General features: G+C 53.8%; 48 protein-coding genes and 2 rRNA genes. 23 read left to right on the forward strand and 27 right to left on the reverse strand.

Annotated features, from left to right (window positions below; all coding sequences use genetic code 11):
* Positions 1-186 (forward strand): 23S ribosomal RNA (locus tag AC3Y5R_RS15895); the annotation flags it as partial.
* Between the two features lie 225 nt (positions 187-411).
* Positions 412-527, forward strand: a 5S ribosomal RNA gene (rrf, locus tag AC3Y5R_RS15900).
* 117 nt (positions 528-644) lie between these two features.
* Here the strand turns inward: rrf and AC3Y5R_RS15905 are convergent.
* From AC3Y5R_RS15905 to acuI, 17 genes are all read right to left on the reverse strand, one after another.
* Entirely contained in the window at positions 645-1,409 is a 765-nt protein-coding gene (locus AC3Y5R_RS15905) for an amino acid ABC transporter ATP-binding protein (protein WP_158782008.1), read from the reverse strand.
* Positions 1,410-1,417: 8 nt separating this feature from the next.
* Positions 1,418-2,518 carry an amino acid ABC transporter permease gene (locus tag AC3Y5R_RS15910; RefSeq protein ID WP_489922146.1) on the reverse strand — a complete coding sequence of 367 codons (1,101 nt, stop codon included), beginning with the start codon at positions 2,516-2,518 and terminating at the stop codon, positions 1,418-1,420.
* A 15-nt stretch (positions 2,519-2,533) separates the two neighbouring features.
* The gene (locus AC3Y5R_RS15915) at positions 2,534-3,712 is read right to left on the reverse strand and encodes an amino acid ABC transporter permease (RefSeq protein WP_489922147.1); all 1,179 of its coding nucleotides are present in this window, start codon (positions 3,710-3,712) and stop codon (positions 2,534-2,536) included.
* A 68-nt stretch (positions 3,713-3,780) separates the two neighbouring features.
* Positions 3,781-4,806 (reverse strand): amino acid ABC transporter substrate-binding protein, encoded by a 1,026-nt coding sequence (locus tag AC3Y5R_RS15920; protein ID WP_489922148.1) that lies wholly within the window; start codon positions 4,804-4,806, stop codon positions 3,781-3,783.
* 347 nt (positions 4,807-5,153) lie between these two features.
* The gene (gene lpxP / locus AC3Y5R_RS15925) at positions 5,154-6,074 is read right to left on the reverse strand and encodes a kdo(2)-lipid IV(A) palmitoleoyltransferase (protein WP_489922149.1); all 921 of its coding nucleotides are present in this window, start codon (positions 6,072-6,074) and stop codon (positions 5,154-5,156) included.
* Positions 6,075-6,273: 199 nt separating this feature from the next.
* Positions 6,274-6,570, reverse strand: coding sequence for a DNA-binding transcriptional regulator Fis (gene fis / locus AC3Y5R_RS15930; protein WP_000462905.1), 297 nt, complete (start codon positions 6,568-6,570; stop codon positions 6,274-6,276).
* A gap of 24 nt (positions 6,571-6,594) precedes the next feature.
* Positions 6,595-7,560 (reverse strand): tRNA dihydrouridine synthase DusB, encoded by a 966-nt coding sequence (gene dusB, locus AC3Y5R_RS15935; protein WP_489922150.1) that lies wholly within the window; start codon positions 7,558-7,560, stop codon positions 6,595-6,597.
* 317 nt (positions 7,561-7,877) lie between these two features.
* The gene (locus tag AC3Y5R_RS15940; protein WP_489922151.1) at positions 7,878-8,615 is read right to left on the reverse strand and encodes a carbonic anhydrase; all 738 of its coding nucleotides are present in this window, start codon (positions 8,613-8,615) and stop codon (positions 7,878-7,880) included.
* A gap of 127 nt (positions 8,616-8,742) precedes the next feature.
* The gene (gene prmA / locus AC3Y5R_RS15945; RefSeq protein WP_489922152.1) at positions 8,743-9,624 is read right to left on the reverse strand and encodes a 50S ribosomal protein L11 methyltransferase; all 882 of its coding nucleotides are present in this window, start codon (positions 9,622-9,624) and stop codon (positions 8,743-8,745) included.
* A gap of 11 nt (positions 9,625-9,635) precedes the next feature.
* Complete coding sequence (gene panF / locus AC3Y5R_RS15950) at positions 9,636-11,087, reverse strand: sodium/pantothenate symporter (protein ID WP_489922153.1); 1,452 nt, start codon at positions 11,085-11,087, stop codon at positions 9,636-9,638.
* Positions 11,084-11,320: a YhdT family protein gene (locus tag AC3Y5R_RS15955; protein WP_489922154.1), complete on the reverse strand. Its 237-nt coding sequence runs from the start codon at positions 11,318-11,320 to the stop codon at positions 11,084-11,086. The genes panF and AC3Y5R_RS15955 overlap by 4 nt, the downstream gene beginning before the upstream one ends.
* A 72-nt stretch (positions 11,321-11,392) precedes the next feature.
* Positions 11,393-12,742 carry an acetyl-CoA carboxylase biotin carboxylase subunit gene (gene accC / locus AC3Y5R_RS15960; protein ID WP_489922155.1) on the reverse strand — a complete coding sequence of 450 codons (1,350 nt, stop codon included), beginning with the start codon at positions 12,740-12,742 and terminating at the stop codon, positions 11,393-11,395.
* A gap of 11 nt (positions 12,743-12,753) precedes the next feature.
* Positions 12,754-13,224 (reverse strand): acetyl-CoA carboxylase biotin carboxyl carrier protein, encoded by a 471-nt coding sequence (gene accB / locus AC3Y5R_RS15965; protein ID WP_158782019.1) that lies wholly within the window; start codon positions 13,222-13,224, stop codon positions 12,754-12,756.
* A 21-nt stretch (positions 13,225-13,245) separates the two neighbouring features.
* Complete coding sequence (gene aroQ / locus AC3Y5R_RS15970; protein ID WP_158782020.1) at positions 13,246-13,698, reverse strand: type II 3-dehydroquinate dehydratase; 453 nt, start codon at positions 13,696-13,698, stop codon at positions 13,246-13,248.
* A gap of 238 nt (positions 13,699-13,936) precedes the next feature.
* Positions 13,937-14,539: a protein-methionine-sulfoxide reductase heme-binding subunit MsrQ gene (msrQ, locus tag AC3Y5R_RS15975; RefSeq protein ID WP_489922156.1), complete on the reverse strand. Its 603-nt coding sequence runs from the start codon at positions 14,537-14,539 to the stop codon at positions 13,937-13,939.
* Positions 14,539-15,540: a protein-methionine-sulfoxide reductase catalytic subunit MsrP gene (gene msrP / locus AC3Y5R_RS15980; protein ID WP_489922235.1), complete on the reverse strand. Its 1,002-nt coding sequence runs from the start codon at positions 15,538-15,540 to the stop codon at positions 14,539-14,541. Before msrP ends, msrQ begins: the two co-directional genes overlap by 1 nt.
* 136 nt (positions 15,541-15,676) lie before the next feature.
* Positions 15,677-16,654 (reverse strand): acrylyl-CoA reductase (NADPH), encoded by a 978-nt coding sequence (gene acuI, locus AC3Y5R_RS15985; protein ID WP_489922157.1) that lies wholly within the window; start codon positions 16,652-16,654, stop codon positions 15,677-15,679.
* A gap of 196 nt (positions 16,655-16,850) precedes the next feature.
* Here acuI and csrD point away from each other — a divergent pair, with 196 nt between their 5' ends.
* The 8 genes from csrD to tldD all read left to right on the forward strand — a co-directional run bounded on the left by csrD (position 16,851) and on the right by tldD (position 29,191).
* On the forward strand, positions 16,851-18,800 hold the full coding sequence (gene csrD / locus AC3Y5R_RS15990; protein ID WP_489922158.1) for an RNase E specificity factor CsrD: 1,950 nt from the start codon (positions 16,851-16,853) through the stop codon (positions 18,798-18,800).
* Between the two features lie 315 nt (positions 18,801-19,115).
* A complete protein-coding gene (gene mreB / locus AC3Y5R_RS15995; protein ID WP_003855260.1) occupies positions 19,116-20,159 on the forward strand; it encodes a rod shape-determining protein MreB in 1,044 nt (347 codons plus the stop codon).
* Positions 20,160-20,225: 66 nt separating this feature from the next.
* A complete protein-coding gene (gene mreC, locus AC3Y5R_RS16000) occupies positions 20,226-21,266 on the forward strand; it encodes a rod shape-determining protein MreC (protein ID WP_158782024.1) in 1,041 nt (346 codons plus the stop codon).
* On the forward strand, positions 21,263-21,751 hold the full coding sequence (gene mreD / locus AC3Y5R_RS16005) for a rod shape-determining protein MreD (protein WP_158782025.1): 489 nt from the start codon (positions 21,263-21,265) through the stop codon (positions 21,749-21,751). Before mreC ends, mreD begins: the two co-directional genes overlap by 4 nt.
* A gap of 8 nt (positions 21,752-21,759) precedes the next feature.
* Positions 21,760-22,353, forward strand: coding sequence for a Maf family protein (locus AC3Y5R_RS16010; protein ID WP_489922159.1), 594 nt, complete (start codon positions 21,760-21,762; stop codon positions 22,351-22,353).
* On the forward strand, positions 22,343-23,812 hold the full coding sequence (rng, locus tag AC3Y5R_RS16015; RefSeq protein WP_158782027.1) for a ribonuclease G: 1,470 nt from the start codon (positions 22,343-22,345) through the stop codon (positions 23,810-23,812). The genes AC3Y5R_RS16010 and rng overlap by 11 nt, the downstream gene beginning before the upstream one ends.
* Positions 23,813-23,843: 31 nt before the next feature.
* Entirely contained in the window at positions 23,844-27,662 is a 3,819-nt protein-coding gene (yhdP, locus tag AC3Y5R_RS16020) for an AsmA2 domain-containing protein YhdP (RefSeq protein WP_489922160.1), read from the forward strand.
* An 83-nt stretch (positions 27,663-27,745) separates the two neighbouring features.
* On the forward strand, positions 27,746-29,191 hold the full coding sequence (gene tldD, locus AC3Y5R_RS16025) for a metalloprotease TldD (protein WP_489922161.1): 1,446 nt from the start codon (positions 27,746-27,748) through the stop codon (positions 29,189-29,191).
* A 93-nt stretch (positions 29,192-29,284) separates the two neighbouring features.
* Here the strand turns inward: tldD and aaeR are convergent, their stop codons facing one another.
* The gene (gene aaeR / locus AC3Y5R_RS16030) at positions 29,285-30,202 is read right to left on the reverse strand and encodes an HTH-type transcriptional activator AaeR (RefSeq protein ID WP_489922162.1); all 918 of its coding nucleotides are present in this window, start codon (positions 30,200-30,202) and stop codon (positions 29,285-29,287) included.
* Positions 30,203-30,479: 277 nt separating this feature from the next.
* Between aaeR and aaeX the strand changes: the two genes are divergently transcribed.
* The 5 genes from aaeX to AC3Y5R_RS16055 all read left to right on the forward strand — a co-directional run bounded on the left by aaeX (position 30,480) and on the right by AC3Y5R_RS16055 (position 35,488).
* Complete coding sequence (aaeX, locus tag AC3Y5R_RS16035) at positions 30,480-30,683, forward strand: p-hydroxybenzoic acid efflux pump operon protein AaeX (RefSeq protein WP_158782031.1); 204 nt, start codon at positions 30,480-30,482, stop codon at positions 30,681-30,683.
* Positions 30,684-30,690: 7 nt separating this feature from the next.
* On the forward strand, positions 30,691-31,623 hold the full coding sequence (gene aaeA / locus AC3Y5R_RS16040) for a p-hydroxybenzoic acid efflux pump subunit AaeA (protein ID WP_158782032.1): 933 nt from the start codon (positions 30,691-30,693) through the stop codon (positions 31,621-31,623).
* A 4-nt stretch (positions 31,624-31,627) separates the two neighbouring features.
* On the forward strand, positions 31,628-33,586 hold the full coding sequence (gene aaeB / locus AC3Y5R_RS16045; RefSeq protein WP_489922163.1) for a p-hydroxybenzoic acid efflux pump subunit AaeB: 1,959 nt from the start codon (positions 31,628-31,630) through the stop codon (positions 33,584-33,586).
* 127 nt (positions 33,587-33,713) lie between these two features.
* Positions 33,714-35,165, forward strand: a complete 1,452-nt coding sequence (locus tag AC3Y5R_RS16050; protein WP_489922236.1) for an NAD-dependent succinate-semialdehyde dehydrogenase — start codon at positions 33,714-33,716, stop codon at positions 35,163-35,165.
* Between the two features lie 53 nt (positions 35,166-35,218).
* Positions 35,219-35,488, forward strand: a complete 270-nt coding sequence (locus AC3Y5R_RS16055) for a barstar family protein (protein ID WP_489922164.1) — start codon at positions 35,219-35,221, stop codon at positions 35,486-35,488.
* 84 nt (positions 35,489-35,572) lie between these two features.
* On the opposite strand, the gene yhcN (AC3Y5R_RS16060) is transcribed toward AC3Y5R_RS16055, so the two are convergent.
* The 4 genes from yhcN (AC3Y5R_RS16060) to argR form a co-directional block, all read right to left on the reverse strand.
* Positions 35,573-35,836: a peroxide/acid stress response protein YhcN gene (gene yhcN, locus AC3Y5R_RS16060; RefSeq protein WP_158782035.1), complete on the reverse strand. Its 264-nt coding sequence runs from the start codon at positions 35,834-35,836 to the stop codon at positions 35,573-35,575.
* A 103-nt stretch (positions 35,837-35,939) separates the two neighbouring features.
* The gene (yhcN, locus tag AC3Y5R_RS16065; RefSeq protein WP_489922165.1) at positions 35,940-36,209 is read right to left on the reverse strand and encodes a peroxide/acid stress response protein YhcN; all 270 of its coding nucleotides are present in this window, start codon (positions 36,207-36,209) and stop codon (positions 35,940-35,942) included.
* Positions 36,210-36,319: 110 nt separating this feature from the next.
* Positions 36,320-36,583 (reverse strand): peroxide/acid stress response protein YhcN, encoded by a 264-nt coding sequence (gene yhcN / locus AC3Y5R_RS16070; RefSeq protein WP_489922166.1) that lies wholly within the window; start codon positions 36,581-36,583, stop codon positions 36,320-36,322.
* A 437-nt stretch (positions 36,584-37,020) separates the two neighbouring features.
* Positions 37,021-37,491 carry a transcriptional regulator ArgR gene (gene argR, locus AC3Y5R_RS16075; RefSeq protein ID WP_158782038.1) on the reverse strand — a complete coding sequence of 157 codons (471 nt, stop codon included), beginning with the start codon at positions 37,489-37,491 and terminating at the stop codon, positions 37,021-37,023.
* A gap of 449 nt (positions 37,492-37,940) precedes the next feature.
* Here argR and mdh point away from each other — a divergent pair, with 449 nt between their 5' ends.
* Positions 37,941-38,876 carry a malate dehydrogenase gene (gene mdh / locus AC3Y5R_RS16080; RefSeq protein ID WP_489922167.1) on the forward strand — a complete coding sequence of 312 codons (936 nt, stop codon included), beginning with the start codon at positions 37,941-37,943 and terminating at the stop codon, positions 38,874-38,876.
* A 51-nt stretch (positions 38,877-38,927) separates the two neighbouring features.
* Here mdh and degS read toward each other — a convergent pair whose 3' ends face one another.
* The 3 genes from degS to zapG form a co-directional block, all read right to left on the reverse strand.
* Positions 38,928-39,986: an outer membrane-stress sensor serine endopeptidase DegS gene (gene degS / locus AC3Y5R_RS16085; RefSeq protein WP_489922168.1), complete on the reverse strand. Its 1,059-nt coding sequence runs from the start codon at positions 39,984-39,986 to the stop codon at positions 38,928-38,930.
* An 84-nt stretch (positions 39,987-40,070) separates the two neighbouring features.
* Positions 40,071-41,450, reverse strand: a complete 1,380-nt coding sequence (gene degQ / locus AC3Y5R_RS16090; protein WP_489922169.1) for a serine endoprotease DegQ — start codon at positions 41,448-41,450, stop codon at positions 40,071-40,073.
* A 127-nt stretch (positions 41,451-41,577) separates the two neighbouring features.
* Positions 41,578-41,982, reverse strand: coding sequence for a Z-ring associated protein ZapG (zapG, locus tag AC3Y5R_RS16095; RefSeq protein WP_158782042.1), 405 nt, complete (start codon positions 41,980-41,982; stop codon positions 41,578-41,580).
* A gap of 187 nt (positions 41,983-42,169) precedes the next feature.
* On the opposite strand from zapG, the gene zapE reads away from it, so the two are divergent.
* The 6 genes from zapE (at position 42,170) to AC3Y5R_RS16125 (ending at position 47,534) form a co-directional block, all read left to right on the forward strand.
* Complete coding sequence (gene zapE, locus AC3Y5R_RS16100; protein WP_489922170.1) at positions 42,170-43,288, forward strand: cell division protein ZapE; 1,119 nt, start codon at positions 42,170-42,172, stop codon at positions 43,286-43,288.
* A 244-nt stretch (positions 43,289-43,532) separates the two neighbouring features.
* On the forward strand, positions 43,533-43,961 hold the full coding sequence (gene rplM, locus AC3Y5R_RS16105; protein WP_084872133.1) for a 50S ribosomal protein L13: 429 nt from the start codon (positions 43,533-43,535) through the stop codon (positions 43,959-43,961).
* Positions 43,962-43,976: 15 nt separating this feature from the next.
* On the forward strand, positions 43,977-44,369 hold the full coding sequence (rpsI, locus tag AC3Y5R_RS16110; protein WP_489922171.1) for a 30S ribosomal protein S9: 393 nt from the start codon (positions 43,977-43,979) through the stop codon (positions 44,367-44,369).
* A gap of 317 nt (positions 44,370-44,686) precedes the next feature.
* On the forward strand, positions 44,687-45,328 hold the full coding sequence (gene sspA / locus AC3Y5R_RS16115; protein WP_489922172.1) for a stringent starvation protein SspA: 642 nt from the start codon (positions 44,687-44,689) through the stop codon (positions 45,326-45,328).
* 5 nt (positions 45,329-45,333) lie between these two features.
* Positions 45,334-45,831 carry a ClpXP protease specificity-enhancing factor gene (gene sspB / locus AC3Y5R_RS16120; RefSeq protein WP_158782046.1) on the forward strand — a complete coding sequence of 166 codons (498 nt, stop codon included), beginning with the start codon at positions 45,334-45,336 and terminating at the stop codon, positions 45,829-45,831.
* Between the two features lie 1,082 nt (positions 45,832-46,913).
* A complete protein-coding gene (locus tag AC3Y5R_RS16125; RefSeq protein ID WP_489922173.1) occupies positions 46,914-47,534 on the forward strand; it encodes an acyltransferase in 621 nt (206 codons plus the stop codon).
* Between the two features lie 118 nt (positions 47,535-47,652).
* Here AC3Y5R_RS16125 and AC3Y5R_RS16130 read toward each other — a convergent pair whose 3' ends face one another.
* Positions 47,653-49,071 carry a glutamate synthase small subunit gene (locus AC3Y5R_RS16130; protein ID WP_489922174.1) on the reverse strand — a complete coding sequence of 473 codons (1,419 nt, stop codon included), beginning with the start codon at positions 49,069-49,071 and terminating at the stop codon, positions 47,653-47,655.
* A gap of 9 nt (positions 49,072-49,080) precedes the next feature.
* Complete coding sequence (gltB, locus tag AC3Y5R_RS16135; protein ID WP_489922175.1) at positions 49,081-53,538, reverse strand: glutamate synthase large subunit; 4,458 nt, start codon at positions 53,536-53,538, stop codon at positions 49,081-49,083.
* Between the two features lie 1,102 nt (positions 53,539-54,640).
* Here gltB and arcB point away from each other — a divergent pair.
* Entirely contained in the window at positions 54,641-56,977 is a 2,337-nt protein-coding gene (gene arcB / locus AC3Y5R_RS16140; protein ID WP_158782053.1) for an aerobic respiration two-component sensor histidine kinase ArcB, read from the forward strand.
* The last annotated feature ends 694 nt before the right edge of the window (positions 56,978-57,671 follow it).

Consider the following 57,671-nt stretch of genomic DNA (forward strand, 5'->3'; position numbering starts at 1 on the left):
GTAGCTAAGTGCGGAAAAGATAAGCGCTGAAAGCATCTAAGCGCGAAACTTGCCTCGAGATGAGTTCTCCCTGGGCCCTTGCGGCCCCTGAAGGGACGTTGAAGACGACGACGTTGATAGGCCGGGTGTGTAAGCGCAGCGATGCGTTGAGCTAACCGGTACTAATGACCCGTGAGGCTTAACCTTACAACGCCAGAAGCGTTCTGGTGAGTGTTGAGAGACAACACAAACAATTTCAGCTTGTAGCGGATAAAAATTTAGCTGTTCTGCGGACTGATGTCCGAAGGATTTTGTGCAGAGACAAGGCGACAAGTGCAGTGAGGGAAGGAGCATACTTAAGTATGTGACTGAGCTTACCAGCGCAGGCAAGGCAGTATCTGCACGAAAGACACGGGACGGCACCAAGATTTGCCTGGCGGCTTTAGCGCGGTGGTCCCACCTGACCCCATGCCGAACTCAGAAGTGAAACGCCGTAGCGCCGATGGTAGTGTGGGGTCTCCCCATGCGAGAGTAGGGAACTGCCAGGCATCAAATAAAACAGAAAGGCCACCCTCACGGGTGGCCTTTTTGCGTTGTATGTATCGTACGGGAACCCTTTAAAAAGGTAAAAGCCCCGGATGACCAGGGCTTTGGAGGGAATGAACTCAGTGAATAACCTGAGAAAGGAAAGCTCTGGTACGTTCTGACTTAGGATTAGAGAAGAACTCCTGCGGCGGAGCCTGTTCCACGATCTCACCGCGATCCATAAAGATCACCCGATCTGCCACGGTGCGCGCAAAGCCCATTTCATGGGTAACGCAAAGCATGGTCATTCCGTCTTCTGCCAGACCAATCATGGTATCCAGCACCTCTTTAACCATCTCCGGATCGAGAGCCGACGTTGGTTCATCAAACAGCATGATCTTGGGTTTCATACACAGGGAACGGGCGATAGCCACACGCTGCTGCTGACCCCCGGAAAGTTGCCCCGGGAACTTATGGGCATGTTCGGCTATGCGAACACGTTGCAGATAGTGCATTGCCAGCTCTTCAGCTTCTTTCTTCGGCGTTTTACGCACCCAGATTGGAGCCAGCGTGCAGTTCTGCAGTACGCTCAGATGCGGGAACAGGTTGAAGTGTTGAAACACCATCCCCACTTCAGTGCGCACTCGTTCAATGTTGCGGAGATCATCATTCAGATGGATACCGTCCACCACAATGCGCCCCTGCTGATGTTCTTCAAGATGATTAATGCAACGGATGGTTGTTGATTTCCCGGAACCTGAAGGGCCACAGAGAACGATACGCTCGCGTGGTTTCACCTGCAGGTTAATATCCTTCAATACGTGGAACTGCCCGTACCATTTGTTCACGTTTTCCAGCGTAATCATCATCGCGTCGTCGGATTGTTTAATCAGTGATTCAGTCATTTTAAGCCTCAGTGCGGTGTACGCCCGGTGTGAAAGCGCTTTTCCAGATACTGGCTGTAGCGCGACATACTAAAACAGAAAATCCAGTAAACCAGAGCGGCAAAGACATAGCCTTCGGTTGACATACCAAGCCATGTTGGGTCAACCGTGGCCTGCTGCACGCTGCTGAAGAGATCAAACAGCCCGATAATGATCACCAGGCTTGTATCCTTGAACAGGGCGATGATGGTGTTGACCAGCCCCGGGATCACCAGTTTCAGCGCCTGCGGCAGGATCACCAGCGCCTGCATTCTCCAGTAACCCAGCGCCAGAGATTCAGCCGCCTCGTACTGGCCTTTAGGCAGAGCCTGCAGACCGCCGCGCACCACTTCCGCCACGTAAGCAGACTGGAAGAGGATAACGCCGACCAGCGCGCGGATCAGTTTATCGATAGTACTCCCCTCTGACATAAACAGAGGCAGCATCACCGAGGACATAAACAGCACGGTAATCAGGGGAACACCACGCCAGAATTCGATAAAGATAATCGACAGAGTGCGAACCACCGGTAGCGTGGAGCGACGGCCCAGGGCCAGCAAAATTCCCAGAGGTAAAGCACCGGCGATCCCCACCGAGGCGATAATCAGCGTCAGGGTCAGACCGCCCCACTGGCGGGTTTCCACACGCTCCAGCCCGAAGAAACCGCCATACAACAGGAACCAGACGATCATCGGATAGGCGACCGCCCAGACGGTAATATAAAGGCCCCGGCGGGGAAGGATCTTCAGGAACATCGGCACAATGGAAAGCAGACCAATCACCAGTGCCAGGTTAATACGCCAGCGCAGCTCATGCGGATACAATCCGTACATAAACTGGCCGAAGCGGGCATGGATAAACACCCAGCAGGCACCTTCTTTGGTACAGTCTGCCCGCGTCGATCCAATCCAGTTGGCCTGGAAGATCAGCCAGTTCAGCGCAGGAGGAATAACGGCCCAGAGAACCCACAGACAGAACAACGTCAGAAGTGTGTTACCCCAGCTTGAGAACAGATTTTTTCTTGCCCAACTGACGGTGCGAGACAGTATAGTTGTCGGCACCGGCGGGGTTTCGTGAGTAGCTAAAGTCATAATAATCCCGTTCTCTTAGCGCTCAATCAGGCGGATTTTGCGGTTATAGATATTCATTAACAGCGAAATCAGCAGGCTGATAACCAGATAGACGCCCATGGTGATAGCAATGGTCTCAATGGCCTGCCCCGTCTGGTTCAGTACCGTCCCGGCGAACAGTGAGACCATATCGGGATAACCAATCGCTGCTGCCAGCGAGGAGTTTTTCACGATATTCAGATACTGGCTGGTTAACGGTGGGATAATTACCCGCATCGCCTGCGGTATGATGACCTGTCGCAGGGTTATCGGATTAGGCAGACCCAGTGAGCGTGCCGCCTCATGCTGTCCATAAGGAACGGACTGAATGCCGGAGCGGATCACCTCCGCGATAAACGAAGAGGTATAGATCGACAGCGCCAGTGTCAGTGCCGCCAGTTCCGGGATCAGAGCGAAGCCGCCACGGAAATTAAAGCCACGAAGCTGTGGGACATCCCAATGCATTGCCGCCCCGGAAATCAGGTGGGCAATCACCGGGAACACAATCAGCATGGCAATTGAGGCAGGCCAGGTTCGCTTGAGCTGGCCTGTCTTTAGCTGATATGAACGGTTGTAGCGAAACAGCGCAACACTGCCGGCGGCAGCCAGCAGCAGAGCGATGATGAATGGCCAGGTGCCTGGAGCGTACTGTGGCCAGGGAATATAGAGACCCCGGTTACTGACGAAAGCTAAATCGAAAGCGTTCACCGCCTGGCGTGGACCCGGCAGGTTACGTAATACGGCGAAATACCAGAAGAAGATCTGCAGCAACGGCGGAATATTACGGAACGTTTCGATATAGATATTAGAGAGTTTCCGTAAAAGCCAGTTATCTGACAGGCGCGCCAGGCCGATAAAGAAGCCCAGGAAGGAAGCAAAAACGATACAGAGAGCGGAAACCAGCAGGGTATTAGTCAATCCGACAAGAAACACGCGAGCGTAGGTATCCCCCTCGCTGTAGTCAATCAGGTGCTGAACGATACCAAAGCCAGCGCTACGTTCAAGGAAACCAAAACCGGAAGTAATGCCGCGGCTGGCCAGGTTGATGACGGTATTGTGGATCAGATACCCCGCCACGCCTAATACCGCGACAATCGCAATGATCTGGTAAAACCAGGCGCGCACCGCAGGATTGCTAAAGGAAATATCCCTTTTTACGGATGGGCGTTGAGACATGATGAAACCTCAGTCACGAAAATTCTGACGAAGGCACCGGCGAACCGGTGCCCTGTAAACGGTGGGAATTAACGTACTGGCGGAGCGTACTGGATGCCGCCTTTGTTCCAGAGCGCGTTCTGGCCACGGGCGATTTTCAGCTGGCTGTCTTTACCGACGTTACGGTCGAAGACTTCCTGATAGTTACCAACCTGCTTAACGATGTTGTAAGCCCATTTATTGTCCAGCTTCAGGTCTTTACCGAAGTCGCCCTCTGAGCCCAGCAGGTGTGCCATATCCGGGGTGGTTGGTTTGGCGGCCATCTGGTCAACGTTTTTAGAAGTGATACCCATCTCTTCCGCATTCAGTATAGCGAACAGAGACCATTTAACGATGGTAAACCAGTCATCATCACCACGACGCACGACAGGTCCCAGAGGTTCTTTAGAGATCACTTCTGGCAGCACGATGAATTCGTTTGGTTTGCCCAGTTTGATACGCAGGGCATATAGCTGAGACTGATCGGAGGCCAGCGTATCACAACGGCCGGTATCCAGTGCTTTGGCTGATTCGTCAGAGCGGTCGAAGGTCACCGGGGTGTACTGCATGTTGTTGGCTTTGAAGTAGTCAGCTACGTTCAGCTCAGTATCGGTACCGGCCTGAATACATACGGTAGCACCGTCGAGCTCTTTAGCACTTTTCAGGCCCGCTTTCTGGTGGGTCAGGAAGCCGATGCCGTCATAGTAGTTAACGCCAGCGAAGATAAAGCCCATGCCGCCATCGCGGGCAGAAGTCCAGGTTGTATTACGGGACAGAATGTCCACTTCGCCAGACTGCAGTGCGGTAAAACGCTCTTTCGCTGTCAGCGGGGTATATTTAACTTTAGAAGCATCACCAAAAACGGCAGCCGCAGCCGCACGGCAAACATCCACATCGATACCGCTGAATTTGCCGCTGGCATCAGCAAAAGAGAAGCCCGGCAGACCATCACTGATACCGCATTGCACAAAACCTTTCTTTTTAATGGCATCCAGGGTGGCGCCGGCATGAGCCTGATTCGCAACCGCAAACAGCGCTGCAGCGGCAACCAAAGTGGAGAGCATCATTTTTTTCATAAAGCATCCTGTGTGGCGAAATCGTTTTTATGTTTAATGCACGCTGTGGTGCACTATTTCCTGTCTGTGGCGTGAGCCATCCACGACTTTGCAAAGGGAGTGCCAAAATTGCAGAGTCCTGAATTTATTGGAAAGCTTTGCTAATAATTAGAAGCATTTTGAAAGTTTGCTTAATATCGCGCACTAAACAGGTGCAAAAACACCATGATTGGTCACAAAGGGTGCAAATAGTTTCACTATATGGAAGCAATGTGGGATGAAGCGCAAATATTGTTGAGGTGGTGTTAAATAAGATGAGGGGCCAACCCGGAGATTTGTGAGCTGGCTTTGATAAGGGGAGAGGGAACTCAGTAAAGCGACGTTGCGCCGTCCGGGCGGGTCTTAAAGCGGCGGTGGAGCCACATATACTGATTGGGCGCACGCATGATCTCGCGTTCAATCACTTTATTCATGTAAGCAGCGGCCTGCTGTTCATCGCTGATCGGATAGTCCTTCAGCTCGGGCTGAATCACCAGCTCATAGCCACTGCCGTCTTCATTACGGATCAGTACCACGGTGATCATCGCGGGCTTGGCCATACGGGCAATCATCCAAGTTCCGCTGGTGGTAGCGGCCTGCGGCACGGCAAAAAGAGGCGCAAAGACGCTGCCTTTAGGGCCGTAATCCTGGTCTGGAGCAAACCACACGGCTTCTCCCTGTTTCAACGCCTGGACCATGCCACGCAAATCACGGCGGTTGATCATCGCTTTGTTTGAGCGCATACGACCTTTGGTCTGCACCCACTCCATCAGCTTGTTGTTGTGCGGGCGGTACATCGCCATCATCGGCTGGCAAAGCCCCATCGCTCTGCCGCCTAACTCAAGTGACATGAAGTGTACGCCGATAATCAGCGCACCCTGCCCACCGTCCTGAGCCGCTTTTAGGTTGTGCAGCCCATTGACAGTAAACCAGCGTTTTACCCGACGATCTGACCAGAACCAGGCCATCCCTGTCTCCAGCAGTCCCATACCCAGCGACTCGAAGTTACGGACAATACGTAACTCCAGTTGCTCAGCTGGCATATCCGGAAAACAGAGCTCAAGATTACGACGGGTAATGCGAATGCGGCGCTTGAGAAAGCGCATTGAAGTGCGGCCCATCCAGGTGCCGAGCTTTTGCAGGAGAGGAAAAGGGAGCTGTACCAGCAGGAACAGGAGCCCCAGTCCGGCCCAGGTTATCCAGTAACGTGGGTGCATTAAGCTGCGGGTAAAACGGGGTGAAGCCTTCATATATCTCTCTTTATGCGTGCATGTGAGATGTAGCGCATAAAGAACTTAATCTGTTGCGATACAGGAGGTGTGACAACATTATTGGCCGGAAGTTGGCACCCACGTCGGTTTTTTACACAATCAAGACAATTCTGTCCAGAGCGCGGCCATAAAAAAGGCGCTAACAGTTCGTAGCGCCTCCATCACAATGAACCGAAACTTAGTTCATGCCGTATTTTTTCAGTTTCTTACGCAGCGTACCGCGGTTGATACCCATCATCAGAGCTGCACGGGTCTGGTTGCCACGGGTGTATTGCATCACCATGTCCAACAGAGGCTGTTCTACTTCAGCCAAAACCAGCTCATACAGGTCATTTACATCCTGACCATTCAATTGAGCAAAATAGTTCTTCAGTGCCTGTTTGACCGAATCACGCAGAGGCTTTTGGGTCACCTGGTCCTGTGAGTTAACGGTTGAAACGGTCAGTACGTCAGAATTTACGCGTTGTTCGAACATAGTTCTGTCAGCTCTTTATTTCTATTACGCAAGTTTTTCGAAGTATGCCTCCAACGCCTCCAGCTGTTCGCTGGCATCCTCAATGGCGTTGAATGTGCGCCGAAACTGGTCGTTTGGGGCATGCTCCTGGAGATACCAGGAGACGTGCTTCCGGGCAATACGGTATCCCTTGCCGTGACCGTAAAAGTCGTGCAGTTCCCGTAAGTGCCCGATGAGCAAGCGCTTTACCTCAGCCAGTGGCATTTGTGCCAGCAGCTCCCCAGTGTCCAGATAGTGCTGGATTTCCCGGAAGATCCACGGTCTTCCCTGAGCCGCACGTCCTATCATCAGGGCATCAGCCCCCGTATAGTCGAGTACGGCTCTGGCTTTATGCGGGTCAGTTATGTCTCCATTCGCGATGACGGGAATGGAAACGTTCTGCTTAACTGTCCGAATGCTGTCATATTCAGCTTCACCGTTGAACAAGCACGCGCGAGTGCGTCCGTGAATGGTCAGGGCCTGAATACCGCAGCGTTCAGCCAATTGGGCAATCTCTACACAATTGCGGTTGTCCGCGTCCCAGCCGGTGCGAATCTTCAGCGTGACAGGCACATCCACTGCATTAACCACCGCCGAGAGGATAGACTTCACCAGCTCAGGGTGCTGCAACAGGGCAGAGCCCGCCATCTTACGATTCACTTTTTTAGCCGGACATCCCATGTTGATATCGATCACCTGCGCACCAGATAAAGCATTGATGCGTGCGGCTCCGGCCATCTCTTCAGGGTCACAACCTGCAATCTGCACGGTACGAATACCGGGCTCGTCACTGTGTACCATGCGCAGTCGCGATTTGTCGCTGGCCCAGACTTCAGGGTTTGACAACAACATCTCAGATACGGTCATACCAGCGCCCATTGCATAGCAAAGAGTCCGGAAAGGCCTGTCGGTTATCCCGGCCATTGGCGCTGCAATCAGGCGATTGCGAAGCTGGTGGTTTCCTATGCGCATGAAAAAAAAGTGACCATAGTGTGTCCGCAAGGCGGCGTATATTACGCATTTTTCAGGGAAGATGAAAGGCCAAACTTTGAACAATTCGCCCTGAGAGATCAATGAAAGCAGTAATCCGCATTGATATAAGAATAAAATTACTTAACAAACAATCAGTTGAATATTTACGGTGTAATTATGAACAAATATTTTTCTTTTTTTGTGAGCAAGTTAACAACATAAATCACGTTACTTTGCTCCAAAAACGCTACATGGTCCGCTCTTAATGGGAGCGAACAGGGCTTCAGCGCACTGTAAACCCGCTGAAGCCAGGATAATTATTCGACAACCACCCGACCATGCATAGGCTGCAATGGACGATAATTGGTGTGTTTTAGTGCTTTTTGGAATGCCTGCAACTGCTGTGCTGAAAGCGTTACCGGTTGCTTCAATATCAGCCAACGAACACCTTCCGTACAGGGAGGTGTGGTCAGCGAGCCGCTGAAACGATAATAGTGCTCATCAGCAGGGAACAGTTTCGCCAGATCAATGCTTTTTTCCATTTTCACTTCGTGGTTTAGTTGAGCCGGTATGGCAGCAATAAGCGGGTTGAGAGCCTCATTCTCGGCTCCCTCTTCAAACATTACGGCCACCACAGTCAACTCTCCCGCTTTATTGGCGTGAACAAAGTGAGCTTCCAGTGGATAAGATTTCCCGGCAATAAGGTTTTCGCTGGGGGTATGGAAGTGGAATTGCTTAAGCTCGAAACGATCATTATCCAGCATGAAGTCATCACTGTCTTGTACGTCGACCATGATGGTGTGTCCATTGTTGACAATGGATTCAGTATCAGTGCGGAAATTGAGGCCCAGCGGGGGGAGCTTGCCGTCAATAACATGCTTAATGTCGACAGGGGACTGGTACTGACCCGTTTTACAGGTCTGGAACTCATCACTTATCTCTCCCCAGTGTTCCGGAGAGCCTTTCCCTTCGTATGCCCAGTGTGGCTGTGTGGAAGCTACTGCTGGTAATGCCGCGGCCAGTGAAAGCAGTACGGCTAATGTCTTGAATTTCATAATCCTTTATATCCTTATAAGCCGGGACCTTTTCTGGCCCCGGGATCTGCGAAATAATACGCATGCGAATTATAAGGATATCTGGCAGGAAAAGCATCAACCCTTATGTGCAATAAGGGCTGTTCAGTTAACGGCGAATTCCGGTGATACGGCACCACTCTTCTTTTTCGGCGACCGGGTCGAGCACGAACTTCTCTTCGTAAGCTTCACAAACGCTGTCGGCCTGGCTGGCAAGCACGCCTGATAAGCCCAGATGGCCCCCTGCCACCGGCAGAATGCTGATTAAAGGGGCCAGTTCGCGCAGCGGGCCAGCCAGGATATTGGCGACCACCACATCAGCACTGAGGTTGTCAGGCTGCTCGTGAGGCAGGTAAAGGGACAGACGGTCAGAGACGCCATTGCGCTGGGCATTGTCGCGGCTGGCCTGAATGGCCTGCGGGTCGATATCAATACCAATCGCCCTGGCAGCCCCCAGTTTCAAGGCTGCAATAGCGAGGATGCCTGAGCCACAGCCGAAGTCGATGACCGTTTTATCTGTCAGGTCCAGGCCGTCCAGCCACGCCAGGCACAGGGCCGTTGTCGGATGTGTACCCGTACCGAATGCCAGGCCCGGATCCAGCATGACATTAACTGCGTCCGGGTCCGGCACGTCACGCCAGCTTGGGCAGATCCACAGCCGCTGGCCAAAACGCATCGGATGGAAGTTGTCCATCCACTCACGTTCCCAGTCTTTGTCCTCAATCTGCTCAATTTTATGACGGAAGCCCTGGCCCAGTAGCGGGTGCAGCGCAAGGCCTGCAATCACCTCTCGCATCTCGGTTTCTGCATCGAACAGGCCAATCACGTCGGTATCACCCCACAGGAGCGTTTCCCCCGGCAAAGGTTCGAACACCGGGTTATCATGCGTATCCTGGAATGTGACCGAGACAGCTCCGTTCTCGATCAGCGCGTCGCCCAGTTCTTCAGCCTGAGCGCCGGTAGTGTTAATTTTCATTTGTATCCAGGGCATTGCGATTCTCTTTAATCAAACAGGGTGGAAGCCGTGGCTGGTTTGCCAGCCTGGCCAAAAAGGTTACCAGCTACAAAAGCAACAAGGCTCAGCAGCAGCGACGGAACGATAGGGTGAAAGCCCCAGGGTTGCAGCGACAGGCTGGCCAGCAGGGTATAGCAGCCGGCACCGACGATCATGCTGCTGAGCGCGCCTGCAGCGTTGGCTTTTTCCCAGTATAGCCCCAGCACCAGCGACCACAGGAAAACAGCCTCCAGGCCACCGAATGCCAGCAGGTTCAGCCATATAATCATCTCAGGCGGATTCCAGGCTGCCAGCAGCAACAGCAGGCCCAGCAACAGAGTGATCATCGCGGACATTTTTTTCAGCAGCGGTTCATTGCCCATCTGCTGGGGGCGAACGCGCAGAAAGAGATCTTTAACTATCGTGGCCGATGCCTGCAGCAGCTGGGCATTGATCGTCGACATGATCGCCGCCATCGGTGCCGCCAGGAAGATCCCTGCTGCCAGCGGAGGCAGCACATGGATCATCAGCGTCGGGATCACCAGGTCAGGGATCGGCAGGTCCGGCATCACTGCCCGACCCAGCGCGCCAGCCAGGTGCATGCCAAACATCAGGACGGCTACCACAATCGTCCCCAGGACAATCCCCCTGTGGACGGCTTTGCTGTCCTTGTAGGAGATGCAGCGAACGGCTGTGTGAGGCAGGCCAATAACACCAAAACAAACCAGCACCGAGAAGGAAGCCAGAAAGGTTGGAGTGAGAATGTTATCCACGCCGCCGGGGGAGATCAGCTGCGGATCGATATGCTGCAGCTTATCCACCGCGTTGTGCATGCCGCCCGCCGCATGGACCACCGCAAACAGTAGCAGGAAGGTGCCGATCAGCATCACCAGACCCTGCATCGCATCATTTAACACGCTGGCGCGGAAGCCGCCAAAAGCGGTGTACAGGGCGATGCTGCCGCCAAAGATCAGCAGTCCGGTGCTGTAAGGGATGCCTGCGGCGGTTTCCAGCAGGCGGGCACCACCGACAAACTGCACGGTCATTGCCCCGATAAAGGCAATCAGCAGGCTCAGGCTGGCAAACCATACCAGCAGCGGGCTGCGGTAGCGGGCATACAGCATATCGTTTAACGTCACGGCATTATAGCGTCGGGCCAGGATAGCGAATTTTTTGCCCAGAATACCCAGAGAAAGCCAGACGGCAGGCACCTGCACCATCGACAGTAGCACCCAGCCGAGGCCGTATTTGTACGCCGCACCCGGCCCGCCGATAAAGGAGCTGGCACTGATATAGGTGGTGGTCAGCGTCATGGCCAGCACGAAGCCGCCCATGGAACGGCTGCCAAGGAAGTATTCCGTCAGGAAATTGCCTTCACGGCGCTTACGCATGGCGTAAACAGACAGCCCGGCGACCAGCAGCAGATAGCCAATCAGCGGCAGAATAATGCTTGTTTTCACTGGTCTTCCTCCAGAGGAATATCGCGAAAAACCAGCCTGACCATCAGCCAGCAAAGGAATATAAACAGCAGGGGAACCAGCAGGCAGGCCATTTCGAACCAGTGCGGAAGGCCGGTAAGGCCGATTTTATTGCCCGGTAACCATGCCATCAATGACCAGGCAGCAAGATAGGCGACGGCCAGCCAGAAGGACCAGCGGGCTTCGCGATGAGCCTGAATGAAATGTTTGTCCATCTCTTACTCTCACCTTCCACAGACAAAGAAAAAGGCCGGTCAGACCGGCCTTTTTTTATTAACTCAGACGGATCAGGTTTCCTGAAGGCCGAGTTTTTTCTCCAGATAGTGGATGTTGGTGCCACCATGCTGGAAGTTTTCATCGGTCATGATCTTCATCTGCAGCTCAACGTTGACCTTGATGCCATCGATGATCAGCTCAGCCAGCGCATTTTTCATGCGGGCAATTGCCACTTCACGTGTCTCACCATAGGTGATCAGCTTACCGATCATGGAGTCATAATACGGAGGCACAGTGTAGCCAGCGTAAATATGAGACTCCCAACGTATGCCAAAACCACCAGGCGCATGGAAGCGGGTGATTTTGCCTGGGCTTGGCAGGAAGGTGTTAGGATCCTCGGCGTTGATACGGCATTCCACCGCATGACCGCGGATCACCACGTCTTCCTGTTTAATCGACAGCGGCTGTCCGGCCGCAATGCGCAGCTGCTCTTTGATCAGATCCACGCCAGTGATCATCTCGGTAACCGGATGCTCAACCTGGATACGGGTGTTCATTTCAATGAAGTAGAACTCGCCGTTTTCGTACAGGAACTCGAAGGTGCCCGCACCGCGGTAGCCGATTTCGATACAGGCTTTTGAACAGCGATCGCCGATGAATTTGCGCATCTCTGGGGTGATACCTGGCGCCGGCGCCTCTTCAACCACTTTCTGGTGGCGACGCTGCATGGAGCAGTCGCGCTCGGCCAGATAGATGGCATGGCCCTGACCGTCAGCCAGTACCTGAATCTCGATATGGCGTGGGTTTTCCAGGTATTTTTCCATATAGACCATATCGTTGTTGAAAGCGGCTTTTGCTTCCGCACGGGTCATATTAATGGACTGTTCCAGGTCTTTTTCGTTGCGCACGACGCGCATACCACGACCACCACCGCCGCCAGAGGCTTTGATGATGACCGGATAGCCGATCTGCTTGCCGAAGGCACGGTTTTTATCCATGTCTTCGCCCAGCGGGCCGTCAGAGCCTGGTACGCACGGTACGCCCGCTTTTTTCATTGCGTTGATGGCGGAGACTTTGTCACCCATCAGACGAATGGTTTCAGCTTTAGGACCGATAAAGATAAAGCCTGAACGTTCAACCTGCTCGGCAAAGTCCGCATTCTCGGACAGGAAGCCGTAGCCCGGGTGGATTGCCACCGCACCGGTGATCTCGGCAGCCGAAATCAGTGCAGGGATGTTCAGATAGCTTTTCACCGACTGGGCAGGACCAATACAAACGGTTTCATCCGCCAGCAGTACGTGTTTTAAATCGCGATCCGCAGTGGAGTGTACCGCCACAGTCTTGATGCCCAGCTCTTTACAGGCACGCAGAATGCGCAGCGCAATCTCACCACGGTTAGCTATAACAATTTTATCCAGCATGGTTCGCCTCGTTATTCGATGACTACCAGCGGCTCGTCAAATTCAACTGGCTGACCGCTTTCGACCAGGATCGCTTTCACAACGCCGGACTTATCGGCTTCGATCTGGTTCATCATTTTCATCGCTTCAACGATGCACAGGGTGTCGCCGGCAGTCACTTTCTGGCCGACTTCAACAAAAGCTTTCGCGTCAGGGCTTGGCGTGCGGTAGAAAGTACCGACCATTGGTGAACGTACGATGTGGCCACTGATCTCGGCAGCAGCGGGTGCTTCCATCGCCGGGGTGGTTGCCGGCGCAACGGCGGTAGCCAGAGCTGGCTGCTGCATCATTGGCGCAGCGTAGGCTTGCTGCATCATCGGGTAGCCGGTGTTCACAGGCGCACGACTGATGCGAACGGACTCTTCACCTTCAGAAATTTCCAGTTCAGCAATACCTGATTCTTCAACCAGTTCGATCAGTTTTTTTATCTTACGAATATCCATGAGTGTGGTTCCGTACTCTGTTTAATTAGATTGTGACAGGCGTTTAACAGCTGTCTGTAAAGCCCAGGAATAACCGTCGGCACCAAGGCCACAGATTACACCAGCGGCAATATCAGAAAGATATGAATGATGGCGGAAAGGCTCGCGGGCATGCACATTCGACAGGTGCACTTCAATAAACGGGATGCTGACTGCAAGCAGGGCATCGCGAAGTGCTACGCTGGTATGGGTGAAAGCCGCCGGGTTAATGACGATATAATCGACATTGCCTTTTGCCTCATGAATGCGGTCAATTAAAGCATATTCCGCATTGGACTGGAGATGACTCAGCTTCACGTTAAGCGCGTCAGCCTGCGATGTGATATCGCTGACGATCTCTGCCAGCGTCGTTTTCCCATATTTCTCTGGCTCACGGGTGCCGAGAAGATTCAGGTTGGGACCGTTCAAAAGCAGTATGTGAAACTTATCAGCCATCTTGCTGCTATCTCCTGCGATAAATGAGGCATCGCACAAAATACAACGCGAAAAGCCATTTGTCACCTCTAACGGTGAAATTTGGCCTGCGCACTGTTCCGAAGTCGGGCATTATAACGATTTCGTGGCACTTAGCAGCTAAATACTGGTCGTATCAGCGAAGATTATCAACTGCACGCCTTAAATTACGTGCAGTTGATGCAGGATATGCGGGGCAGAACACAGTCTGAAGCCTGCTTTATCGCAGCCATTGACGGAACTTTTTGTAACGCCAGGCCAGCAGAATGAGGGCGATAGCGGCGTAAATCCATGGCTGGGGAGAGAAAGTTTTTACCGACCACAGGTAGTGGATGGGGGCCAGGATCAGCACAAGGTAGATCGCATTGTGCAAAGTTTGCCAGCGTTTCCCTAATTTTCGCTGCGCTTTTTGAAAGGATGTCAGGGCCAGCAATAGCAGGATAACCCAGCTGATAATGCCCAGCGTCAGGTAGGGACGGGAGATCAACTCCGATCCCAGCAGGCCCAGGTTACTGATGCCCAGCTCCAGCACGGAATAGCTGACCAGATGCAGTGTGGCCCAGGCAAAGCACCATAGCCCCAGCAGGCGGCGGACCCGGATTAACAGTGGTTGTTTACCGTAGCGAGCCAGCGGCGTCACCAGCAGCGTGCTCAGCAGAAACTTCAGTGCCATCCTGCCGGTAAAATGCTGGATATCTTTTGCCGGATCGGCGCTGAACCAGCCCTGATCGATGGCGAAAATTAACCAGATCAGCGGCAGGAAACCGGCAAGATGCAGCAAAATCTTCAGCCCGGTAATTTGTTTGACAGACAGACGTACCACTAGAAATTCTCCCGCAGGTCAAGGCCCCGATACAGTGAAGCAACCTGGTCGGCATAGCCGTTAAACAGCAGCGTTGGTTGGCGTTTAACGTCAAGAATGCCGCCGGAACCAATAAAGCGTTCGGTCGCCTGCGACCAGCGGGGATGGTCAACATGCGGGTTCACGTTGCCATAAAAGCCATACTCGTTGGCGGCCAGCTGATTCCATGTGGTGGGAGGCATATCCTTCACCAGGGTGATTTTGACAATCGATTTTATCCCTTTAAAGCCGTATTTCCACGGCACGGTCAGGCGGATGGGCGCACCGTTTTGAGGTGGCAGTTCTTTGCCATAGACACCGGTGGTCAGCATGGTCAGGGGATGCATTGCTTCATCCAGTCGCAACCCTTCGACATAGGGATAATTAATGCCGCCACCGATAAAGCGATCCTTCTGGCCCGGCATTTCATCTGGCGCGTAAACGGTCTGAAAAGCCACGTAGCGGGCATTGCTGGTGGGTTCGGCTGATTTAAGCAGTTTTCCCAGCTCAAAGCCTATCCACGGGACCACCATCGACCAGGCTTCCACGCATCGCATCCGGTAGATCCGCTGCTCTAATGGGAAACGTTTATAGATATCATCCATATTCAGCGTCATGGGCTTCGCCACTTCGCCGCCAATCTCAATCTTCCAGTCGGTGGTTTTCAGGGTGCCCGCATTGGCCGCCGGATCGGCTTTATCCAGTCCGAACTCATAATAGTTGTTATAGCCCGTCACTTTGTCTTCCGGCGTCAGAGCCAGGTTCGCCTGATACTGTTCGGGTTTGGTGAAGTTGAGAGATTTCCCTGACGGCGCTTTCGGGCGATCGTTGCCTTTAAACCATGAGAGCACGTCGGCGCGAGCCTCAGGGATCGACAATGCGGCGGCGCTGATCCCCAGCGTTTTCAGGATCTGGCGACGTTGCGTATTGAAGATCTCTTCAGGCGTGACATCGTTTTCAGTCAGTTTGTTCGCGGGTTTCATCAGGCTGCTCTCCGGCATCGGTTTCTGTTCAGCCTTAATCATGGTCATTGTGCGGGTATTCAGCGAGTTTGCGGCAAAAAATGTGAAATTTCCTGGAAGGGTGTTCCCCTCTGCCACGCAACAGAGGGGAGAAGACTTAACGCACTTTCACCAGCGTACGGCCGGTAACTTCATTATTAAGCAGCTTCGCTGCGCTTTCTGCCGCTTCGGTAAGGGGCACTTCGTGGGTGGCCTGCTGATAGAAAGTTTCCGGCAGCACCTTAATCAGCCTTTTCCAGGCTTCCAGCCTGCGGGGAGCCGGTGTGCTGACTGAGTCCACACCCTGCAGGCGAACGTTGCGCAGAATAAAAGGCATCACCGTTGTTGGCAGAGCGAATCCGCCAGCCAGGCCACAGGATGCTACCACGCCAGAGTAGTTCATCTGTGCCAGCACGCTCGCCAGTACTTTATCGCCTGCGGTATCCACCGCTCCGGCCCAGCGTTGTTTTTCCAGCGGGCGTGCATCACCGTTGAATGCACTACGCGGCAGGATCTCTTTTGCACCCAACCGGCGCAGATACTCATGGGTGGATTCCCGCCCGCTCACTGCGGCAACCTGATAACCAAGGGCATTGAGTAGAGCTACCGCGGTGCTGCCCACGCCGCCGCTGGCACCTGTCACCACCACTTCACCACTTTCAAGTGTAATGCCGCCTTCTTCCAGCGCCATCACGCACAGCATCGCTGTCAGCCCGGCAGTGCCGATAATCATCGCTTTACGGCCATCTAGCCCGGCGGGCATTGGCACCAGCCAGTCGCCTTTCACTCTGGCCTGCTCTGCCAGTCCTCCCCAATGATTCTCGCCCACTCCCCAGCCCGTCAGCAGCACTTCCTGGCCGGAATGGAAGCGGGGATCTTCGCTGTAATGTACTTTTCCCGCAAAATCGATCCCAGGAACCATCGGGAACTGGCGGATAATTTTTCCCTTTCCGGTAATAGCCAGCGCATCCTTGTAGTTAAGGCCTGACCAGTCGATATCCACCACCACGTCGCCAGGGGGAAGATCGTGGGTAGTCAGGGTCTTCACTGACGCAAGGGTTTTCCCTTCTGACTGTTCAAGAACAAGTGCTTGCATGAGAATCTCCTGAAAATAGGACCTGTGAGTATAATTAAAACCTGACCCCACTATACTCCCGACTTTCATCACTATTCTGACATCAGGCAATTATTAGCAGCGCGGGATGTGTTATTTTCCCCCGCGAGTTTCCGTCACAGCCTTCAGATTACAGAAGGCGAGTGATTTTTTTCAACTGCAGTAAAAGAGCACAGGGATGCGATTAACCACAAAACTTTCTGCAATGATCACGCTGTTGAGTGCACTGGCGATGTTAATGATGCTGGTGGGCTGCGTGATGAGTTTTTTTTACCTCAGCAACCTGCGGGCCGAGCACCGTCTGCAGATTATGGCGGAGGATATCGATGTGGCAATGGAAACGGAAACACCGGAGCAGATAGCCGTCTGGCTACCTCAAGTGATGGGACCGTTGCAAATCGTTCGGACTAAATTCATCGAAAATGATCAGCTGCGCCTGGAGCTGGCCCGCCATCAGGATGCGGTGATGGAGGATGAACCCAATAAGTATCGCAACTCTGAACTCAAGCTCGAAAATCACCCCAATATCATGCTGCAAATCACCTGGGTCGATACCACCAAAACCTGGGTCAGCTCTTTTGTTGGCACCTCTATTTTTACCATTATCATCTCAATTGTTGGCAGCCTGCTGCTGATCCTGCTGTTTACCCACCGATGGCTCTATCGTCAGTTGCAGGGAATGGAGCGTCTGGAAGCCCGGGCTGGCAGGGTGCTGAAAGGGGAACGAGGTACGGTAAGGCAGGGCAGTGTGCATGAATGGCCGCCGAAGGCCAGTAGCGCGATCGATCTGTTGCTGGGCGATCTGTACGAGGCGGGCGAGCAGCGTAATCGTATTGATACGCTGATCCGTGCTTTTGCCGCTAAGGATGCCAAAACCGGCCTGAATAACCGCCTGTTCTTTGATAACCAGTTGGCCACCATGCTTGAGGATACCGAAGCGGCCGGGGCTCACGGAATGGTGATGATGATCCGTTTTTCGGATTTCGATACCCTTCGTGATAACTGGGGCCACACGCAAACTCAGGATTATTTGTTCGATCTGGTCAATCTGCTTTCCACCTTTGTTTTGCGTTATCCCGGCGCGCTGCTGGCCCGCTATTTCCGCAGTGATTTTGCCGTTTTGCTGCCTCACCGTAGCCTGAAAGATGCTGACAGTATCGCTTCACAGCTGATTAATGCCGTTGATGCTCTGCCTCCCATGCGGATGCTGGATCGCGAAGATATGATCCATATAGGCATCAGCGCCTGGCAACACGGGCAGAGTACTCAGCAGGTCATGGAAAATGTTGAGCTGGCCACGCGGCATGCGGCGCTGCTGGGAGGAAATAACTGGTCGGTGGGCGAGGTTCCTCAGAAGGAGTTAAGCCGTGGCAGTGTTAAATGGCGCACCCTGCTGGAAAATACCCTGCATCGTGGTGGTCCACGCCTCTATCAGAAACCGGCAGTCACCAGTGAAGGACAAGTCCATCACCGCGAGATGATGCCGAGGATCTTTGACGAAGATAAAGAGCTGCAATCGGCTGAGTATCTGCCGCTGGTGCAGCAGTTGGGCATGGCCGAAGGTTATGACCGCCAGTTGGTGACCCGCATTCTGGCCCTGCTGCCGATCTGGCCAGAAGAAACGCTGGCCGTCCCTCTGACAGTGGATGCTCTGCTGCAGCGTCCTTTTCAGTCCTGGCTACGCGATATGCTGCTGCAATACACTAAATCTCAAAGAAATCGCATTTTATTTGAACTTGCAGAAGCAGATGTGTGTCAACACATCAACCGTCTGGCTGCCGCGTTTCGTTTGTTGAAAGGTTTTGGCTGCCGGATAGCGATAAATCAGGCGGGATTAACGGTTGTCAGCACTGGCTACATCAAGCTGTTTGACGTGGAACTGATCAAGTTGCATCCGGGTCTGGTACGCAATATCGATCGGCGTACAGAGAACCAACTTTTTGTGCAAAGCCTGCTCGAAAGTTGCAACCGCACGCCAACACGTGTTTTTGCTGCGGGTGTTAAAACCCGTGATGAGTGGCAAACCCTTGCCGGACTGGGGGTTCAGGGCGGTCAGGGCGATTTCTTTGCGCCTTCACAACCGCTCAACAGCGATGTGAAAAAATATTCGCAAAGATATCGAGTTTAGTCTGCCGTTAAGCAGGATTTCACGTAGAATAGCCGCGCGGCTGTGGTGCCGGCAACGGTTTACTGGGCCACCCAGAGAGACCGGGAAATGTTAAAATTTATGTACGTTATGTCCGAATGTCGGCTTTAAACCGCGGGTGCGGAGCCTGAATACAGGCATTGTGAACGCTCAGGTTTTCAGGATTGTGACTCAGGCGAGAGATAGCGTTATTTTTCACCGAAGTAGAACGTTTTTGCGCCTTGTCGCTGCTTCGTGTGGTTGGTAAAGTAAGCGGATTTTATTTTCCGCCCCCAGCTAGCAGGATTATCCTTTAGTATGTTTAAAAAATTCCGTGGCATGTTTTCCAACGACTTGTCCATCGACCTGGGTACAGCCAATACCCTGATTTACGTGAAAGGACAGGGCATCGTTCTGAATGAGCCCTCCGTCGTTGCTATCCGTCAGGATCGTGCCGGTTCCCCCAAGAGCGTTGCGGCAGTCGGTCATGACGCAAAACAGATGCTGGGTCGTACCCCCGGCAATATTGCAGCTATCCGCCCAATGAAAGACGGTGTTATTGCCGACTTCTTCGTGACCGAAAAGATGCTGCAGCACTTTATCAAACAGGTTCACAGCAACAGTTTTATGCGCCCAAGTCCGCGCGTGCTGGTGTGTGTCCCGGTGGGTGCCACCCAGGTTGAGCGTCGCGCTATTCGCGAATCTGCTCAGGGTGCAGGCGCACGTGAAGTGTTCCTGATCGAAGAACCAATGGCCGCAGCGATCGGTGCCGGTCTGCCGGTTTCCGAAGCAACAGGCTCAATGGTCGTCGATATCGGGGGTGGTACTACCGAAGTGGCGGTGATCTCCCTGAACGGCGTGGTGTACTCCTCTTCCGTGCGTATCGGTGGTGACCGTTTCGATGAAGCGATCATTAATTATGTGCGCCGTAACTACGGTTCCCTGATTGGTGAAGCCACTGCTGAGCGTATCAAGCATGAAATCGGTTCCGCTTACCCGGGTGATGAAGTGCGTGAAATCGAAGTTCGCGGTCGTAACCTGGCTGAAGGTGTGCCACGTGGCTTCACGCTGAACTCCAACGAAATTCTTGAGGCCCTGCAGGAGCCGCTGACCGGTATCGTCAGCGCAGTGATGGTGGCGCTGGAACAGTGTCCGCCAGAACTGGCCTCCGACATCTCCGAACGCGGCATGGTGCTGACCGGTGGGGGTGCGCTGTTGCGTAACCTCGACCGTCTGCTGATGGAAGAGACCGGTATTCCGGTTGTAGTGGCAGAAGATCCGCTGACCTGCGTAGCGCGCGGTGGCGGTAAAGCGTTGGAAATGATCGACATGCACGGCGGCGATTTGTTCAGCGAAGAATAATTTGCCTTAAGGAGTGCGGGATATCCCGCACTCCTTTAATAAGATGTCGAGGAATACGCCGAGTTTATGAAGCCGATCTTCAGCAGGGGACCTTCCCTGCAGTTACGCCTGTTTTTAGCAGTTTTGGTGGCAATAGGCGTGATTATCGCCGACAGTCGCCTGGGCGCTTTCAGCCAGATCCGCACCTATATGGATACGGCGGTCAGCCCTTTCTATTTCCTGGCCAACGGGCCACGTCAGATTCTGGACAGTGTTTCTGAAACACTGGCCTCCCGCCAGCAGCTTGAGCTGGAAAATAAAGCCTTACAGCGCGAACTGATGCTGAAAAACAGCGAGTTGTTGATGCTGGGTCAGTTTAAGCAGGAGAATGCCCGCCTGCGCGAGCTGCTGGGTTCTCCGCTGCGTCAGGACGAGCACAAGATGGTCACTCAGGTGATCTCCACCGGCACCGATCCTTATACCGATCAGGTGGTCATCGACAAAGGTAGCGTCAATGGCGTTTATGAAGGCCAGCCGGTGATCAGTGACAAAGGCGTGGTGGGCCAGGTGGTTGCGGTGGGTAAAATCACCAGCCGCGTGATGCTGATTTGTGACTCCTCCCATGCGTTACCTATTCAGGTACTGCGTAACGATATCCGCGTTATTGCTGCCGGTAATGGCTGCACCGAAGAGCTGCAGCTGGAACACCTGCCGGGCAATACTGATATTCGTGTTGGTGATGTACTGGTTACCTCCGGACTGGGGGGCCGTTTCCCTGAAGGCTATCCGGTGGGCGTGGTGTCAAGCGTGAAGCTCGATACGCAGCGTGCTTACACGGTGATTCAGGCCCGACCGACCGCAGGCTTGCAACGACTGCGCTACCTGCTGCTGTTGTGGGGTGCCGACCGTAACGGCACCATGCCAATGGCACCCGAAGAGGTACACCGCGTAGCCAACGAGCGCCTGATGCAGATGATGCCGCAGGTGTTACCTGCTGCTGGCGAACTGATGGGACCACCGGCTCCGGATAGCCAGCAGGTGCCTGCCGGACCGAATGCGCCCGCTGCTCTCACACCTCCACCTGTCACCAGCCAGTCTGCACCAGCTGCACGCGGAGGCCGTCCTTGAGTAGTTATCGCAGCCATGGACGATGGGTTATCTGGCTGTCGTTCCTGGTCGCACTGGTGCTGCAAATCATGCCCTGGCCTGAACAGATCTACATGTTCAGGCCGTCGTGGCTGCTGTTAATCCTGATTTACTGGGTGCTGGCTCTGCCACACCGCGCGAATGTTGGCACGGGATTTGTGATGGGTTCTATAATGGATCTTATCTCCGGCTCAACGCTGGGCGTGCGTGCGCTGGCTTTCAGCATTGTGGCTTATCTGGTGGCGTTTAAATTCCAGCTGTTCCGTAACCTTGCGCTGTGGCAGCAGGCGCTGATGGTGATGGTGCTGTCTTTGGCGATGGATGTCATTGTATTCTGGGCTGAATTCTTAGTGATTAACGTCTCATTCCGGCCAGAAATTTTCTGGAGTAGCGTGATAGACGGTATTCTGTGGCCCTGGCTGTTCTTGCTGATGAGAAAAATACGCCGCCAGTTTGCCGTTCAATAAGGAAGATTATGATATCCCTTTATCTGGCCTCTGGTTCTCCCCGCCGCCGTGAATTGCTGACGCAGCTTGGCCTCCGTTTCGAACGTCTCAACACTCAAGTCGAAGAAGAAAAACGCCCGGACGAACAGGCCGAAGCCTACGTGCGTCGCCTTGCGCGAGAGAAAGCCCAGGCAGGCGTGGCGGTCGCTGAGCAGGATTTACCGGTGCTGGGAGCGGACACCATTGTGGTGCTGAACAACGAAGTGCTGGAAAAACCTGCCGATGAACAGGCAGCCGCCGTAATGTTGGCTAAACTGTCAGGCCAGACGCACCAGGTGATGACGGCAGTGGCGCTGGCAGACAGCCGGCAGCAGCTGGATACTCTGGTGGTCACTGAAGTCACTTTCCGCACCCTGAATGATGGCGATATTGCCGGTTATATCGCCAGCAAAGAGCCGATGGATAAAGCCGGAGCCTACGGAATTCAGGGGCTGGGCGGAAACTTTGTCAGAAAAATTAACGGAAGCTATCACGCGGTAGTCGGACTGCCTCTGGTTGAAACCGCTGAGCTGTTCAGCCATTTTCAGTTGCTGCGTGAGGTGAGGGAAGAACATGACCGCTGAGTTGCTGGTAAACATCACGCCTTCGGAAACGCGCGTGGCCTACATCGATGGTGGCATCCTGCAGGAAATCCATATCGAGCGTGAAGCGCGACGGGGAATCGTCGGGAATATCTATAAAGGCAGAGTCAGTCGTGTGCTGCCCGGAATGCAGGCTGCCTTTGTGGATATTGGCCTGGAGAAGGCTGCTTTCCTGCATGCCTCTGACATCATGCCGCATACCGAGTGTGTGGCAGGCGATGAGCAGAAAAATTTCTCTGTTCGCGATATTTCCGAACTGGTGCGTCAGGGACAGGATCTGATGGTTCAGGTGGTGAAAGATCCGCTGGGCACCAAAGGTGCACGCCTGACCACGGATATCACTCTGCCATCCCGCTATCTGGTGTTTATGCCCGGAGCCTCTCACGTGGGCGTTTCTCAGCGGATTGAGAGTGAAAAAGAGCGCGATCGTCTGAAGGCGGTAGTCTCGGCCTATTGCGACGAGCTTGGCGGATATATCATTCGTACTGCAGCAGAAGGTGTGGGCGAGGTTGAACTGGCCTCCGATGCGGCCTTCCTCAAGCGTCTGTGGACCAAAGTCATTGAGCGCAAGAAGCGTAATCAGACCCGCTACCGCCTGTACGGGGAAGTGGCGCTGTCGCAGCGTATCCTGCGTGACTTTGCCGGAGCCGCGCTGGATCGTATCCGCATTGACTCCCGCCTGACCTGGGAGCACCTGTTGGAGTTTACCAGCGAATACATCCCGGAGATGACCGCCAAACTGGAGCTGTATACCGGCAAGCAGCCAATCTTCGATCTGTTTGATGTGGAAAATGAAATCCAGCGCTCGCTGGATCGTAAGGTGGAGCTGAAGTCCGGCGGCTATCTGATCATCGATCAGACCGAGGCCATGACCACCATCGATATCAACACCGGTGCGTTTGTTGGCCATCGCAATCTTGATGAAACCATCTTCAATACCAATATCGAGGCGACTCAGGCCATCGCCCGCCAGCTGCGCCTGCGTAATCTGGGCGGCATTATCATCATCGATTTTATCGATATGAATAATGAAGACCACCGGCGGCGGGTGCTGCACTCGCTGGAGCAGGCGCTGAGCAAAGATCGGGTAAAAACCGGCATCCATGGTTTCTCGCAGCTTGGGCTGGTGGAGATGACCCGCAAGCGCACGCGGGAAAGCATTGAGCATGTGTTGTGCCAGGACTGCCCGGTCTGTAAAGGTCGCGGAACGCTGAAAACGGTGGAAACTGTCTGCTACGAAATCATGCGTGAAATTGTCCGTGTGCATCACGCTTATGACTCCGATCGGTTCCTGGTTTACGTCTCGCCGTCCGTGGGCGAAGCGCTAAAGACTGATGAATCCCACGCGCTGGCGGAAGTGGAAATTTTCGTCGGCAAGCAGGTGAAAGTTCAGATTGAACCGCTCTATACCCAGGAGCAGTTTGACGTGGTCATGATGTGATCCCAGCGTGGCGGAAAACAAGGAGAGGTCATTGAGGCGATTGCCGAGGATCCTGCTACTCACCGGCACAGCAATCGTGGTCATTATCGCGCTGATGGTCAGTGGGCTGCGTTTGCTGATGCCGCATATGAATGGCTGGCGTGAACCTATCCTGCAGCAGGTTTCTTCCGCTATCGGCATGCCGGTACAGGCCAGCGAGCTTAACGGCCGCTGGGAAAACTTTGGTCCGGTGCTGGAGATCCACTCTCTTAATGTCGGGCTGAAGGATCAGGGCACGCTGAAGGTTGACCGGATTACGCTGGCGCTGGACGTCTGGCAATCTCTGCTTCACCTGCGCTGGCAGTTCCGTAATCTCACGTTTTACGATCTTAATCTGGTCACCAACACCCCTCTGACCTCCGGCGGCGACAATAAGATGCAGCTCCAGCCGGGGGAGTTCAGCGATCTCTTTCTGCGACAGTTTGACCATTTTGATTTGCGCCAGAGCCAGATCAGCTTTGTCACGCCTTCCGGCCAGCGTGCCAGGCTGGATATCCCACAGCTGACCTGGCTGAATGAGAAAAACCGTCACCGTGCAGAGGGGCTGGTCAGCCTGTCCAGCTTTACCGGGCAGCATGGGGTGGTGCAGGTCCGTCTCGATCTCAGCGATACCAATGGCTATCTCGATACTGGCCGGGCGTGGATGCAGGCCGATGATGTGGATGTAAAACCGTGGCTGGGCCAGTGGATGCGGGACAATACCACCCTGGACAGCGCGCGTTTCAGCCTGGCAGGCTGGCTGAGCCTGAAAGACGGTGAAATCTTTGACGGTGACGTTCAGTTGAAGAAGGGCGGCGCTCGCTGGCAGGGAGATAAGCAATCTCATCAGCTGACGGTGGATAACGTTACTGCTCACGTGGCGCGCTATAACGGTGGCTGGCGTGTTGAAGTGCCGCAAACCAATCTGGTCACCGATGGTCAGCCATGGTCGAAAGGGATGTTTTCGCTGTTGTGGCTGCCCGAAGACACTCAGCTGCCGGGGCCGGATCATCATCAGGAGGTGCGTGTCCGCGCGACCAATCTGCAGCTGGAGCGACTGGATGCGCTGATCCCACTGTTCTCGAAACTTTCCCCAGCCCTGCTGGAAAACTGGCGTTCCCTGCAGCCTCGCGGCCAGTTGCAGGCACTGGCAGTGGATATTCCGGTTCAGCAGCCGGAAAAAAGCCGTTTTCAGGCCAGCTGGAAAGATCTGAGCTGGCAGCACTGGGAGCTGTTGCCGGGAATGGAGCATCTCAGCGGCTCCGCCAGCGGTGGCGTGGCTGACGGGAAGCTGGACATTAACCTGAATGATGCCAGCCTGCCTTATGGTTCAATGTTTCGCGCGCCGCTGGAGATCCAGCAGGCCACGGGCTCGGTCAACTGGCAGTATGGCGAGGATCACCTGACGCTGGCTGGTCATCAGCTGGATGTAAAGTCCCGCTCGCTGTGGGCGAAAGGGGATTTCACCTATACGCAGGCGAAAGGTCAGGAACCGCGGCTGAGTATTCTGGCGGGCATCAATGTAACCAATGCGGGTGACGCCTGGCGTTACTTCCCGGAATCCCTGATGGGCACCTCGCTGGTGAACTACCTCAGCGGAGCGATTAAAGGCGGGCAGGTGCAGAACGCCTCGCTGATCTTCGCCGGTAATCCGCATCTGTTCCCCTTCAAACACAATGACGGCATGTTTGAGGTCTGGGTGCCGCTGAAGCAGGCAACCTATCAATTCCAGCCGGGCTGGCCTGACCTTCAGGATCTCGATATCAATCTGGACTTCGTCAATGACGGCCTGTTTATGAAGGCCGACCAGACGACGCTGGGGAATGTTCAGGCCAGAGACGTTTCGGCGGTGATCGCGGACTACCTGAAAGAGAAGCTGATCATCGACGGTGATATCCGCGGTGCCGGAACAGAGGTGGGTAAGTATTTCAATCAGACGCCGCTTAAGCCGACACTGGGTGCCGCCCTTGACGAGTTGCAAATTGGCGGGGATGTAAGTGGTCACTTACATCTTGATATCCCGCTAAACGGCAGGCTGGTCAGAGCGACAGGCGATGTGAATCTGGATAACAACTCACTGCTGATTAAACCACTCAGCAGCACCATCGAACAGCTCAGCGGACGCTTCACCTATGATAATGGCGACCTGCAGAGCGGGCCGCTGACCGGCAACTGGTTCGGCCAGCCGGTTAACGTCAGTTTCAATACTAAAGAAGGCGACAGGGATTACCAGATTGGCGTCGATCTGAAAGGTGACTGGCAGCCGGGCAAAATGGACGTGGTGCCTGCGGCGCTGCGGCAGAAACTGGCTGGCAGCGCCAGCTGGCAAAGCAACGTGCTGATTAACCTGCCGCATGGCGGAGGTGCGGACTACCAGGTAACGATGGCGGGTGATCTGAAGAATGTGAGCAGTCACTTACCTTCTCCGCTGGACAAGCAGCAGGATGCGGCGATGCCGGTGAAAGTGAATGCCAAAGGGAATCTTAACGGCTTCGAACTGAGCGGCGTGGTGGGCAATCAGCACCGCTTTAACAGTAAATGGCTGCTGGGTAAACAGCTGCGTGTCGATCGTGGTATCTGGGAAAACAACGCCACCAAAACTCCGCCGCTGCCGGACTCGCGTGGCATGGTACTGAACCTGCCGCCGCTGGACGGGGAAGCCTGGTTGGGCCTGATGGGGGCTGGAAGTAGTGGTGGCGATAGCACAGGTGCTGGTCAGAGTGCTGCGGGGCGCGCCTATGTGCCGGGCGATATTACACTGCGCACGCCAGCACTGACGCTGGGCGGACAGCAGTGGCATGACCTGGACGCCACCCTGAGCCAGACCGTCTCCGGCGATACCCAGATTCAGGCGAAAGGGAAAGAGATTAACGGCCAGCTGCTGATGAATTCGCGTTCGCCGTGGGTTGCCCACCTTAACTATCTTTACTACAACCCGCAGTGGTCCGGTGGCGGAGGTTCTTCACCTCTACCTGACAACGCAACTTCTGTTAATTTCAGCAGCTGGCCAGCGCTGAATCTCTCCTGTGATGAGTGCTGGCTGCGCGGGCAAAAGTTTGGCCGTATAGCCGCCAATCTTAGCCACGACCGCGATACGCTGACCCTGCAAAATGGCCTGATCGATACCGGCAACTCCCGCCTGACGGTGGCAGGTGAATGGGTCAACCGTCCTGGCTCACAGCGTACCGCACTGAAAGGCGTGCTGAGCGGCAATAAAATCAACGATGCTACTAACTGGTTTGGCATGAATACGCCGCTGCGGGGCTCGTCGTTTAACATTGATTACGATCTACACTGGCAGTCAGCGCCCTGGCAGCCTTCTGAGTCCACGCTCAGCGGCGTGATGAAAACCCATCTGGGTGCCGGGCAGATTGCGGATGTGAATACCGGCCGTGCCGGGCAGCTGCTGCGGCTGGTGAGCTTCGATGCGCTGCTGAGAAAACTGCGCCTCGATTTCACTGGCACCTTTGGTCAGGGCTTCTACTATGACTCGATCAACGGGACGGCGTGGATTGAAAAAGGGGTGATGCATACCGATAACCTGCTGGTGGATGGCCTGGAAGCCGATATCGCCATGCAGGGGAAAGTCGATCTGGTGAAGCGCCAGATTGATATGGAAGCGGTAGTGGCACCGGAGATTTCTGCTACCGTCGGTGTAGCGGCAGCTTTTGCCGTTAATCCGGTGGTGGGAGCTGCGGTTTTTGCTGCCAGTAAGGTACTGAGTCCCCTGTGGAACAAAATTTCCGTGTTGCGCTACCATATTTCCGGTCCAATCGATAAGCCGCAGATTGATGAAGTGCTGCGCAAGCCGCGTGAAAAGAGCGCGAAGTGAATTTGACGTTACAGGGGAATTGCCTCAGGCTATAGAGATGCAATGCCAGCGATGACTGGCTCATCCAAACAGAGCGAGAATACATGAGTCTGAATCTGGTAAGTGAGCAGTTACTGACTGCTAATAACATTAATCAAGCCGATCTCTTTTCCCTTCTCGGCCAGCTTTCTGAACGTAAGCTGGACTATGCTGACCTCTATTTTCAATCCAGCTTCCATGAAACCTGGGTGCTGGAAGACCGCATTATCAAAGATGGCTCCTGGAATATTGATCAGGGCGTCGGTGTTCGTGCCGTCAGCGGTGAGAAAACCGGTTTTGCCTATGCAGACCAGATTACCCTCAATGCCCTGACACAAAGCGCCACGGCAGCCCGGAGCATTGTGCGCGAGCAGGGGAATGGCAAGTCCCATACTCTTGGCGCGGTAATGAACCGTCAGCTCTATCCAACGGTTGATCCGCTGCAAAGCCTGTCGCGTGAAGAAAAAATTGCCCTGCTGCACCGGGTAGATACCGTGGCCCGTGCTGCTGACAAGCGAGTGCATGAAGTCAGCGCCAGCCTGAGTGGCGTGTATGAGATGGTGCTGGTGGCTGCCACTGACGGCACGCTGGCAGCTGACGTTCGCCCGCTGGTTCGCCTTTCTGTCAGCGTGCAGGTTGAAGAAGACGGCAAGCGTGAGCGGGGTTCCAGCGGCGGCGGTGGTCGTTTCGGCTACGAATTTTTCCTGGCTGATGAGTCCGGTGAAGTCCGTGCTGAAGCCTGGGCGCGTGAAGCCGTGCGTATGGCGCTGGTCAACCTGAACGCCGTAGCCGCTCCGGCAGGGACGATCCCGGTTGTGTTGGGTGCGGGCTGGCCGGGCGTACTGCTGCATGAAGCGGTGGGTCATGGCCTGGAAGGTGACTTTAACCGTCGCGGCACTTCCGTCTTCAGTGGTCAGATGGGCAAGCTGGTCGCCTCCGAGCTGTGCACCGTAGTGGATGATGGCACCATTGACGGGCTGCGCGGTTCGCTGGCAGTGGATGATGAAGGCGTGCCCGGACAGTACAACGTGCTGATCGAGAAAGGTATTTTGAAAGGTTATATGCAGGATAAACTTAACGCCCGTCTGATGGGAGTTAAGCCTACCGGTAACGGTCGTCGTGAATCTTATGCGCATCTGCCAATGCCGCGCATGACCAATACCTACATGCTGGCAGGAAAGTCCACCCCGCAGGATATTATCGAAAGCGTTGACTACGGCCTGTATGCGCCAAACTTTGGTGGCGGTCAGGTGGATATCACTTCCGGTAAATTTGTCTTCTCCACTTCAGAAGCCTATCTGATAGAGAAGGGAAAAGTGACCAAAGCGGTGAAAGGGGCCACGCTGATTGGCTCGGGTATTGAGGCAATGCAGCAGATCTCGATGGTCGGGAACGACCTGGCGCTGGATAAAGGCGTGGGCGTCTGCGGCAAGGAGGGACAGAGCCTGCCAGTTGGCGTGGGCCAGCCTACGCTGAAGCTGGACAAGCTGACCGTGGGCGGCACTGCCTGATTTGACTGCAAGGGCGGAATAATTCCCGCTATTTCAGGCTGTGGGCACATCTGCTTTAAAGGAGCGAATTTCTTCGCTCCTTCCGTTCCCTGCTTATTCCTGTCGATACTCCTGATACACATCCGCGACCTTGTCGAAATACTCCGTCAGATAGTTAATGCATACCTGCACCTTAAGCGGCAGCTTGTCTTTCTGCGTGTAAACCGCATAAACCGGGCGTGGATCTGACTGATAATGTGCAAACAGGATCTCAATCTTGCCTGCATTAATCTCATCAATGACCCACATCAGCGGCACGTAGGCGATACCGCTGCCGGCAACCAGCCAGCGGATCAGCGTCTGAGAATCATTTGTGGCGAACTTGCCCTGTGGCGACAGGCGGGTAGAGATCCCTTCCGGCGCGGTCAGTTCGAAATCATTGTCCGGCCGTACGCTGTATTCCAGCCAGGAAAAATTGCCAATATCAGAAGGCTTCTCCGGCGTGCCGTGTTGCGCCAGGTAGCTTTTTGCCGCGCAGACCACCATCGGCATTGAGCCAAGCCGCCGGGAAAACAGGCTTGAATCCTGCAGTGCACCCATGCGGATCACCAAATCCAGCCCGTCAGCGATCAGGTCCGGAGCCGGGATGCCGGTGACCAGATTCACCGTCAGCCCCGGATACTCTTTCAGCATTTCCGAGGTCATATTCGCCAGCACGTTCTGAGCCATAGTCGACGAGCTGCCGATCCGTAGCGTGCCTACCGGCGTATTGTTGAAAGCGTAAAGTTGCTCATGAACCTGCTGCGCCTCCGACATCATCCGCCGACAGCCCTGGAAGTAGATCTTTCCGGCCTCGGTCAGCCCGATGCTGCGGGTACTGCGGTTGAGAAGTTTGACCTGAAGCTCATCTTCCAGCTTCGCCACGATCTGGCTGACGGCCGAGACGCTCATTTGCATCTGATTGGCCGCCGCCGTAAAGGAACCCAGTTCAACTACCCGTGCAAACACGGACATGCCTTTCAGTCTTTCCATTATTAACTCTGGCTTAAAAGTGATTTAGATCACATTTGGTAGAAAACATATAGTCAGCCGCGTTACTATAGCATCGTCGGGCTACCGTTCCGTCATTCAACTCGTCAAAGTGCTGGCTCCTGAATACGCTATTATTCAAAGAGCGCCGGTTATGATTATCTGACTGCTGGTCGGTCATTCCATCATCATCACCTGTTAACCAGCGGCCTCCTGACCCCGGGAGGTAAGTTGCGTGTGGCGTAAAGCGTACCCGGTAAGGTACTGACAAGGATAAGAGATGAGTGTGCTTCCGGTAATTGTGATATTTGGGCTCTCCTTCCCGCCCATATTTTTTGAAATCATCGTATCATTACTGTTGTTCTGGCTGGTGCGCAGGTTGATCACGCCCACCGGGATCTATGACCTGGTCTGGCATCCCGCTTTATTTAACACAGCCCTGTACTGCTGCCTGTTCTACCTGGTTTCCCGATTGTTTGTCTGAGGTCATAGTGAAAGCGCTAACTAGAAAGATTTCCCGATTCGCCATTACCATCATCCTGGTCATCATTGCTGTCATTGTCATTTTCCGCGCCTGGGTGTTCTATACCGAATCCCCCTGGACCCGAGACGCCAAATTTACTGCCGACGTGGTGGCAATCGCCCCAGACGTCAGCGGCCTGATTTCCGATGTCCGCGTGCGCGACAACCAGCTGGTGAAGAAAGACCAGGTACTGTTTGTTGTCGATCAGCCGCGCTATCAGCAGGCGCTGGATGAAGCGGAAGCGGATGTGGCCTACTATCAAGCTCTGGTCAACGAGAAACGCCGTGAAGCAACCCGCCGTAATCAACTGGGCGTGTCAGCTATGTCCCGTGAGGCTATCGATCAGGCAAACAACGACTATCAGACCAGCGAACACCAGCTGGCTAAGTCGATTGCCACCCGCGATACTGCCAGACTGGATCTGGATCGCACCGTGGTCAAAGCGCCTGCCGATGGTTGGGTGACCAACCTCAACGTCTATCGTGGCGAATTTATTACCCGGGGGTCTACCGCTGTGGCGCTGGTTCAGCAGCATACTTTCTACGTGCTGGCCTATATGGAAGAGACCAAGCTGGATGGCGTGCGCCCTGGCTATCGCGTGGAAATTACGCCGCTGGGAAGTAACCGCGTGCTGCACGGTACGGTCGACAGTATTGCCGCAGGGGTGACCAACAGCAGCAGCACCATTGATGCGAAAGGGATGGCGACCATCGACTCCAATCTTGAGTGGGTTCGTCTGGCACAGCGTGTCCCGGTACGTATTCACCTGGATGAGCAGGAAGGTAACCTTTACCCTTCAGGGACCACGGCGACCGTGGTAGTAACGGGGGCGGAAGATCGCCGTCCTGACCAGATGTCGCCGATGATGAAGCTGATGCACCGTCTGCGCGAGTTCGGCTAAGCGTATGGAGTGGCATCGCTTACGCTTTCCGGGCAAGCTGACCTTTGCCATTTTGCTGGCGCTGCTGATCGGCTTTCATTTCAATCTGGAAACGCCACGCTGGGCCGTGATGACAGCCTGTATCGTGGCGGGTGGTACGGCATTTGCTGCCGGGGGCGATCCCTTCTCCGGGGCGCTCCGCCACCGCGGCATGTTGCGTATTGTCGGAACCTTCCTCGGCTGTATCGCCGCGCTGGCGATTATGATCGCCACCATTCGTGCACCCGCTCTTATGCTGCTGCTGTGCTGTCTCTGGGCCGGTTTCTGCGTCTGGCTCTCTTCACTGATTAAGGTTGATAACTCCTACGCTCTCGGACTGGCAGGGTATACTGCGCTGATTATCGTGGTCAGCGTCGACGCCAACGGCTCGGTGCTACTGGCACCCCAGTTTGCGGTTGAGCGCTGCAGTGAAATCATTATCGGCATCGTTTGTGCGATCCTGGCGGACATGCTGTTTTCTCCGCGCTCGATTAAACAAGATATTGACCGGGAAATTGACAGTCTGCTGGTGGCTCAGTACCAGCTGATGCAGCTGTGCGTCGCCCACGGTGATAAAGAAGAGGTCGACAGAGCCTGGACTGCGCTGGTCCGCCGCACCACCGCGCTGAATGGCATGCGCAGCTATCTGATGATGGAGTCCGGACGCTGGCAGAAAGTTGACCGGCGAATGCGCGCGCTCAACACCCTCGCGCTGACGTTGATTACTCAGGCCTGTGAAACTTTCCTGATCCAGAACACCCGGCAGGAATATGTCCCACCCCAGTTTCATGTGTTCTTTGAGAAGCCGGTTGAGAACGTCAGTGATATCCACAAGCGCATGAAGATCATGCGCCGGGTGATCACCTCCAGCGGCAGCAAGAACACGCCGGTGACTATCAGCAACTGGGTTGGTGCGGCCAGCCGTTATCTGCTGTTGATGAAAGGGATCCATACCAACAGCAGCATCAGCCGGATTGAAGAAGGCGTGCTGGTCAGGGAACCTGTGGTTAAAATGCGTTCCGCTGAGTCCCGCCACGCGCTGATCAATGGGCTCCGCACCTTTGTGGCGACGGCGATTGGATCGCTGTTCTGGCTGTGGAGCGGCTGGACCTCCGGAAGCGGTGCGATGGTGATGATCGCAGTGATCACCGCGCTGGCCATGCGTATGCCGAACCCGCTGATGATGGCGAAGGACTTCCTGTACGGGATGATCTTTGCTATCCCAATGGGATCGCTGTACTACATGGTGATCATGCCTGGCACTCAACAGAGTATGTTGCTGTTGTGTATTGCGCTGGGAGTGATGGCATTTATTGGTGGGATCCTGATTCAGCGGCGGCAGATCGGCACGCTGGGAGCGCTGGTGGGTACCATCAATATCATCACCCTTGATAATCCAATGACCTTTAACGTCAGCGCTTTTCTGGATAACGCGCTCGGGCAGGCCATTGGCTGCTTCCTGGCGCTGCTGGTTATTTTGCTGATCCGTGATACTTCAAAAGCCCGCGTGGGCCGGACTTTGCTTAACCGCTTTATGTATGCTGCGGTTGCCGCGATGACCACCAATCAGGCCAGACGCCGTGAAAACCATCTGCCTGTGCTGTATCACCAGCTGTTTATGCTGCTGAATATGTTCCCGGGCGATGTCGATAAGTTTCGTATTGCCCTGACGCTGATTATCGGGCATCAACGCCTGCGCGGTGCGGAAATCCCGATTAACAGCGATCTCTCTGCCTTTCACAAACAGTTGAGGCATACTGCCGACCGCGTGATCGCTGCGGGCACGGATGCAAAGCGGCTGCACTACTTTGAGCGTCTGCTGGCGGAGCTGGAGACTTACCAGCGAAAGCTTGAGCATTATGAAGCGCCGCTGAGCGTCACCGAGCCGGTGCAGCGCCTGGCTTTGATGCTGAAAAAGTACCAGAATACCCTCATCCAAATCTGACTTACCGCTGATATCTCCGGCTATCAGCGCTTTCCCATTTCTCTTTCTCCTGGTGTGGTTCATACAGTCATAAAGGTCGCCATCTATACTTACGTCATCAGGATGGCAAACCACTCAGGAGAAAATGATGAGCACCTCCCTACAGGACCACGAACTGTACCAGACCGGTTATTTTGCAGCAGGCCAGTGGCAGCGCTGTGCGGCCACCTTTGACGTACTCAATCCCGCCACCGGAAAAGTCATTGCCCAGGTGGCGAAAGCCGGTAAAAGTGAAACTGAACAAGCCATTGCTGCCGCAGAGAAAGCCTTCCCGGCCTGGCGGGCAAAAACAGCCAAAGAGCGCAGTGAAATCCTTTATCGCTGGTATCAGCTGATGATTGATAACAAAGCGTGGCTGGGCAAATTGATGACGGCGGAACAGGGTAAGCCAGTGAAAGAAGCAGAGGGCGAAGTGGAATACGCCGCCAGCTTTATTCAGTGGTTTGCCGAGCAGGCCAAGCGTGCCAATGGCGAAATTATTCCTCCCGCTAAACCGGGTTCACGCATTCTGGCTACCCGTGAGCCAATTGGTGTGGTTGCGGCTATCACGCCGTGGAATTTCCCGATGGCAATGCTGACCCGTAAACTGGGACCCGCGCTGGCAGCTGGCTGTACCGGTATTATCAAACCGGCCAATAACACGCCGCTGTCGGCTTTTGCTCTGCTGGCGCTGGCGAAAAAAGCGGGTGTACCGGACGGTGTGCTTAATGCGGTTGCCGGTGATACTCATGCCATCAGCGATGCGATTATGGCGAGTAAAGCCGTCCGGAAAATTTCGTTTACCGGTTCAACTCAGGTCGGCAAGCTGCTGATGCGCAACGCTTCCGACACCATGAAAAAAGTGTCTATGGAGCTGGGCGGCAATGCGCCTTATATCGTGTTTGACGATGCCGACATCGATGCTGCGGTGAAAGGGGCAATTGCCAACAAATTCCGCAATGCCGGGCAGGTCTGCGTCAGCGTCAACCGCTTCTATATCCACAACAGCGTCTACGATCGTTTTGTCAGCCAGCTGGCGGAAGAGGTCGCCAGGCTGAAAGTGGGGAACGGCATGGATGAGGGTGTGACTGTCGGCCCGCTGATCGAAGCGGCTGCAGTAGAGAAAGTGGAAGAACACGTGCGCGATGCGGTGGCTAACGGCGGTAAAATTGTCGCGGGCGGTGCCCGCCATGCGCTGGGAGGGAACTTCTGGCAGCCAACGGTGATTGCGGAAGCCAACGAAAAAATGATGCTGTCGCGAGAAGAGACCTTTGGCCCGGTGGCAGCCTGCTTCCGCTTCGATGATGAAGAGGATGTGATCCGTCGTGCTAACGACACCGAGTTTGGCCTGGCAGCTTACTTTTATACGCAAAATCTGCAGCGTGTCTTCCGTGTTTCTGCCGCGCTGGAAAGTGGCATGGTCGGCATTAACGAGTGTGCGGTGTCCACCGAGCTGGCCCCCTTTGGCGGCGTGAAGGAATCAGGACTGGGCCGTGAAGGTTCGGTGTTGGGTCTGGAAGAATTTATGGAAGTGAAGGCCCTGCACATCGGGGGACTGTAACTCACCGGGCGGCCTGCAGGTCGCCCGACTGATTGCCTTGTGGAGCAGCCAGCATGAGAACAGAGATTTTTGATTTTGACGAAATTGTCGACCAGGCCCATTTTTATCGCCAGTTCAGCGAACGCTTTGCACTGGCTGACAGAGCAGTCTGCGATTTGGACAGTTTGTGGGACGTGGTGAATGCAGAGTTGCTGCCGCTGCCGTTAGAAATTGAGTTTATTCATCTGGGAACGGGGCAGAAGAGGCGGTATGGCGCGTTGATTTTACTGTTTGATGAAGCTGAAGAGGAGCTGGAGGGACAGCTCCGCTTCAACGTTCGTTAAGACATGCAGTGACAAAAAGGGCCCCGCGAGCGGGGCCAAAGGGTTCGTCAAAGGCTGCTTTCGACACAGCCCGCCGACGAGGAATTACTTATACAGCTCGGCGGTCACGTGCCAGGTATCGTCATTACGTGCTTCGACAACACGATAGGCGCTGGCACCCTGCCGATCCGCTTTCTGTGACAGCTGCTGACGGATATCCATTGGCGCACCGGCCACACCACTTAAAGTAATTGTCCCCGCAGATTGCAGATTTTCTGACTGTTCAGCATTAACCAGTTGGGCAGCAGAAGCGCCAAAAGAGACAGCTGACAGCAAGCTCAATGCAGCGATGGTTGTTTTGATTTTCATAATCTTCTCCTCATTGTGTTCAACAACCTGCGGGTTTCAACATCATGACCAGGTCGTCGATGTCACGGGCGGACGCTTCAGTACGTCCGCGTCAGTGCCGGACTTATTTATACAGTTCTGCAGTAGCGTGATAGTTGCCGTTATTGTAGGCCTCTACCACACGGTAAGATGATGCGCCCTGAGCGTCGGCTTTCAGAGAAAGCTCATGACGGATATCAGTCGGTGCGCCATCGATACCACTTACGCTAATGGTGCCCATTGACTGCAGGTTTTGGTCCTGTACCTGCTGGTCAGTCACCAGGTGTGCGGCATTAGCACCGAACGAGAGAACTGAGGCCAGGCCGAGGACTGCGATTGCTATTTTGGTTTTCATGATCAATGCTCCAGATGAGGGGGCGGTAACCGAAAGGGCTAAAAAGCGTTTATTATTCTTGGGGTTACCTTTTTTATGTCTGACTAACTCTTTGTCTTGCGAAACTTCTGTTATTTGTACAGCTCTGCGGTGGCGTGATAGTTGCCGTTTACATAGGCTTCTACAACACGATAAGCAGATGCGCCCTGAGCATCAGCTTTCTGATTCAGCTGAGCGTTGATATCCATTGGGGACGCGGTCACGCCGCTGACGCTGACGGTGCCGATTGATTGCATGTTTTGCGCCTGATCTGCATTGACAGAATCAGCTGCAAAAGCACCAAAAGACAGGGCAGAAATAACACTCAAAGTTGCAATGGTAGTTTTAACGTTCATGATATTTTCCTCGTCGTCTGTTTTTATCTTTTTGCGTTGTGTGATTCGCATCACGAAAACAAGTATAGATCTGATAACGTAAAAAATTAATAGCATGCTAATAATATTTTGTTGCGATACTTAGCCAATACACTTGTTTTTAATAACCTTCAGTTATAAAAAATGCTTATAATTTACCCTTATCATGTTAAATGCATGTAAAAACATCGGGATATGTGAATTTAACCATTTGTGCGCTAATCTGTGGTCGATCACGCTACGAGACGGTTATACATCCTTTTAACCACTGCTTTTTACGCTCCAGGGCAGTGCATCATGCTGATATGGCGGCTGGGGAGGGGAAGATAAAGCAAAGCCGGCGGATGCCGGCTTCTGGAAAAGCTGATGATGCATTGCGGTTAGTTGAAGGTTAAAGCTATGCGTTTAATTGCATCTACTTATAACTCTTGTTCAAACAGCATCATCACCGAGTCAAGCAGCTGCCTGATGGTCACGTGGCGTGCCGGGGTAATAAAGATGGTGTCATCGCCGGCAATAGTGCCAAGGATCCCTTCCGGCTTGCCCAGTGAGTCCAGCATGCGGGCAATCAGCTGCGCGGCGCCCGGGCTGGTGTGGATCACAATCAGCGCATCATTATGATCGATATCCAGCACCAGGTTCTTCAGCGGGCTGGTGGTGGTCGGTACGCCCAGCTCGGCTGGCAGGCAGTACACCATTTCCATTTTTGCATTGCGCGTGCGGACAGCACCAAACTTGGTCAGCATGCGTGAAACTTTGGACTGGTTGATATTTTCGAAGCCCTGCTCCTGCAGCGCCGCAACAATCTCGCCCTGAGAACTGAACTTCTCTTCTTTTAGTAAGGCCTTGAACGCCTTAATCAGATCTTCTTGTTTTGATGGATTACGCATAGGTGCCCGCTAAAAAAGTCAGAAAGAAAAAGATTCCCCTGGCAGGGTATTACATGATTATGCAATTAAGTGAATGTTTATGCAAACGGGAAGTGGTGGCTGCTGCTATCCGTAGCGTCGGGAGCGGCAGTCTAACAAACTTTGCCGGGGAAAAAATGTTCTGAAGGCGGCGGGTGTTGCTTAAAAAGTGAACGGAATGTTATAAAATTGATGTTGTCCTGATAAGTGTTACAGTTGTACTGTACGCCGAATGACATTGTCTGCCAGCTGCTGTGAAGGGCAACTAAGTGCGTCCTGACTTTATGCGTTCAATCTCCACGGCTTCGTTGTATTCTCTGCGCCACCGCGCAAAGTAGAATGAAAGCTTTCGCTAAGACCATACGGGTCGACTACCTTCATAACCAGATGGATTCCCGGCAATTAATGTTTACTATAATAAGGAGTTTAGGATGAAAGTTGCAGTTCTCGGCGCAGCTGGCGGTATTGGCCAGGCTCTCGCACTTCTGCTTAAAACCCAGCTTCCGGCAGGTTCAGAACTCTCTCTGTATGACATTGCTCCGGTTACGCCAGGCGTGGCCGTCGATTTGAGCCATATCCCCACGGCAGTCAAAATCAAAGGTTTCAGTGGCGAAGATGCCACTCCGGCATTGCACGGCGCGGATGTGGTGCTGATCTCCGCTGGTGTGGCACGTAAGCCAGGTATGGACCGTTCTGACCTGTTTAATGTGAATGCGGGTATCGTGCGGAATCTGATTGAGCAGGTTGCCAGTACTTGTCCTAAAGCTCTGATTGGCATCATCACTAACCCGGTGAACACTACCGTGGCGATTGCTGCCGAGGTGCTGAAGAAAGCGGGCGTGTACGATAAGAACAAACTGTTTGGCGTGACCACGCTGGACATTATCCGGTCCAATACCTTTGTCGCTGAACTGAAGGGAAAAAACCCGTCAGAGCTGAACGTGCCGGTAGTGGGCGGTCACTCAGGCGTGACCATTCTGCCTCTGCTGTCGCAGATCCCAGGCGTGAGCTTTACCGATCAGGAAATCGCTGACCTGACCAAACGCATTCAGAACGCCGGTACAGAAGTGGTGGAAGCCAAGGCGGGTGGCGGATCGGCTACGTTGTCGATGGGCCAGGCGGCAGCTCAGTTCGGCCTTGCTCTGGTGCGTGCTCTTAACGGTGAAAGTAACGTGGTGGAGTGTGCTTACGTTGAAGGTGAGGGAACCCATGCCCGCTTCTTCTCTCAGCCGTTGCTGTTGGGTAAGAATGGCATTGCGGAACGTAAACCGATTGGTGCGCTGAGTGCTTATGAAGAGCAGTCACTGAAAGGCATGCTGGATACGCTGAAGAAAGATATTACGCTGGGCGAAGAGTTTGTTAAGTAAACCCGCGTCGGGCCAGAGTTCTCCTGGCCCACTGTTTTCCCCCGCCTGAACTTAATTCCCCGGATATTCCAGTACGGTCACCGGCAGCGTCATTTTGCGGTCATTGCGGATGATTTCCACCTCAATCACCGTACCGGGACGGATTTCGGCTACCTGATCCATCGTTTCCAGTGCCGATACGGCAGGCCTGTGGTTCACACTGGTGATCACATCATTAACCTGCAGCCCCGCCTTGGCAGCCGGGCCGCCCTGCGAAACGTTGGTGACCACAATCCCCTGCAGATGATCGAGGCCAGAGGTTTGCCCGTGCATCTGGGGGATCTCTCTGCCGCTGATGCCGATAAAACCACGAATTACGCGGCCATCGCGGATCAGCTTATCCATGATTTTTGCCGCCAGCGCGGTGGGGATTGCAAAGCCAATCCCTTCCGGTGTCTCGCCATCGTTACTCTTGTCGAACGACAGCGTGTTAATGCCCATCAATTCGCCCAGAGAGTTGATCAGCGCACCACCCGAGTTTCCTTTGTTGATGGAGGCATCGGTCTGCAGGAAGTTCTGGTAGCGGGATGGGCTGAGACCCACGCGCCCGGTGGCGCTGATAATGCCCTGGGTGACGGTCTGACCAATGTTATATGGGTTGCCGATGGCCATCACCAGGTCACCGATATGCGCAATCCGCTTCGGATTGATCGGGATCACCGGCAGGCCGGATGCCGTAATTTTCAGGACGGCGAGGTCGGTCAGGCTGTCAGATCCGACCAGCATGGCCTCAAAAATCCGTCCATCCTGCAGCGCTACAATGATCTGGTCAGCATCATTGATGACATGCTTGTTGGTCAGAATATAGCCGCGGCCATCCATAATCACGCCTGAGCCAAGCGTGCGGATTTCCAGATTATCAGCGGAAGCATTGGCGCTGCGGTTATATACATTCACCACTGCGGGAGCAGCGCGACGGACAGCAGAGTTGTAGCTGACAGGCATCTCATCGATGCTGTCATCTTTATGATTGAAAAAATCGCTGCCGATCCTCAGTGTCGGCACTGCAGCCAGCAGAATACCCGCCACAACGAGGCCAAGAAGCACTGAACGCAATAGTTTAGGAAACATGGCTTTAAACGATGAGTGAATGAACGTTGGCAGGATAGCATGAGTTAAGCGGACACGCAGGTGTCCGCTTCATGATTTAGCTATTTAGCGTAAAAGCAGGTAAATGCTCTGATCGCCGCGGATTATATTCAGCGCCAGCAGCGGCGGTTTCGCTTCCAGCAGCTTGCGCAGCTCCGCCAGGTTTTGCACGCGGGTCCGGTTCAGACCGACAATCACGTCCCCTTTCTGCAGGCCAAACTGTTCGGCAGGCGTGGATTTATCCACGGTATCAACGCTGACCCCTTTGCTGCCATCTTTCGTCGCACCATCGCTCAGCGTTGCGCCCTGCAGCGCTGGAGTCATCTGCTCGGCGTTGGTAGAAGTCTGGCTGCTGGCATCCAGTTTGACGGTGACGGTCTGCGGTTTGCCTTCGCGTAGCAGGCCTACCTTCACCTCTTTACCCGGTGCGGTGGTGCCGATTTTCACCCGCAGTGCCGCAAAGCTGTCGATTGGCTTGTCATCAAGGCTGGTGATGATGTCACCGGCTTTGATACCTGCTTTCGCCGCTGCAGAATCTGGCAGTACTTCGTTGACGAAGGCACCGCGCTGGGCATCAACGTTGAACGCCTTCGCCATATCCGCGGTCATTTCAGTGCCTTTAATCCCCAACTGGCCCCGCTTCACTTCGCCGAATTCAATCAGCTGTTGTGCAAGGTTCATCGCCATGTTACTCGGGATGGCAAAACCGATGCCGATATTGCCGCCGGAAGAGGCAAGAATCGCAGTGTTGATGCCGATCAGCTCACCGTTCAGGTTCACCAGTGCGCCGCCTGAATTGCCCCTGTTGATAGCCGCATCGGTCTGAATAAAGTTTTCCAGCCCTTCCAGATTGAGTCCGCTACGACCCAGCGCTGAGACAATGCCGGAGGTGGCAGTCTGGCCAAGGCCAAACGGGTTGCCGATTGCCACCGCAAAGTCACCGACTTTCAGCTGGTCGGAATCGGCAATCTTAATCTGAGTCAGCCCTTTGGCTCCGCTGACCTGAATCAGAGCGATATCCGTTTGCTCGTCATGCCCTATCAGTTTGGCATCAAACTCCCTGCCGTCACTAAGCTGGACGCTGATTTTGTCCGCTCCGTTGACCACATGGTTGTTGGTGAGGATGTAGCCTTTATCGGCATTAATGACCACGCCGGACGCCAGACCCTCAAAAGGCTGAGGCTGCGAGTCGCCTCCATCCTGGCCCTGCTGACCGAAGAAACGTTTTAACGGCTCAGGAATGTCCTGCGTCTGGGCCTGAGTCTGGGTTCCTTCCACGTGCACGCTGACCACCGCAGGTAAAACTTTTTCCAGCATCGGCGCCAGGCTTGGCATCTGTTGTCCCTGAATTTGTGCAGGAAGCGACGCCACTGCCGCTGGGGCTGCGGCCAGGTTCATGCCAGTACTCAATGCTAATGCGCTTAACAGTAATGATTTCTTCTTCATCGCTTCGACGCTCTCCTGGATAAAAAGTGGGGGAACTCAGCAATCCGGACGGACAGCTGCCTGACGGTTTTGCATCGGCGACTGGGCCAACAAACAAAAAGGGCGCAGATGCGCCCTCAATAAACTCTTACTTCTCGCGTGCAGCACGGTCGCCACGCAGCAGGCCGGAGGCGCTGTCAGGATAATCGCGCGGCATCTGTACCGGAACCTGATCGTTATCCGCTTCAGACTCGGTCAGCTGATAAGCAAAGGGGTTCTTTTCACCCGGCAGATTCGGCAGCAGGTCATTCGATCCTTTCGCCATGTGCTGGTAAAGCTGGCGGTAATCACGTGCCATATTGTCCAGCAGCTCGGCGCTCTGGGCAAAGTGGCTGGTGAGTTCTTCACGGTAGTCAGCCAGTTCGGCCTTGGTTTTTTCCAGCTCGTATTGCTGGCTCCGCTGCTCACGCAGTTTCCTGTTACCAAAACGCATTGCTACCGCGCCGATAATTAATCCAACTACCAATCCAATAAGCGCGTATTCCCAGGTCATAATAACTCCCGTGTTGTCTTCGTTGTTCCGTAGGGACGCCTGGCTTCTGCCAGTTCACTACCAGCCACTATAACCGCTAATCTCATGGAAGTGGAATCCTGAGGCTACATCGCTTAGTGTAGAACGGCCCTTTTTTCGACAATCAACCACCTGACGCTCCAAATTTTTCAGGGAATGTGAATAAATTATGCAAACGACGTCTCCTCTGGCGCTCTACCAACAGGCGCTGGAAAAGGGTGAATATCAACCTGACGATGTTCAACGCGAAGCAGTCACCCGTCTGGACGGGATTTATCAGGCCCTGACCCGTTCCGAACCCGCTCCACCTCAGCCAGCTAAAGGGTTATTTGGCAAGCTGATGGGGAAGGGGAAAGATCAGCCGCAAGCACCGGCCCGGGGATTGTATATGTGGGGTGGCGTTGGCCGGGGAAAGACCTGGCTGATGGATATGTTTTTTCAGGCAATTCCTGGAGAACGTAAGCAACGCCTGCACTTTCACCGTTTTATGTTGCGCGTTCATCAGGAGCTGACGCAGCTGCAGGGGCAGAGTGACCCGCTGTTAATTGTGGCAGATCGTTTCAAAAGTGAGACTGACCTGTTGTGCTTTGATGAGTTCTTTGTCTCGGACATTACCGATGCCATGCTGTTAGGCACGCTGATGGAGGCGCTGTTCGCCAGAGGGATTACTCTGGTTGCCACCTCCAACATTCCACCAGACGATCTGTACCGCAACGGTTTGCAGCATGCGCGTTTCCTGCCCGCGATTGAAATGATTAAACAGCACTGCGACGTGATGAACGTGGATGCCGGGATTGATTACCGTCTGCGTACCCTGACCTCAGCTCATCTATGGATGATGCCGCTGAACGAGGCCACGGCGAAGGAGATGGACCGAATGTTTGTTGCCCTGAGCGGCAAAGAGCGATCCGAGCAGCCGGTGCTGGAGATTAACCATCGCACTCTGCCAACGCTGGGCGTTGCGGACGGCGTGGTGGCTATGGATTTCCTCGCGCTTTGTGGCGAAGGACGCAGCCAGCATGATTACATTGAACTTTCCCGCCGTTTCCACAGCGTGCTGCTGTTTAACGTGCCGGTGATGATCTACAAAACGGAAGATCAGGCGCGACGTTTCCTGGCGCTGGTGGATGAATTTTATGAGCGGCATGTAAAGCTGGTAGTCTCCGCTGAAGCCTCCCTGTATGAGATCTACCAGGGGGCCCGGCTGAAGTTCGAATATCAGCGCTGCGTCTCACGTCTGCAGGAGATGCAAAGCGAAGAATATCTCAATTTGTCACATCTGCCCTGAGGCGAGAAAAATCAGGGCGGCGGGGTGCATTTATTGAAAAAAAGGGTCGCGCTTTATGGGCGACTTCTCTATAATCTTGCGACCCCACGTTACAACAAAGGTTTTTTTCCCAAAACTCTTTGTGTTCCAGTAACTCTATCCGAAGGGGTGGGCTTGCTGGTCAAGATGGTCGTGTGAGCCTCAACCGTTTATTCAAGCGTTTGGGATTTCACCAACGTGTAACTTAATTTGGGTAAGCTTTTAGATGAAAACTTTTACAGCTAAGCCAGAAACCGTCCAACGTGACTGGTATGTTGTTGACGCGACAGGCAAAACTTTAGGTCGTTTAGCGACTGAACTGGCTCGTCGTCTGCGCGGTAAGCACAAAGCGGAATATACTCCGCACGTTGATACCGGTGATTACATCATCGTTCTGAACGCTGAGAAAGTTGCCGTAACCGGTAACAAGCGTACTGACAAGATTTATTACCATCACACCGGCCACATCGGTGGTATCAAGCAAGCGACCTTCGAAGAGATGATTGCTCGCCGTCCTGAGCGTGTGATTGAAATCGCGGTTAAAGGCATGCTGCCAAAGGGCCCGCTGGGTCGTGCTATGTACCGTAAACTGAAAGTTTACGCGGGCAACGAGCACAACCATGCGGCACAGCAACCGCAAGTTCTTGACATTTAATCGGGATTACAGGCAATGGCTGAGAATCAAAACTACGGCACTGGTCGCCGCAAAAGCTCTACCGCTCGCGTATTTATCAAGCCGGGCAGTGGTAACATCGTTATCAACCAACGTTCTTTAGAACAGTACTTCGGTCGTGAAACTGCCCGCATGGTAGTTCGTCAGCCGCTGGAACTGCTGGACATGGTCAGTAAATTCGATCTGTACATCACCGTTAAAGGTGGTGGTATCTCTGGTCAGGCTGGTGCGATCCGTCACGGTATCACCCGCGCTCTGATGGAGTTCGATGAGTCTCTGCGTGCGGAGCTGCGTAAAGCTGGCTTCGTTACTCGTGATGCTCGTCAGGTTGAACGTAAGAAAGTCGGCCTGCGTAAAGCACGTCGTCGTCCACAGTTCTCCAAACGTTAATTTATTCTGCTCAGGCAGAGTCGATTATCGAAAAACCCGGTGCCTGCACCGGGTTTTTTCTTTTTGGCTTTCGGCCAAAAGTGTGAAAACGCCACAGGTTACGGCATTTTCCCCTCAAATCCTTATTCCTGCCCCCACAAGCTGTCTAAAATCTGGTAAACTGTCTGTCACTTTGCGCCCATTAGCAGGGCATTGATGTGAGCGTGCATGAGGGGAGAGCCTCAGCCTTCATATCTGTTAATGGCATTTTATTAAGCAGGTTAATCGCCACGTGGCGGGCTTGCGCAGTAATTTTCTGGATAAACTTGGAGGTTTACATGGCTGTCGCTGCCAACAAACGTTCGGTAATGACGCTGTTTTCTGGTCCGACTGACATTTTTAGCCACCAGGTGCGTATTGTCCTGGCGGAGAAGGGTGTCAGCGTAGAGATCGAGCAGGTAGAAATGGATAGCCTGCCCCAGGATCTGATTGACCTCAATCCGTACCGTACTGTCCCGACGCTGGTTGATCGTGAACTGACGTTGTACGAATCCCGCATCATCATGGAATATCTTGATGAGCGTTTTCCGCATCCGCCACTGATGCCTGTCTACCCTGTTGCTCGCGGTGAAAGCCGCCTGATGATGCATCGTGTTGAGCAAGACTGGTACAGCCTGATGCGTAAAGTCGAGAACGGCACGGCACAGGAAGCTGAAGCTGCCCGTAAACAGCTACGTGAAGAGCTGTTGGCGATCGCACCTCTGTTCTCCCGTACGCCGTTCTTTATGAGCGAAGAGTTCAGCCTGGTGGATTGCTATCTGGCTCCGCTGCTGTGGCGTCTGCCACAGATGGGCATTGAACTGGTCGGTGCCGGGTCAAAAGAGCTGAAAGGTTACATGACACGTGTCTTCGAGCGTGATTCCTTCCTCGCTTCCCTGACGGAAGCGGAACGTGAAATGCGCCTGCAAACGCGGGGCTGATTACGATGGAAATGTCGCAACTTACCGCACGTCGTCCGTATCTGCTTCGGGCGTTCTACGACTGGCTGCTGGATAACCAGTTGACGCCTCACCTGGTGGTGGATATCAACCTGCCTGGCGTGATGGTCCCGCTGGAATATGCGCGTGATGGTCAGATCGTACTGAACATTGCTCCACGTGCCGTAGGCAATCTGGAACTGGGCAATGAAGAAGTGACTTTCAATGCCCGGTTTGGCGGTGTGCCTCGTCAGGTCACGGTGCCACTGGCTGCGGTAATGGCTATCTATGCTCGTGAGAATGGCGCAGGAACGATGTTCGAGCCTGAGCCGGTTTACGAAGAAGCCGGGGAATATAATCCCGCTTCGCAGCAGGATGACGCGCCGGAAACCGTGATGTCTGTTATTGATGGCGATCGTCCCGACAGCAGCGAACAGGATGATGATGGCCCGGACGACGAACCGCCACCGCGCGGGAGCCGTCCTGCTTTGCGCGTGGTGAAATAACGCTGCGATTCAGATTTAGCCAAAAGACCAGTCCTTTTAAGGGCTGGTTTTTTTTCGCCTGTATTTGGCCATCCGTTATCGGGTCTGGTTTGGATCATGGTTAATTATATCTAAGTTAATTTTTGTATCAGTAAAACTTAAAAGTATTTACAAGGCATGGGTTTTATTAGGGCTCCATTTATTTTCCAGGTGGCTATTTTATATACTGATAAAATCGTTATACCTGAGTGAAATTAAAAGATAAATTAACTGGAATTAATAGGTGTTAAATTGGAGGTTCTTTTTGCGATGTTGATTTTGATCAAAATACTGTATGCAGGTAAGATTAAAATTATTGAAGTTTTCGCAGAATGAAATTAATGTTCCCGCACCGACAGCTTATTCGTTATTACTGGCAGGCTGATAGTGGCTTTCGCGCCGGGAAGGCAAGGAATATTGATATTGCATCAGTAGAGAGCGAGATAATTGTTTTTCTTGATGCAGGAGTACTGTTACAGCAGCAGGCATTAGTTAACCTCCTCAGCGTCCATTAGCACAGCCGGGTACCTGCGGTCTGTATTGGTTATGTCTATGGCTTTGAAACTGAGAATAACCTGCTGGCAGATATTGATATTCCGGCCAACGCTGAAAACGTTCAGGCTATTATCAGTCAGTTGGAGAGTAGCGGAGCAGTTGATATACGACAGGACCAGTATGATGAATTTGGCTATAACGTCTCTGCCTGGCCTGCCCCTTTTGACATTTTCTGGACCTGTCACGTCCCGGCTGAGAGGAAAAAGCTATTGAAAGCAGGACTGTTTGATGAAGCCTTCAACTGTTGGGGCGGCGAGGATGTTGATCTGGGGGAAGGCTGTTTTTGCAAAATAACCGTTTTATCGTTAACCGGCGGATCTGCTCAGTCCATTGTTCCCATGAGAAACATATTCCTGACTGTAAACAAGGTTCGGAAAATGCTGGCAAGAAAACTCATCAGAAATATAACCTCTGGCAGACCTCATCCTACGGTTGCGATCTTGGTGAGAGTAAGTTTTCCCTGAATAAAGTGATCGCCAGGTATGCAGACCAGAATGGGGAAGAAAACGATGCCTTTATACGAGAATATTTATATCAGTCATGACTCTTCTGTGGCGAAGTACTGTTTTTTGCTGGGCGGGGATGTCGAAATTTCGGGAAAACCTGAGATTACGCTAACCTGGGTGAAGGATCACCAGTACGTTAAAGAAGGCATCGACATCAGTGATTTTTCTGAGGCGGTGACCATCGGTGAAGGTGCTTATATTGAGTCCCAGGACCGTCTGGCTTTTCATTGCGGTCGGGTAAAACTGACGGTAGTGAAATTAAACGATCGTGAGTCAGGAAGAATCATTATTGGGCAACATGTTGTTCTGCAGGGCACGGCCATTGTGGCATACCAGCAGGTGACCATTGAAGACCATGTGATCTTTGGTCCGAATGTGACAGTAATGGACAGCAGTGGGCATCCGCTGCGGGGAAGAGGAGACCGGGATGAGGCTTCACGAATTACTTCCGCACCAGTGCATATCAAAGAGCATGCATGGATCGGTATGGGAGCGGTTATCCTGAAAGGGGTGACGATAGGCAAGCATGCGGTAGTTGGTGCAGGCAGCATCGTGAATGAAGACGTACCCGATTATGCGCTGGCACTGGGGAATCCGGCGAAAGTAGTAAAGTCTTTGAGGTAAGCAACAAGAAATACCGCTAATTTGCGCTGGCTGGCGGCAAGTCAGGCGGCAAGGCTGGGGCTGAAATAGCGATATAAAAAAACCCGCCAGATGGCGGGCTTGTTTATGGCCAGGCAGATTACACTTCCAGCCAGTCCATGATGCCTTCAGCCGCTTTACGACCTTCGGCGATGGCGGTGACCACCAGGTCGGAACCGCGAACCGCATCGCCACCGGCGAAGATTTTCGGGTTGCTGGTCTGGAAGGCATTTTCACTGCCTTCAGGGGCGATGATCCGGCCCTGAGAGTCCAGCTCGACGCTATGTTGCTCCAGCCAGGACATCTGGTGCGGACGGAAACCAAACGCCATCACCACCGCATCGGCAGGCACCACGTGCTCTGAGCCAGCCACGATTTCAGCGCGGCGGCGGCCGTGGGCATCAGGCTGACCCATTTCGGTCCGGGCCATTTTCACGCCAGATACGCGACCGTTGCCGTTTATTTCAATGCCCAGCGGCTGCACATTGAACTGGAATTCCACACCTTCTTCACGCGCGTTTTTAACTTCGCGGCGTGAGCCTGGCATGTTCTCTTCGTCACGACGATAGGCACAGGTCACGTGCGTTGCGCCCTGACGAATTGAAGTGCGGAGACAGTCCATCGCCGTATCACCGCCACCCAGAACCACCACTCGTTTAGCATTCATCGAGACGTAAGGCTCGTCTTCCGTGTGGGAGAAGCCCATGGTGTGTTTTGTGTTGGCAATCAGGAAAGGCAGAGCATCATAAACGCCTTCTGCATCCTCATTTTCCAGTCCGCCTTTCATCGACTGATAGGTCCCGACGCCGAGGAACACGGCGTCAAAATCTGCCAGCAGGTTGCTCATCTGTACGTCGCGGCCTACTTCGGTATTCAGTTTGAACTCGATACCCATGCCGGAGAAAATCTCACGGCGTTTGGTCATCACGTCTTTTTCCAGCTTAAAGGCCGGAATACCGAAGGTCAGCAGGCCACCGATTTCAGGGTGGCGGTCATAAACGACCGCTTTCACGCCATTGCGGGTCAGCACATCGGCACAGGCCAGGCCAGCCGGACCGGCACCGATAATTGCCACGCGCTTGCCGGTTGGCTTCACGCCGTCCAGGTTTGGTTTCCAGCCCATCTCCAGCGCTTTGTCATTGATATAGCGCTCGATATTACCGATGGTCACCGCACCGAACTCATCGTTCAGCGTGCAGGAACCTTCACACAAGCGATCCTGCGGGCAAACGCGCCCGCAGACTTCCGGCAGACTGTTGGTCTGGTGTGACAGCTCGGCGGCCTCGATGATCCGGCCTTCATTCGCCAGCTTCAGCCAGTCAGGAATGTAGTTGTGTACCGGGCACTTCCACTCGCAATACGGGTTACCGCACGACAGACAGCGATCGGCCTGCGCCTGCGCCTGGCTTTCAGAGAAGGGCTCGTAAATCTCCACAAATTCAATTTTGCGGATTTTGAGCGGCTTCTTCGGCGGATCGACGCGCTGCAAGTCGATAAATTGATAAACGTTTTGACTCATCGTGACCTCTTACTGCGCCTGCACCCGCAGCTCCGCTGCGGAACGACTACGGTGACCCAACAATGCCTTCACATCACTGGACTTTGGTTTAACCAGCGAGAATTTAGACGACCAGGCTGGCCAGTTCGCCAGGATTTCTTCACCACGTGAGGAACCGGTGTGATGAACGTGCTCGGTGATCAGGCCACGCAGATGCTCTTCGTGGATGGCCAGGTTGTCAACGCTCAGCACTTCAACCAGCTCCGGGTTCACACGCTTACGGAATTCACCGTCTTCATCCAGAACGTAAGCGAAACCACCGGTCATCCCTGCACCGAAGTTCACGCCCGTGCGGCCCAGTACGCAGACAATGCCACCAGTCATATATTCACAGCCGTTGTCGCCAATGCCTTCCACCACGGTGATGGCACCGGAGTTACGCACCGCGAAACGTTCACCAGCACGACCTGCTGCAAACAGCTTGCCGCCGGTGGCACCGTACAGACAGGTGTTACCGATAATCGTGGCTTCATGGCTGCGGAATGCAGAACCAACCGGTGGACGCACCGCCAGCATACCGCCTGCCATTCCCTTGCCCACATAGTCGTTAGCATCGCCGGTCAGCGTCAGCTCAACGCCACCTGCGTTCCATACGCCGAAGCTCTGGCCTGCGGTGCCGCTGAAATGGGCCTTGATTGGATCGGAAGCCAGACCCTGATCGCCGTGCACCAGCGCAATTGCACCTGACAGCGTGGCACCCACGGAGCGGTCGGTATTGCGGATATCAAAGTAGAACGTTTTGCTCTGCTTCGCTTCCACAAATGGCATCGCCTGATCGTGCAGCGCCTTGTTCAGCACGCCATTATCAAATGGCGGGTTGCTCTCGGTGCAGTGCACGTCCTTACCTGCCATTGGCTGAGCCGTTTTCAGCAGGGCAGAGAGATCCAGACTCTGCTGTTTGGCGGTGAAGCCTTCCAGCTCGGTCAGCAGATCGGTACGACCAATCAGGTCCACCAGGCGCTTCACGCCCAGCTCGGCCATGATCTCGCGCGTTTCACGGGCAATGAACTCAAAGTAGTTCGTTACGCGGTACGGTAAACCATGATAGTGGTTCTTACGCAGCTTCTCGTCCTGAGTTGCAACACCGGTCGCGCAGTTGTTCAGATGGCAAATACGCAGGTATTTACAGCCCAGGGCCACCATCGGGCCGGTCCCAAAGCCAAAGCTTTCGGCACCCAGGATGGCGGCTTTAATAATGTCACGCCCGGTTTTCAGGCCACCATCCACCTGCAGGCGGATTTTGTGGCGCAGTCCGTTGGCAACCAGCGCCTGCTGTGTTTCCACCAGGCCCAACTCCCACGGGCAGCCCGCATACTTCACGGAGCTCAGCGGGCTGGCACCGGTACCGCCGTCATAACCGGCGATAGTGATCAGGTCTGCATAGGCTTTTGCCACGCCGGTGGCGATAGTCCCTACACCTGGTTCGGAAACCAGTTTCACTGAAATCATCGCTTTCGGGTTGACCTGCTTCAGGTCGAAAATCAGCTGCGCCAGATCCTCGATAGAGTAGATATCGTGGTGCGGCGGAGGTGAAATCAACGTCACGCCAGGTACTGAGTAACGCAGCTTGGCAATGTATGGGGTAACTTTGTCACCTGGCAACTGACCACCTTCACCCGGCTTGGCGCCCTGGGCAACTTTAATCTGAATAACGTCAGCGTTAACCAGATAGGCAGGCGTTACACCGAAGCGGCCAGAAGCAACCTGCTTGATACGGGACACTTTTTTGGTGCCGTAACGCGCCGGATCTTCACCGCCTTCGCCGGAGTTGGAGAAGCCGCCAAGGCCGTTCATCGCCTCAGCCAGTGACTCATGGGCTTCCGGGCTGAGCGCGCCGATAGACATCGCCGCAGTATCGAAACGCTTGTACAACTCGGTCGCCGGTTCCACATCGTCGATGCTGATGGCGCTGCCGGATGGCGTTACCGCCAGCAGATCGCGCAGTGCTGCGACCGGGCGCTCGTTAACCAGCTTCGCATAGTGCTGATAATCAGTGTACTCGCCGCTTTGTACTGCTTTCTGCAGCGTACCGACCACGTCCGGGTTATAGGCGTGATATTCGCCACCGTGAACGTATTTCAGCAGGCCGCCCTGCTCCAGCGGTTTACGCTGCAGCCAGGCACGCTTGGCCAGGTTCACCAGATCCTGCTGGAAGTCAGTATAGGTGGCACCGCCGATGCGGCTGACCACACCCTGGAAACAGAGATCTGAGACGTCGCTGTGCAGGCCAACGGCTTCGAACAGTTTTGAACAACGGTATGACGCGATGGTGGAGATCCCCATCTTCGACATAATTTTGTACAGGCCTTTGTTGATGCCGTTACGGTAGTTCAGCATCAGGCTGCGGTAATCTTTTTCGATCACGCCGCTGTCGGCCATCTTCGCCAGTGATTCATAGGCGAGGTACGGATAAATCGCGGTTGCACCGAAGCCCAGCAGCACGGCAAAGTGGTGTGGGTCGCGCGCGCTGGCGGTTTCAACAATGATGTTGGCATCGCAGCGCAGGCTTTTATCCACCAGGCGAGTCTGAATGGCACCGACCATCATCGGCACCGGCACCGGCAGGCGTGTCGGGCTGATTGCACGGTCAGACAGCACCAGCAGAACGGTACCGCCTTTCACCAGTTCTTCCGCTTTATCGCACAGTGCGAGAATAGTCTCTTTCAGCGAAGCTTCAGCCGGATCGAACGTACAGTCCAACGTATCTGCACGGTAGAACTCTTCTTCCTGAGTAGTCAGCTGTTTAAAGTCTGAATAAAGCAGGATTGGCGATTTGAAGCTCAGACGGTGAGCCTGACCTTCAGCCTCACAAAACACGTTCATTTCACGACCGATGCTGGTCGCCAGTGACATCACATGCGCCTCACGCAGCGGATCGATCGGTGGGTTAGTCACCTGAGCGAACTGTTGGCGGAAATAGTCATAAATCACGCGCGGACGGCTGGAAAGCACGGCGAATGGCGTATCATCGCCCATGGAGCCAACGGCTTCCTGACCGTTCTCACCCAGCACGCGGATGATTGAGTCAAGTTCTTCGCTGCTGTAGCCGAACTGCTTCTGGAAGCTTGCCAGGAGGTCGTCGTCCATTTCACGGCTGCCCACCTGATCGTCAGGCAGATTTTCGAACGGCACCAGACGGCGAACGTTTTTCTCCATCCACTCTTTATAAGGGTGGCGGCTTTTCAGATCGTTATCGGTCTCCGCAGAGTGCAGGATGCGACCCGCGCGGGTATCTATCACCATCAGTTCGCCAGGTCCGACGCGGCCTTTTTCCACCACTTCATCCGGCTGATAGTCCCAGATGCCCACTTCAGAAGCACAGGTGATCAACTTGTCTTTAGTGATGACGTAGCGAGCCGGACGCAGGCCGTTACGGTCGAGGTTACAGGCTGCATAGCGACCATCAGACATCACGATGCCTGCCGGGCCGTCCCAAGGCTCCATATGCATGGAGTTAAAGTCGAAGAAGTCGCGCAGCTCCGGATCCATATCCGGGTTGTTCTGCCAGGCTGGTGGGACCAGCAGGCGCATGGCACGAATCAGATCCATACCGCCGCTGAGGAACAGCTCCAGCATGTTATCCATTGAGCTGGAGTCAGAACCGGTTTCGTTAACGAACGGTGCAGCATCCTGCAGATCGGGGATCAGCGGGGTGCGGAATTTATAGGCGCGGGCTTTGGCCCACTGGCGGTTACCGGCGATGGTGTTGATTTCACCGTTGTGTGCCATATAGCGGAAAGGCTGAGCCAGCGGCCAGCGCGGTACGGTATTGGTGGAGAAGCGCTGGTGGAACAGGCAGATGGCAGATTCCAGACGCAGGTCGGCCAGATCCAGGTAAAAGCGCGGCAGATCCGCCGGCATACACAGACCTTTATAGATGTTGACCTGGTTGGAGAAGCTGCACACGTAGAATTCTTTGTCTTCGATGCGCTTTTCGATACGGCGGCGCGCCATATACAGGCGACGCTCCATATCACGTGGACGCCAGCCAGCCGGTGCATTGATAAACAGCTGTTCAATGCGCGGCATGGAAGAGAGGGCGATTTCACCAAGTACGTCCTGGTTGATTGGCACTTCGCGCCAGCCCACTACAGACAAGGTTTCGCGCAGCACTTCTTCTTCCACAATGCGGCGGCTCTCGCGAGCCAGCTCGTCATCCTGGTTAAGGAACAGCATGCCTACCGCGTAGTTTTTGGCCAGGCGCCAGCCGCGCTCCTGAGCCACCACACGGAAGAAACGATCGGGCTTTTGTAATAAAAGGCCACAGCCGTCGCCGGTCTTGCCGTCAGCAAGGATCGCGCCACGGTGTTGCATTCGGGCCAGTGCGTGAATAGCCGTACGCACCACCTTATGGCTAGGTTCGCCTTCTATGTGGGCGATCAGGCCGAAACCACAGTTATCCTTTTCAAGGGATTTATCGTACAACATATCAGTGAACCTCCCCAGGCTCTGAGAGATTCCCTGCGCCGACGAAGGGCAGACGTAGAAAGGGCATGGCGACAGGTTTTGAGCTTAATGCTCACCTATTATGTCGCCCCTCTAGTCTGGCCGTTAGCATCGGTGTCACAAGTGTTGAGGACTTGCTACAGAGGGAATCTCAATAACTGCATAAATATGACGGGTGGAACACCCGTCCAGAAAGCTTCCAGCGGATTTCCAACTTATCGGGAAAGCGTACTCAGGTCAAATAGCGTTCTTACTGAGGCTTTTATGCCCTTTATGTGACTTATTTATTTGATTTATATGAATTTATTTGGGTTTTTTATGTTGTTCGTTTCCCTGCAATACCCCGCTGAAGTGTGAGCTGTCTCACTGTAGTGCAGGCAGCAAATCTCTGCACCATGCTGGTGCCAGGGTTATTGGTAGCAGGATATGCTGGCAAAGTTATGTTAACCGCATAAACGCACTGTTTTTAGGGTTGTCGCTTATTTGAATTAAACAGGGCGACATCATTAGTAAAATTAATCGTCGCGGATATGATTAAATTTTCATTTAATGTGAATGATTATTCGTTGCATTAACAGAGGAAAGTACGACCCGGGACGGTCATCGCTATGAAAAGCATGAGGCAACAGAGGTGCCCTTTCCACAAGAGGGAACTACAGATTATGCAGTTAACAAAAATAGTCAACTGCTTATCTTTTGCGGGCCAGTGTAATGAAAAGAGCTCATTTCTATTTTTGCGGTCAGCGCAGGCTGACTTTCCGGCCAGACGAGGCGGCATGCAGCTTCAACACTCTTAACAATATCGGCAGGGCTTTTAATACACTGTTGAAAATCCCGGCAGTGCTCACCTGCTAAAACAGCTTTTAAGCGTGGCGAATTAAGCGAATTGTGCCAGTTACCGTTTGTTTGTTTTTCCGCCAGTTGTTCTCTCTAAACTTTGCGAGCCGTCACCTGCCGGAGTGCTTAATCAGTCATTGCTCACCGAACATGCACTGTTCCAGTGCAGGGCAAACCTTGTTCCGTCTGCGTGGGTCTTTTGAGCTTTTACGGTATGATTGAGGTATTGGTCTGGAAGGAATCTTTTATGAAACAAATTCGTCTGTTAGCACAGTATTACGTCGACCTGATGGTGAAATTGGGTCTGGTGCGTTTTTCCCTGTTGCTGGCCTCCGCGCTGGTGGTGCTGGCCATGATTGTGCAGATGGCCGTGACCATGGTGCTCCGGGGACATGTGGAAAGCATTGATATGGTTCGCTCGGTGTTTTTCGGCCTGTTAATCACTCCCTGGGCGGTCTATTTCCTCTCGGTGGTGGTGGAACAGCTGGAAGAGTCACGTCAGCGCCTCTCGCGGCTGGTGGACAAGCTGGAAGAGATGCGCCATCGCGATCTGGAGCTGAACCAGCAGATGAAGGAAAACATCACCCAGCTTAATCAGGAAATCGCTGACCGTATCAAAGCCGAGAAGGCCCGCCTGCAGGTGCTGGATAAGCTGACGGAAGAGATGACCAGACGTGAACAGGCACAGATCGAACTTGAGCAACAATCCTCTTTTCTGCGCTCTTTCCTGGATGCCTCACCTGACCTTGTGTTCTACCGCAATATCGATCAGCAGTTCTCCGGCTGTAATCGCGCCATGGAGTTGCTGACCGGAAAAAGTGAGAAGCAGCTGATCGGCCTGACACCGCGCGATGTTTATGATGATGATGCCGCGACCAAAGTGCTTGAAACGGATGAGAAAGTGTTCCGTCATAACGTCTCACTGACCTATGAGCAGTGGCTGCAATATCCCGACGGGCGAAAAGCCTGTTTTGAGATCCGAAAGGTGCCTTATTACGACCGTGTGGGAAAACGTAGCGGGCTGATGGGGTTCGGACGCGATATAACGGAACGTAAGCGCTACCAGGACGCTCTGGAGAATGCCAGCAGGGAGAAGACCACTTTTATCTCTACGATCAGCCACGAGCTTCGTACGCCGCTTAACGGCATTGTCGGCCTCAGCCGTATTTTGCTGGATACCGACCTTAATGCTGAGCAACTGAAATATCTCAAAACCATCCACGTTTCCGCTATCACGCTGGGCAACATTTTTAATGACGTGATTGAAATGGACAAAATTGAGCGGCGGAAGGTGCAACTTGATAACCAGCCTGTGGACTTCACTGGCTTCCTGGCGGATCTGGAAAACCTCTCCGGATTACTGGCTCAGCCTAAGGGGCTGAAGTTTGTGCTGGAACCCGAGCTGCCTCTGCCCCACAAAATCATTACCGATGGCACGCGCCTGCGACAAATTCTGTGGAACCTGATCGGCAACGCGGTGAAGTTCACTCAGCAGGGCAGCATTGTGGTCCGCGTCAGCTATCAGGGTGAAGACTGCCTGCGCTTTGAGGTGGAAGATTCTGGCATGGGCATCCCTCAGGATGAGCAGGACAAGATCTTCGCCATGTATTACCAGGTGAAAGATCAGCACGGCGGTAGGCCAGCTACGGGGACGGGCATCGGGCTGGCAGTTTCACGTCGGCTGGCGCAGGGCATGGGCGGTGACATTTCGGTGCGTAGTGCGCCCGGCACAGGCTCCTGCTTTACACTAACCGTCAATGCACCACGCATTGCTGAGCAGAACGAAGATGAACAACCGGCTGATGATATGCCTTTACCGGCGCTGCACGTGCTGCTGGTGGAAGATATCGAGCTGAATGTGGTGGTGGCCCGCTCGGTACTGGAGAAGCTGGGTAACAGTGTGGAAGTGGCGATGACCGGTGAGGAGGCGCTGGCCATGTTCGATCCGGACGAATTCGACCTTGTGCTGTTGGATATTCAACTGCCGGATATGACCGGGCTGGATGTAGCTCGTGGCATTCATCAGCGTTACATGGGGCGGCAGCTTCCGCCGCTGGTAGCACTGACGGCTAATGTACTGAAGGACAAAAAAGAGTATCTGGATGCAGGGATGGACGACGTGCTGAGCAAGCCGCTGGCAGTACCGGCGCTGACGGCGACCATCAAAAAGTACTGGGATTATCAGCAGCGTGAAGACAAACCTGAGGAGAGCAGAGTGGACGAGAAGAAACTGGGATTACTGGATGTCACTATGCTGGAGCAGTATATCGAACTGGTTGGCCCGCAGCTGATACATCAGAGTCTGGAGATGTTTGAGCAGATGATGCCCGGCTACCTTGAAGTGCTCGATTCTAACATGATGGCGCGTGACCAGAAGGGCATTGCTGAAGAAGGCCACAAGATTAAAGGCGCGGCCGGATCGGTTGGACTGGTGCACCTGCAGCAACTGGCGAAGCAAATACAAAGCCCAGAATTACCGGCATGGTGGGACAACGTCCAGGAGTGGATCGACGAACTGAAGCAGGACTGGCGTCATGACGTGGAAGTGTTACGGGAATGGGTTTCTGATGCTGGAAAAAAATGACCCCGACCGAAGCCGGTGTGCGCGAATACTGCGCCAACACCAGGGAAAAGTGTAACCTGCGCTATTCTGAGAAGAAGAGTTTAAAAGCACAGGCGCGGTATTGGTTAAACGCTCAGGAACTACCTTAGCAAATCTTACATCACATGTTACCAGATTCATTAAAATGTGTGATGTGGAGCAGCGTTTCCACACAGAAAACATTAATTTGGTGACACAGTCAAGTGCGGAATGAATTTATCCGCAGTTTTGCTCAAAAAATAGACTATTGTGACATTTTTTCACAACCCCAGATTGACGTTGCCGGGTAACCGGTTCCATTGAACGCCAGCGGAGCTGCTAAAGAAATTTCTTAACGGAAGGGCGATGTTTAACTGGCTGTAAAACATGTCCTTTTTATGAGATTGCGGTCTCTGTCCTCAGACCGTTTATGGCCAGGCTCAGGAAACGCCACATGCAAAGTTTCGGAATGGATATAGCGCTTTAGATAGCTATTCCTTTCTGTCTATACCTGGTATCTGTAATGGCTTTGAAAAGCCTGTATGCTGTTTGAACGCCGCCTCAAAGGGGGCATAAGATTAATTTTTTAAATGCTACCCCGCGTGATTTATAAGAAATTTGAATCATTCGTTTTTAACATCCACCATCATTAAAATGCGGATTTCTGCATGATGTGCAGGTTTGCTTACCGGATGGA

It is taken from the genome of Erwinia sp. 009765445, from assembly GCF_058137865.1.

What these genes read in the sequence shown, in the direction of transcription:
- AC3Y5R_RS15905 (WP_158782008.1), bottom strand. Translation starts at nt 1,409, where the DNA reads ATGACTGAATCACTGATTAAACAATCCGACGACGCGATGATGATTACG.
- AC3Y5R_RS15910 (WP_489922146.1), bottom strand. Translation starts at nt 2,518, where the DNA reads ATGACTTTAGCTACTCACGAAACCCCGCCGGTGCCGACAACTATACTG.
- AC3Y5R_RS15915 (WP_489922147.1), bottom strand. Translation starts at nt 3,712, where the DNA reads ATGTCTCAACGCCCATCCGTAAAAAGGGATATTTCCTTTAGCAATCCT.
- AC3Y5R_RS15920 (WP_489922148.1), bottom strand. Translation starts at nt 4,806, where the DNA reads ATGAAAAAAATGATGCTCTCCACTTTGGTTGCCGCTGCAGCGCTGTTT.
- lpxP (WP_489922149.1), bottom strand. Translation starts at nt 6,074, where the DNA reads ATGAAGGCTTCACCCCGTTTTACCCGCAGCTTAATGCACCCACGTTAC.
- fis (WP_000462905.1), bottom strand. Translation starts at nt 6,570, where the DNA reads ATGTTCGAACAACGCGTAAATTCTGACGTACTGACCGTTTCAACCGTT.
- dusB (WP_489922150.1), bottom strand. Translation starts at nt 7,560, where the DNA reads ATGCGCATAGGAAACCACCAGCTTCGCAATCGCCTGATTGCAGCGCCA.
- AC3Y5R_RS15940 (WP_489922151.1), bottom strand. Translation starts at nt 8,615, where the DNA reads ATGAAATTCAAGACATTAGCCGTACTGCTTTCACTGGCCGCGGCATTA.
- prmA (WP_489922152.1), bottom strand. Translation starts at nt 9,624, where the DNA reads ATGCCCTGGATACAAATGAAAATTAACACTACCGGCGCTCAGGCTGAA.
- AC3Y5R_RS15955 (WP_489922154.1), bottom strand. Translation starts at nt 11,320, where the DNA reads ATGGACAAACATTTCATTCAGGCTCATCGCGAAGCCCGCTGGTCCTTC.
- accC (WP_489922155.1), bottom strand. Translation starts at nt 12,742, where the DNA reads ATGCTGGATAAAATTGTTATAGCTAACCGTGGTGAGATTGCGCTGCGC.
- accB (WP_158782019.1), bottom strand. Translation starts at nt 13,224, where the DNA reads ATGGATATTCGTAAGATAAAAAAACTGATCGAACTGGTTGAAGAATCA.
- aroQ (WP_158782020.1), bottom strand. Translation starts at nt 13,698, where the DNA reads ATGGCTGATAAGTTTCACATACTGCTTTTGAACGGTCCCAACCTGAAT.
- msrP (WP_489922235.1), bottom strand. Translation starts at nt 15,540, where the DNA reads ATGAAACCCGCGAACAAACTGACTGAAAACGATGTCACGCCTGAAGAG.
- acuI (WP_489922157.1), bottom strand. Translation starts at nt 16,654, where the DNA reads ATGCAAGCACTTGTTCTTGAACAGTCAGAAGGGAAAACCCTTGCGTCA.
- csrD (WP_489922158.1), top strand. Translation starts at nt 16,851, where the DNA reads ATGCGATTAACCACAAAACTTTCTGCAATGATCACGCTGTTGAGTGCA.
- mreB (WP_003855260.1), top strand. Translation starts at nt 19,116, where the DNA reads ATGTTTAAAAAATTCCGTGGCATGTTTTCCAACGACTTGTCCATCGAC.
- mreC (WP_158782024.1), top strand. Translation starts at nt 20,226, where the DNA reads ATGAAGCCGATCTTCAGCAGGGGACCTTCCCTGCAGTTACGCCTGTTT.
- AC3Y5R_RS16010 (WP_489922159.1), top strand. Translation starts at nt 21,760, where the DNA reads ATGATATCCCTTTATCTGGCCTCTGGTTCTCCCCGCCGCCGTGAATTG.
- rng (WP_158782027.1), top strand. Translation starts at nt 22,343, where the DNA reads ATGACCGCTGAGTTGCTGGTAAACATCACGCCTTCGGAAACGCGCGTG.
- tldD (WP_489922161.1), top strand. Translation starts at nt 27,746, where the DNA reads ATGAGTCTGAATCTGGTAAGTGAGCAGTTACTGACTGCTAATAACATT.
- aaeR (WP_489922162.1), bottom strand. Translation starts at nt 30,202, where the DNA reads ATGGAAAGACTGAAAGGCATGTCCGTGTTTGCACGGGTAGTTGAACTG.
- aaeX (WP_158782031.1), top strand. Translation starts at nt 30,480, where the DNA reads ATGAGTGTGCTTCCGGTAATTGTGATATTTGGGCTCTCCTTCCCGCCC.
- aaeB (WP_489922163.1), top strand. Translation starts at nt 31,628, where the DNA reads ATGGAGTGGCATCGCTTACGCTTTCCGGGCAAGCTGACCTTTGCCATT.
- AC3Y5R_RS16050 (WP_489922236.1), top strand. Translation starts at nt 33,714, where the DNA reads ATGAGCACCTCCCTACAGGACCACGAACTGTACCAGACCGGTTATTTT.
- AC3Y5R_RS16055 (WP_489922164.1), top strand. Translation starts at nt 35,219, where the DNA reads ATGAGAACAGAGATTTTTGATTTTGACGAAATTGTCGACCAGGCCCAT.
- yhcN (WP_158782035.1), bottom strand. Translation starts at nt 35,836, where the DNA reads ATGAAAATCAAAACAACCATCGCTGCATTGAGCTTGCTGTCAGCTGTC.
- yhcN (WP_489922165.1), bottom strand. Translation starts at nt 36,209, where the DNA reads ATGAAAACCAAAATAGCAATCGCAGTCCTCGGCCTGGCCTCAGTTCTC.
- yhcN (WP_489922166.1), bottom strand. Translation starts at nt 36,583, where the DNA reads ATGAACGTTAAAACTACCATTGCAACTTTGAGTGTTATTTCTGCCCTG.
- argR (WP_158782038.1), bottom strand. Translation starts at nt 37,491, where the DNA reads ATGCGTAATCCATCAAAACAAGAAGATCTGATTAAGGCGTTCAAGGCC.
- mdh (WP_489922167.1), top strand. Translation starts at nt 37,941, where the DNA reads ATGAAAGTTGCAGTTCTCGGCGCAGCTGGCGGTATTGGCCAGGCTCTC.
- degS (WP_489922168.1), bottom strand. Translation starts at nt 39,986, where the DNA reads ATGTTTCCTAAACTATTGCGTTCAGTGCTTCTTGGCCTCGTTGTGGCG.
- degQ (WP_489922169.1), bottom strand. Translation starts at nt 41,450, where the DNA reads ATGAAGAAGAAATCATTACTGTTAAGCGCATTAGCATTGAGTACTGGC.
- zapG (WP_158782042.1), bottom strand. Translation starts at nt 41,982, where the DNA reads ATGACCTGGGAATACGCGCTTATTGGATTGGTAGTTGGATTAATTATC.
- zapE (WP_489922170.1), top strand. Translation starts at nt 42,170, where the DNA reads ATGCAAACGACGTCTCCTCTGGCGCTCTACCAACAGGCGCTGGAAAAG.
- rplM (WP_084872133.1), top strand. Translation starts at nt 43,533, where the DNA reads ATGAAAACTTTTACAGCTAAGCCAGAAACCGTCCAACGTGACTGGTAT.
- rpsI (WP_489922171.1), top strand. Translation starts at nt 43,977, where the DNA reads ATGGCTGAGAATCAAAACTACGGCACTGGTCGCCGCAAAAGCTCTACC.
- sspA (WP_489922172.1), top strand. Translation starts at nt 44,687, where the DNA reads ATGGCTGTCGCTGCCAACAAACGTTCGGTAATGACGCTGTTTTCTGGT.
- sspB (WP_158782046.1), top strand. Translation starts at nt 45,334, where the DNA reads ATGGAAATGTCGCAACTTACCGCACGTCGTCCGTATCTGCTTCGGGCG.
- AC3Y5R_RS16125 (WP_489922173.1), top strand. Translation starts at nt 46,914, where the DNA reads ATGCCTTTATACGAGAATATTTATATCAGTCATGACTCTTCTGTGGCG.
- AC3Y5R_RS16130 (WP_489922174.1), bottom strand. Translation starts at nt 49,071, where the DNA reads ATGAGTCAAAACGTTTATCAATTTATCGACTTGCAGCGCGTCGATCCG.
- gltB (WP_489922175.1), bottom strand. Translation starts at nt 53,538, where the DNA reads ATGTTGTACGATAAATCCCTTGAAAAGGATAACTGTGGTTTCGGCCTG.
- arcB (WP_158782053.1), top strand. Translation starts at nt 54,641, where the DNA reads ATGAAACAAATTCGTCTGTTAGCACAGTATTACGTCGACCTGATGGTG.